This is a genomic window from Janthinobacterium sp. GL_088, from assembly GCF_057837845.1.
Genome location: NZ_CM174453.1, coordinates 3,420,337 through 3,477,021, shown reverse-complemented (window position 1 = coordinate 3,477,021; position 56,685 = coordinate 3,420,337). Strand labels below are relative to the sequence as shown.

The window sequence follows — 56,685 nt, the reverse complement described above, 5'->3', positions numbered from 1 at the left end:
GAACGCAACCTGCGGGGCCTGGGCGCCATGCTGGGCCTGCCTGGCGGGACCGAAGCCGAGGCCGCTGCCAGCGGGATCGCCGCGCCCTTGCTTCCCGTGCGGGAACCCTCCACATGAGCGTGCAACTCGACCAGGTGGCCCGCTTGCCGGACGCGGCCGTCTGGCCGCACGGGAACCGGCATGGCCAGCGGCAAGCCATGCTGCTCCTGCTACTGGCCCTGGCCGCCGTCGCGCTGCTGTACCACGCCACCTTCTGGTCGATGGTGGAATTGTGGTCGCGTTCGCAAACCTTCGCGCACGGCTTCTTGATCGTGCCCATCAGTTGCTGGCTGGCCTGGCACCAGCGCGCCCGTCTGGCTGCGCTGACGCCCCGGCCGTCGCGACCGGGCTTGCTGCTGCTCGGTGCGCTGGGCCTGGCCTGGCTGCTGGCCGACGCCGCCAACGTGCCCGTGGTGGAACAATATGCGGCCACGGCCATGCTGCCCGCCTGCGTGCTGGCCATCCTCGGCTGGCCGGCCGTGCGCCTGCTGGCCTTTCCGCTGACGTATCTGTTTCTTGCCGTGCCGTTTGGCGAAGTGTTCCTGGAACCCCTGATCGACTTCACGGCCGCCTTCACCGTCACCGCGCTGCAATGGACGGGCGTGCCCGTGTTCCGCGATGGCAGCAATTTTTCTCTACCCACCGGCAACTGGTCGGTGGTGGAAGCGTGCAGCGGCTTGCGCTACCTGATCGCCGCGCTGGCCCTGGGCGCCCTGTTCGCCCATGTCAACTTCCACAGCACGCGGCGGCGCGTAGTTGTCATGGCCGCCGCGCTGCTCGTGCCCATCCTTGCCAATGGCGTGCGCGCCTACCTGATCGTGATGCTGGGCCACCTGAGCAACATGCGCCTGGCCGTGGGCGTCGACCACCTGATCTACGGCTGGCTGTTCTTCGGCCTGGTCGCGCTGCTGCTGTTCTGGCTGGCTGCGCGCTGGCGCGAATTGCCGCTGGCGCGCGCCGCCTTGCCACCCACCCGGCCGGGCGCCAGCGCCGCTGCGGCCACCCCGCGCGCCGTCGTGCGCGCCAGCATCGCCTGCCTGCTGCTGGCGGTGCTGTGGCCGGCGCTGGCCCTGGCCAGCCACCGCGACGACAACGCCAGGCTTCCGGCCATTGTGCTGACCTTGCCCGATCCGCCCGCCTGGCATCGCCTGCCCGCTGTTCCTCCTGCCTGGCAAGCGCCGTATGCGGGCAATCCCGCGCGGTTTGCCGCCACGTATGCGCGCCAGGACGGCGACGGCGCGCCCGTGGGGCTACAACTGCACTGGTATGCGCGCCAGGCGCGCGATGCCGAACTGCTGACGCACCAGCCCTTGCCCTACGGCGCGCGCTGGACGCCCCTGGCGCAGCGCGTGCGGCACGTCGACTTGTCCGGCGGATCCATCGGCGTGCGCGAAAGCGTGCTGGCCCACGGCGGCGAACGCCTGCTGCTGTGGCGCGTGTATCGCCAGGGCGGCATCGTCACGGCCAGGCCCGCGCTGGTAAAACTGCTGCTGGCGCAAGCCAAGCTGCTGGGCAGGCGCCAGGATGGCGCCGACCTCATCGTCTTTGCCGCCTACGACGAGCTGGCGCCGCCACCGCGCGCGCAGCTGCAAGCCTTCCTGCGGGCGGCACTGCCCGTCATCGAACAACGCTTGCAGGAGTTGCCGCATGGCCCTTGACCTCGTTAGCGTCGGTACACGGGAAGCCGGTGTAGCGGCCAGCACGGCCCCGCTGATCGTGCACGTGATCCACCAGCTCGACGTGGGCGGGCTGGAAAACGGCCTCGTCAACCTGATCAACCACTTGCCGCCCGAACGCTACCGGCACGCCATCGTCTGCCTGAAGAATGCCACCGCGTTTCGCCAGCGCCTGACCACGCCGGGTGTCGATGTGATCAGCCTGGACAAGCGCGAAGGCAAGGATTGGCGCCACTACCTGCACCTGTACCGCGTGCTGAAACGGTTGCAGCCGGCGCTCGTGCACACGCGCAACCTGGGCTGCCTCGAAGCACAGCTGCTGGCCTGCCTGGCCGGCGTGCGCCTGCGCGTGCATGGCGAGCACGGGCGCGACATGAGCGACTTGCACGGCACCCGCCGCAAATACCGGCTGCTGCGCAAATGCATGCTGCCGCTGGTGCAGCACTTCATCGCCGTCAGCGCCGACCTGGGGCAATGGCTGGTGGACGCCATCGGCGCGGCCCCCGCGCAGGTGTCGCACATCGGCAATGGCGTCGACAGCGTGCAGTTCCATCCGCGCCTGGGACCGCCGGCCGCCGTGGGACCGCCCGGTTTCCTGTGCAACGGCACCTTCGTCATCGGCAGCGTGGGCCGCATGGCAGCCGTCAAGGATCACGCCTCGCTGGTGCACGCCTTTTTGCTGTTGCTGGCGCAGCCAGGCGCCCGCGCGCACCTGCGCCTGCTCATCGTCGGTGACGGGCCATGCCGCCAGGCTTGCCTGGACCTGCTGCAGCAGGCCGGCGTGGCACACCTGGCCTGGCTGCCCGGCGCGCGCGACGACGTGGCGCAACTGCTGCGCGCCATGGACCTGTTCGTGCTGCCATCGCTGGCCGAAGGCAGTTCGAACACCATCCTCGAAGCGATGGCGACGGGGCTGCCCATCGTCGCCACGCAGGTGGGGGGCAATGCGGAACTGGTGCAGTCGGGCTGGAGCGGCACCCTGGTGCCGCCCGGTTCGCCCGAGATGCTGGCCGACGCCATGCTCGATTACTACAGCATGCCGGAACTGGGCCCGCGCCACGGCGCGCGCGGGCGACGCCAGGTGCTGGCCGAGCACAGCCTGCCCGCCATGGCCGGCGCTTACCTGGCCGTGTACGACCGGCTGACGGGCGCGCGCCACCCCTCTCCCCTGTCCACCACTCCCTGAAAGGCCACCCATGTGCGGCATCAGCGGCATCTTTGATTTGCAGGGCCAGCGCGACATCGACGTGCTGCTGCTGGCGCGCATGAACCACAGCCTGCGCCACCGGGGGCCGGACGAAGGGGGCTTGCACCGCGAGCCGGGCCTCGGCCTGGCGCACCGGCGCCTGTCCGTGATCGACCTGGCCAGCGGCCAGCAGCCGCTGTTCAACGCCGACCGCAGCATCGCCATCGTCTTCAATGGCGAAATCTATAACTATCGCAGCCTGATGGCGGAGTTGCGCCAGTTCGGCCATCAATTCCGCACCAGCAGCGACACGGAAGTCATCGTCCACGCCTGGGAACAGTGGGGCGAACAATGCGTGCAGCGCCTGCGCGGCATGTTCGCCTTCGCCCTGTGGGACCGCCGCCGCCACCTGCTGTTCCTGGCGCGCGACCGCCTCGGCGTGAAACCCCTGTATTACGGCGAGGCGCAGGACGGCACCCTGCTGTTCGGCTCCGAACTGAAAGCCCTGCTGGCGCATCCGGCCATGCCGCGCGCGCTCGACCCGCTGGCCGTGGAAGAGTATTTCGCCTACGGCTACGTGCCCGAGCCGCGCAGCATCTTCCAGCACGCGCGCAAGCTGCCGCCCGGGCATACCCTGTCGATACGCGCCGGCCAGCCGCTGCCCGCGCCGCAAGCTTACTGGGACATCCCGTTCACGCCGAATCCGCCCGCCAGCGAGGCGCAGGCGGCCGACGAATTGCTGGCGCGCCTGCGCGAAGCCGTGCGCATCCGCATGGTGGCCGAAGTGCCGCTCGGCGCCTTCCTGTCCGGCGGCGTCGATTCGAGCGCCGTCGTGGCGCTGATGGCCGGGGCGAGCGCCACGCCCGTCAACACGTGTTCAATTTCGTTCGGCGACCCGGCCTGGAACGAGGCGCGCTACGCCGACCTGGTGGCGCGCCGCTACGCCACGGCGCACCACGCGCGCCAGGTCGAGCAAGACGACTTCGAGCTGATCGACCTGCTGGCCAACCTGTACGACGAACCGTTCGCCGACAGTTCCGCCATGCCCACGTACAGAGTCTGCCAACTGGCGCGCCAGCGGGTCACGGTGGCCCTGTCGGGCGATGGCGGCGATGAAAGCCTGGCCGGGTACCGGCGCTATCGCCTGCACACGCGCGAGGAAAAAGTGCGCAAGGCGATGGACCCCTTGCTGCCGGCCGGCCTGCGCCAGTCGCTGTTCGGCACCCTGGGGCGGCTGTACCCGAAGGCCGACTGGGCGCCGCGCTTCCTGCGCGCCAAGACCACCTTCGAAGGCCTGGCACGCGACACGACGGATGCGTATTTTCACGGCGTCAGCCTGCTGGGCGACGCCATGCGCGCGCGGCTGTTCAGCCCCGAGCTGCGGCGCAGCCTGCACGGCTACCGCGCCGTCGAGGTGCTGCGCCGCCACGCGCTGGCCAGTCCCGCGCAGGACCCGCTGTCACAAGTGCAGTACCTGGACTTGAAGACCTACCTGCCCGGCGACATCCTGACGAAAGTCGACCGGGCCAGCATGGCGCACGCGCTGGAAGTGCGCTCGCCCCTGCTCGACCATGAACTGGTGGCGTGGATGTCCGGCCTGCCGCCGCACTTCAAGCTGCGGCGCGGTGTAGGCAAGTATCTGCTGAAAAAAGCCCTGCGCCCGCTGCTGCCCGACGCCCTGCTGTACCGCCAGAAGATGGGTTTTTCCGTGCCGCTGGCCGACTGGCTGCGCGGCCCGTTGCGCCGGCGCCTGCAACAGCGGCTGCTCGGTCCCACGCTGGCGCAGTGCGGCCTGTTCGACATGGACTACGTGCGCCTGCTGCTCGAGCAACATGCGAGCGGGCGGCGCGACTACAGCGCGCCCCTATGGGCGCTGCTGATGTTCGAAGCGTTCCTGCGCCAGGTGCTGCCCGTCGATGGCCGCCAGGCGCCGATGCCCGCGCCAGCCATGGCAATGGAGTGAAGCCATGCGCATCCTGCACATCCTCGACCACTCGCTGCCCCTGCACAGCGGCTACACCTTCCGCACCCTGGCCATCCTGCGGCAGCAGCGGATGCTGGGCTGGCACACGACGCAGCTCACGAGTGCCAAGCAGGGGCCGACGGATGGCGCGCAGCAGTTGGTCGACGGCTGGCATTTCTACCGCACGGCGCCCGATGCGCACTGGTGGGCGCGCCTGCCCGTGCTGCGGCAAGTGGCCGTCATCGTCGGCCTGGCCGTACGCCTGCGCCGGCTGGCAAGACGCCTCAAGCCCGACATCCTGCATGCGCATTCGCCGGCCCTGAACGCCATCGCCGCCCTCAACGCGGGCCGCGCGCTGGGCATCCCCGTCGTATATGAAGTGCGCGCCTTCTGGGAAGACGCGGCCGCCGACCATGGCAGCAGCCGGCCCGGCGGCCTGCGCTACCGTCTCACGCGCGCGCTGGAAACCTACGCGCTGCGCCGCGCCGACGCCGTCACCACCATCTGCGACGGCTTGCGGCGCGAACTGTGCGCGCGCGGCGTGCCCGCGCATAAAATCACCGTGATACCGAACGCCGTCGATGCCGGGGCCTTCAAAGTCCCTGATAATCCAGCATTGGCCCGCACGCTGGGTTTGGATGGTTATCCTGTCATCGGCTTCATCGGCTCGTTTTATGCGTACGAGGGACTGGCCCTGCTGCTGCGCGCCATGCCGCGCCTGCTGGCGGCACAGCCGGCATTGCGGCTGCTGCTGGCCGGCGGCGGGCCGCAGGAAGCAGCGCTGCGCGCGCTGGCGGCGCAGCTGGGCATAGACCACGCCGTGGTCTTCGCGGGCAGAGTGCCGCATGCGCAGGTGGCCGCCTATTATCAGCTGGTCGACATTTGCGTGTATCCGCGCCTGCCGATGCGATTGACGGAGCTGGTGACGCCCTTGAAACCATTGGAGGCGATGGCACAGGGCCGCCTGGTGCTGGCGTCCGACGTGGGCGGCCACCGCGAACTGGTCGACCATGGCAAGACGGGCATGCTGTTTCACGCCGGCGACGCCGAGGCGCTGGCGCAGGCCATCTTGTCGCTGCTGCTGGCACCCGCCAGCTGGCCGGCGCTGCGGCGCCAGGCGCGCGCCTTTGTCGAGACGGAACGCAGCTGGGGCGCCAGCGTGGGCCGCTATGCGCCCGTGTATGCGCGCGTGACGACGGCGCGCATGGCGGAGGAACTGGCCGGAGTCGTGCCATGATCTTCACCGGCTTGCGCATCGCGCTGGTCGGCCCGCTGCCCCCGCCTGCCGGCGGCATGGCGAATCAGACGGCGCAACTGGCGCACAAGCTGCGCGAGGATGGCGCGCAAGTGCAGCTACTGGCCGTCAACGGCCCCGTGCTGCCGCCCTGGCTGGCGCGCATCCGCTACCTGCGCGCGGCGCTGCGCCTGCCCGTGCATTTGTGGCGCTTGTGGCGCACGGCCAATACGGTCGACCTGTTCCACATCATGGCCAATTCCGGCTGGTCCTGGCATTTGCAGGCCGCACCCGCACTGTGGATCGCCAGCCTGAAAGGCAAACCGGCCCTGCTCAATTACCGGGGTGGCGAAGCGGCCGTTTTTTTTGCCCGGTCGCCGCACCTGGTGGCGTTCAGCCTGCGCCGCGCCAGCGCCATCGTCGTGCCGTCGGCCTACCTGGCCGGCGTCTTCGAACAATATGGCCATACGGCGCATATCGTGCCGAACGTGCTGGACTTGCAGCGTTTTACACGGGCTGCGCCGCGTGTGACTGGCGATGCTGGCCCGTGCATCCTCGTGGCGCGCCACCTGGAAAGCCTGTACGACAATGCCAGCGCCGTGCGCGCCTTCGCCATCGTGCGCGAGGCATTTCCCGCGGCACGCCTGGTGCTGGCCGGCGGCGGGCCGCAGCGCGCGGCGCTGGCGCGCCTGGCCAGATCCCTCGGCGTGAAGGACGCCGTGCGCTTCGTCGGCCCCGTCGACAACGCCGCCATGCCGGCCCTGTACCAGGCCAGCGACATCGTCCTCAATCCCAGCCTGGCCGACAACATGCCCAATTCCGTGCTCGAAGCGCTGGCCTGCGGCGTGCCGGTCGTCAGCACCAATGTGGGCGGCATCCCCGCCCTGCTGCTGGATGGCGCGACGGCGCTGCTGGTGCCGCCCGGCGATCCGGCCGCCATGGCGCAGGCCATCCTGGCGCTGCTGCGCGATCCGCTGCGCGCGCAGGGGCTGGTCGACGCGGGCCTGGCGCATGCCGCCACCTTCGGCTGGCCCGGCATCGCACCCCGGCTGGCCGCGCACTACCGCCGCATCCGCGCCGCGCCGCGCCCCGGCATCTACACGCGCTGCGTCGCCCGCTGGCTGTTTCCCCTGCATGAATGGCTCAAAGGCCACCGCAGCGCGCGCCTGCTGCGGCGGCTGGAGCGCTCGCAGTGGTGGAGCACGCAGCAACTGGAAGAGTGGCAGCTGGCGCGCCTGCGCGCGCTGCTACGCCATGCGGCCGAGCACGTACCATATTACCGCGCCCTGTTCGCGCGCAGCGGCTTCGATCCGGAACAGGTGCGGCAACTGAGCGATCTGTCGCGCCTGCCGCTGCTGCGCAAGGTTGATATCGCCAGTGCGCGCGACAGTTTCAAGTCGGCCCACGCCGTGGGCTTGCGCCCGTTCGCCACGGGCGGCTCCAGCGGCGAGCCGCTGCAGTTTTTCCTCGGGCGCCGCAGGATCAGCCACGACATCGCCGCCAAGTGGCGCGCCACGCGCTGGTGGGGCGTCGACATCGGCGACCGCGAAGCCGTGTTGTGGGGTTCGCCCATCGAGCTGCAGGCGCAAGACCACGTGCGCCGCCTGCGCGATGCGCTGCTGCGCACCACCCTGCTGCCCGCATTTGCCATGTCGCCCAACCGCCTCGATGGCTACGTGCGACAGCTGCGCCGCTGGCGTCCGCGCATGCTGTTCGGTTACCCGTCCGCCCTGTGCCGCATCGCCAGCCACGCCAGCGCACGCGACCTGCCGCTCGACGGCCTGGGCGTGAAAGTGGCGTTCGTCACGGCCGAACGCCTGTACGACGAGCAGCGCGCGCAGATCGCCGCCGCTTTCGGCTGCCCCGTGGCCAACGGCTACGGCGGGCGTGACGCGGGCTTCATCGCCCACGAATGTCCGGAAGGCGGCATGCACATCACGGCCGAAGACATCATCGTGGAAATTGTCGATAGCCAGGGCCAGCCACTGCCCGCTGGCGCCACGGGCGACATCGTCGTCACCCACCTGGCCACGCAAGACTACCCGTTCATCCGCTACGCCACCGGCGACGTGGGCGCGCTGGGCACCAAGCCATGCGCCTGCGGCCGCGGACTGCCCCTGCTGCAAAAAATCGAAGGGCGCAGCACGGATTTCCTCACGGCCGTCGATGGCACCGTCATGCACGGCCTGGCCCTCGTCTACATCGTGCGCGAACTGCCGCAAGTGCGCAGTTTCAAGATCATCCAGGAAAGCCTGCAGCGCACGCGCGTCCTGCTGGTCTGCCTGCCGCGCCTGGACGCCGCCACGCGCACGGCCATCGTCGCCGGCTTCCAGGCCAGGCTGGGCGCGCAAGTCGACATCGCCATCGAGGAAGTCGACGAGATCGCGGCGGAAGCGTCGGGGAAGTACCGCTATGTGCTCAGCAAAGTCGCCTAGCACGGCGGCCTACAGCGACATCAGATAATTCTTCTCCACCACGCGGCCATGCCGGTCCAGCTCCACCGACCACACTTCCAGGTCCGAGTTCAAGCGGTTCTCGAACCACAACCGCTCGACGCAGGGAGCCGCGCATGGCGTGGTGGAATAGTGATTGAAGGAGACTCCCTCACGCTCCACATGGGTCGGCGTACCTAAGCGGGCAAGCACCGACTGCCGCGTATCGCCCGTCTGGACTTGATAGAACGCCGCCTTGCGGCTATTGGAGAACACGCAGCATGCGGCGACATAGCAGGCAGGGCTGAGGATGAGCAGACACAATAGTATTTTCTTAGGCGATATCTTGATTGGCATACCGTATTGTCGAGGACTTTATCCGGCGCGGCAAGCCGCGCCCACACCGTTCAGTCGTCAACCAGATCGAAGTCGGTAAGCAAACCGTCCGCGGTCAGGTAAACCAGCAATTTTCGCTCCGGCTTGATGCCGCTGACGTGGAAGGCAAGGACGCTGTCCACCTTGCTGCCATGGCGTTCGATCGCTCGGCCAGCAACAGCTTGCTCGTGCAAAAAAGTGAGTGACTTGACATTGACGAGTTCGCCAATAGCTTGTGTGCCAAAGTTGTTTTTGACGCCCGCTGTGGCGAATGCCGAGTTGGCCAAGCCGCTACCGCCACGCCCAATGTCGGCAAGCAAGGCCTGCACATTCCGGGTGCGCGCAGGCTTGGGGTCGGTGCGTGCTGCCAATGTATGCATCAGCGGGCCGATGCGCGGCGCCTTGTTGGCTTTGTCTTTGGTCGTCACGACGACGCCTGTCACCTCTCCTTGTGCATCGACGATGAAAGCCAGTTCGCAATTGCGCGACGTCGAATGGAAGCGATGCGCGCCGACAGGCACGAAAGTTTCGTCGGGCAAGCCATCGAAAATGCTGCGTAGCTGACCACCCTGCATATCGAAGGTTCCCATCGTGTTGTTCGCCAACTCGTAGCGGCCCGTGTAGCGGATGAGTTCCTTGGCATCGATGTTGATGGCGGGGTGCTTGAGCAACACGTCATAGTCGGCGTCTGGCCAGTGATAAGCGCGGCCGATGGCGGCTGTCAGGCGGTCCATCATGCGGGAATTGTCATTTGCGTTAATCATGATCACGGCACCCTGGCCTGTGCCGGAAAATGCCGTCAGCAAGGTATCGAAGCCTTCGTCACGCCCGCCGTGCGAGAAGCGTTGCGCGCTGCCGCTACCGTCAAGGAAGACGCCCAGGCCCACGTTCTCCTTTTGCGGGGTCAGCATCTGCCGGGTCAAGGCTGCCGAGATGACGGGGTTGGACGTGCCAGCCAGAGACTGCTGCACGCCGATGGCGAAGCGCGCCAGGTCCGAGGCGTTGGTCCATAAACCGGCCGCCGCCATTTCCGGATACACATGCCAGCGTCCTGCCACCATGCTGCGATCGGCAAGGTGGCCACTGGCATTCAGGCGCGCGCGCTCGGCTGGCGGCGGTTGCAAATAGGAACTCTCATGCATTCCCAGGGGCTTGAGGACTGCGTCGCGCATGTAGTCGGGAAACGCCTGACCGCTCACATCGGCCACCATTTGTTGCATGACGGTATAGCCGCCACCGGAGTAACGCACCTTGCTGCCTGGAGCGATGTCAACGCGAATTGCTGCGGTGTTCGCGGGCTTCTCGCCATCGAGCACCTGGACCACGCTGGGTACTGGCGCATTGCTGGCGTAGCCAGGGAAACCATGCACGGTCAGCCCGGCGTTGTGGCTGAGCAACCTGCGCAAGGTCACCTTCTGTTCGGCCGTCAGGGCGCTGTCCGGCAGCTTCCACGTGAGCAGCCGGGTATTGACGTCCTCGTCAAGGCCAAGCTTGCCCTGCTCTACCAGGTGCAGCGCCCCCAGCGCGGCCACCGGTTTACTGACCGAACCGGCCTGGAACAGTGTGTGCGGGCCGACCGGCGTCTTGCCGACCTTTTCTGTGACACCGTAACCTTGCGCCCTGACAATTTTGCCGTTCTCGATGATGGCCAGCGACAGTCCGGGGATTTGCCGCATCTTCATTTCGGCCTTGATGATGTCGTCCAACTCGTCCGCCTGGGCACTACTTGCGAACAACAGGGTCACGATGAATGCCAGGGAATGAACTCGCATGAACGATTCTTTCAATGGTGGTTGACGGATGCCAGGAAGGAAACGTTGACGATACGTCAGCGCACCCTGCCGCCATGCGGGATTGCGACAGGCCGTCAAATATCAGTCATGGACGGTCATTTTCCCGGATGAGTTGCGGCCCGCGTTTGCTGGCGTGACGAATTCTGGCTGCTTGCCGCTGTTGGCAGGTTTTGCGCCGTTGTGGGCCTTCACGAATCGCCGGTACTTGAAATATTCTGCACCATACTTAGCTCCCAGTCCTTTTGCCATTTTTCTGAATCGTCCTGATCGAACCAGCCGGCTACGTAAGAGGATATTTCATCCGCATCCTGCAAGTTCGATTCTGCCAAATATGAAACTGTCGCTTGAAATCCCGCCCCAATAAAAAATTCCACGCCCATTGATGTTCCGACATCCATATTTATATGCTTTGCTACCCAAAGGCTATGGATATCGCTTGTGCTGCCGAGACGATAAAGCAAGAAGGCACAACGATAAATTCCTTCGTAAGAATCACCATCATCTTTTATTGTCCCATCCCAAAGCGCAATTCTATACCGCACTTCCTTCTCGAAGACTTGTCGAATTAGCGTGGAGTATGGCGCGAGTGGCCGCTCCAGCAGAATTTTATAGAGTTGTTGGCGTACCCGCGGCGAGTCGAGTTCACTATCGCTGTCAGGTGTAAGAAGTCCCTGGGAGTTTTCAAAATACTCAAGAATTTTTTCAGCGCACAAGAAGGATATTTTATTTTTTTCTGCAGACCTATTTTGACTTATCTCAACTTCAACCTGCGCCACAATCTGAGGCGTGATAGGCAATTCTGGCGTATTTTTACGCTTAAAAAAATTCCACATTAAACTTGGCCTTTTAGATCCTGTCCGCTCCCACTTGAGAGCACTTAACTGTCCTGCTTGAGCCTTGTGAAAACCGCCCAGGCAAGCACCGCAATGCCTGCAACGATACATCCGGCCAGACTGACGGCGGCACCAAAAATGTACCACGCCACATCGAATCCGTGACTATAGAATGTTCCGACAAATAGCCCGCTTACCAGCCAGACTAACACCGCCAATTTCAGCAGAAAGTTTTTTACTTTACGGATAGGTCGACCAAGGCGCATTTGTTGAATAGCGGCCATGCCCATGACTAAACAAGCCAAACTCGCCGCAATTATCAAGCGTGAAAATGAATACTCCATGTCGCAACCTGACTTGTAGCTGAGCCAGCGGGCCCATAGATTAAAAGACCGGGGGGCTTAAGTGCAACAGCCCATTATCGCTTGCAACGACGCCGCCGGCCTGAATCCGCACTACAAAACTCATGCGGCCACACGAATTGGCGAGCGTCCAGGCGTCCGCTACTGGCCGCTACCGGACGATAGCAATATCTCAGTAAAGGTCTTATTGCCATCCTGATAAAAATAAATTTCTCAAGCCCTTATATCACAGCGGCAAGGCGCAGATAAATTCTAAAGTGGCAAGGGGCCTGTACAAATTCTTTCCGTGCAGGACGGTGCGCCCCCATGTGCCACCCTTCACTCTTCAGCGCTATCTGCCCCTATCGGCGCATTTCTGGCGATCTCATCCAGATTTTCAAGCACCGTGTTCGTCAGGGGAACACTAAGCCCACGGACGAGAAGGCCAAGCAATCCGATTTCCCGCATCATCGCTTTGCGCTCATCGTAATCGGGATTTTCTGAGTAGTGGAGTACATCCACCGTCTCAAGCACTTTTTCTGCCGAAGCGCAAAAATCGGCAAGCTTGCCATATTGCATGTACTGAATCGCATAACTGGCTGAAATAAGCGCATTTTGTGCAAGATCGCCCTCGATATCGCCAAATTCCTCGCTGTCAGGAATTTCCGAATCAAGGGTCGCCAGCATATCCCCCCATACCTGTTCATCTTGAAAGCAGGCCTCCACATTCAATGACAGTTCGACCATGTTCAAAAAATACCGGGACCTGTTTTCACCATAGCGGACATCGAATTGCTCCATCAATGGCGCCTGGCGCTTGATGAAATTGATCAATACTGCAACATTTTCACGCTGCGAGAGCCTGGCCGCCGCATCAATGATGTGCTGACCATATTTATTTATAAGCAATTGTATTTCACTCTCTTTTTTCTTTGAATTTCCTGTCCAGGCAGGGCAACGCTGCCATTCCGACGCGATCACGCACCAGATACTGGAGCCGCCCCAAAGCACTAGTAACTCGACGATGGGGCCAGCGCCGCGCACTCCCTGACGGTCTTCGCGCTATAGTCGAAATTGATGCTATTCGTGCCCTGGCCACGATACATGCTCTCACCTTCCCCGATGGTCGCCTGCGCGCCCATCTTGCACAGCACGGCCGGTGCACGCTGCGCCCAGTCCAGCCTGCGCAAGGTGGCGATATTCCTGTCGCGCAGCGCAGCGCTCCAGCCCTCGTCCTTGAAGCGCACCGAATAGACCACAGCATGCAGCTGCACCCGGCTCGTCCGGTCGATCACATTGCCGCCGCTCTGCAGCACTTCAGCCAGGTCGCTCTCGATGAACTGCATGACGTCGGGACCGCGCTTGGGCGTGTCATTGCGGCCCAGCTGGGAAAGAACGAAGAGCGCGAACACGACAAAAAGCGTCAGATAAATTTTTCCATCAAAAAAGGACTTCATTCCCGCTTTCCCATGTTGTTCAGTATGTATATCTGCCCCTGGGCCGGAAACGTCAGGCGATGTCCAGCAGCTTTGCCAGCCCAGGCTGATCCCCCGCCGTCACAAACCACGCCGCCTGCCAGCGCTGCGTGCGCTGCGCCTGGATGGATTCCGGCGCGCACCACGGTGGATACACGCGCAGCGCGCGCTTGCCGCCCTGGCTGGCGCGCGACATCACGCCCCGTTCCAGCAGCACACTGCGCGGGAAAACGAAGAAGCCGTGCCGCGCGCCGTCGTCGTCCGCCACGGCGATGATGACGACGTCAAAAGGGTCGGCGTCATCCAGCGGGGCAATGTCGGCATCGGGATGGGGGCGCTTCCAGACGGTGACGAACTGGCCGATTTTCGTCGGCGTGGTTTTCGCCACGCGCAAGACCAGGCGCTTGCCGTGCAGTTCGGCGCGGCAGGCGCCGTAGTCCGCGCTTTCCGCTTCCGGCACGGGCGCTTGCGGCAAGCCTAGAAATGCCCATGGACTGGCCTTCATTGCGCGCTGAACTCGGCTGCGGCCTTGGCCGCCCACAGCGCCTCGGCGTGGCTGGCGAACGGGCTGTCGTAGCCGTCGACGGTGCCTTCCTCGTCGACAAAATACAGCCACCAGCCGTCGGCCTGCTGGCGGATGGCCGTGTGGCCAGGTGCGCAATGGGTTTCGATGGGGTCGCCGGCGGCCAGGGTGGCGATGCGGATGCCGCGGTGAATAATATGCTCGGGTGTCATGGGAAAATACGTCATGCGAAAAAATCAATGGCCGTAGTGTAGCCGGGCCGGCCCATCCTGGCCAGTGCGCTACACTATTGCTTCATATGGAGAAAAAATATGGCATCACAGCAAGGCACGGTGGATTTTTTACTCGACCAGATGGCGGGCGCGGGCAGCATCAGCGCGAAAAAAATGTTCGGCGAGTATGGCCTGTATTGCGACGGCAAGATGTTCGCCATCGTCGCCGACGACCAGCTGTTCATCAAGCCGACGGACGCTGGCCGCGCCTGGATCAGTACGCAAGGCTCGCTGCAGGAAGCGCCGCCCTATCCGCAAGCCAAGCCGTATTTCCTCATCGATGGCGGGCTGTGGGACGAGCGCGACTGGCTGGGCCAGCTGGCGCGGCGCACGGCCGATGCCTTGCCGCTGCCAAAACCCAAGCCGCCGCCCAAGCCTAAAAAACCGGCATCAGCTGCTTAAGACGCTGTTTTCGCAGGCCTTGCCTTCACGGAAGCATGCCAGGTTGTGATACGTGATGGCGGCGATCTCGCGCAGCGCTTCGATGGTGAAGAAACCCTGGTGGCCCGTCACCAGCACGTTCGGGAACGTCATCAGGCGCTGGAAGATGTCGTCGTCGATGATGTCGGACGAGCGGTCCTGGAAGAACAGATTGCTTTCCTGTTCGTACACATCGATGGCCAGGGAACCGAGCTGGCGCGATTTCAATGCTTCGATGACGGCGCCGGTGTCGATCAGGCCGCCGCGCGAGGTGTTGACCAGCATGGCGCCCTTCTTCATCAGCGGCAAGGTTGCTTCGCCGATCATGTGGCGCGTGCTGTCCATCAGGGGGCAATGCAGCGAGACGATGTCGGACTCGGCCAGCAGCCGCGGCAGCTCCACCATCGTGCCCAATTCAGCGAACGCGGGTGCCGGATACGGGTCGTGGCCCAGCACCGTGCAGCCGAAACCTTTGAAGATGCGCGCCGTGGCCAGGCCGATCTTGCCCGTGCCGACGATGCCGACCGTTTTGCCGTGCAAGGTGGCGCCCAGCAAACCGTCCAGCGAGAAATTGCCTTCACGCACGCGGGCGTAGGCGCGGTGCGTGTGGCGGTTCAGGGTCTGCACGAGGGCCAGCGTGTATTCGGCAACGGCTTCCGGAGAATAGGCGGGCACGCGGGCGACGAACAGGCCCAGGCGTTTGGCCGCTTCCAGGTCGAGGTTGTTGTAGCCGGCGCAGCGCAGCAGGATGGCGCGCACGCCGTAGCCATGCAGGGCTTCCAGCACGGGCGCGTCGAGCACGTCGTTGACGAAGACGCACACGGCGTCGGCACCTTGCGCCAGGATCACGGTTTCCTGGCTCAGCAAGGCGCTGTGATAGACCAGTTCGATGCCGGCGGCGTCGGGCTGGGCCGGCAAGGCTTCGTCGAAGAAACGGCGGTCGTAGGGCTGGCTGGCAAAGAAGGCGATTTTCATGGGGAGTCCTGGAACTTGCTGGATGGCAAAACATCATCATAGCGCAAGCGCCCTGCCCCACCCTGTACGCCTGGCGCCGTGGATCATCTATTTGGGTTCGCGGGGCAAGGTCAGCACGTGGCGCAGATACGCCGTTTCTTCGGCGTGCTGCGCGTGATAGCGCTCGCGCGCAGCGCGCATGGCCGCGTGGTGGGCCGCGATGCCGTTTTCCGTCAACTCCACGCCGAAGTCCGCCGGCACCGGCACAGGGCCGCCGAACAGGCGCGCCAGGATGAGACGGCCCACATTGTCGCGGTAATGCGATGCTTCCCAGTAATAGCGCATCGCGCGCGCGCCCGTCACCTGCGGGATCGCCTCGCTGGTGATGCTGTTGAAGCCCGAAAAATCAAGCAGGCGCACGTCGCAGCCCTGGCGCCGGTAGCGTCCGACCATCTGCGCCAGGTCGCGCTGCCATGTTTCCATGGCGCCCCACTTGCCGCGCCAGTACAGGGCGTCGAGCGTGAGCGCATGCGTGGGATTGATGTACAGGCGCAAGCGCGTGCCGCCCCGGCATAGTTTTCCGACACTGGCATCGAAGGCCTGCAGCGCGGGCGCCGTCGGCCCCAGGCCGTCGCCGAATTCTTGCAGGCGCGGCGTGAAGGCGCGCGCCGTGCCGGTCCAAGTACGGTTGCGGCTGGTGAGGCAGGATTCATCGCGCTGGCCGTGCAAGGCCAGGCTGGACAGGCACACGCCGTCATAGGTGCCGCTGAGGATGCGCCAGGTGTCGCGCGTCATGTCGACAGTCAAGCCGCGCTTGATGTTGAGCAAAGCCCGGCGCGCGAAAAACGCGGGGCCGGCGTCCGTCAAACCCGGTTCCACGCCGGCCGAGCCCAGCTCCAGCGAGAACGAGGGCGCGTCGATGCCCCACACCATGGTGTCGACACGGCTGACCCTGGCCGCGTGCTCGGCCAGGCGCATGGCTTCGCCGATGGAGGCGCCCGAGACGGCGCTGTTGAAGACGCTCTTGCCTTCAAACAAAGTGCGCACACTGTTCGCCGGCAAGCCCATTTCCGTGCGCGAGTTGCCGATATACACGACGGCGGGCTGGTAGCGCGCCACGGCATACGTCTTGCCCCACACGCTGAGTTTTTCGGTCGTCGGCCGCAATCGCTGCAGCAGCGGGCTATCCCACTGGTGCAGCAAGTATGGATCGACGTGGTAATTGACGGCCGAAACGAGGGCCAGCGCGGCCAGCGCGCAGGCAAGGAAAATGGCGAGGTAGCGGCGGGCAATGGTATCCATGGTCAGTATTGGAGGGTGAGAAATGGCGTATACGGCACCTTGCATCAACGCCGGATCAGCGGCCCGTCCAGCACCCGCTGCGCATAGGCCGTTTCGCGCGCGTGTTCCACGCGATAGCGGTCGCGCGCGGCGCGCATGGCGGCCTGGTGGGCGCCGATGTTGGCCTGCGTCAGTTCCACGCCGAAATCGGCCGGCGGCGGCGTGCCACCGCCAAACAGGCACGCCAGGATCAAGCGGCCCACATTGTCCCGGTAGTGCGACACTTCCCAGTAATAATGCATGTCGGGCTTGCCGCTGACGAGCGGGGTCGCTTCCGTCGTGATGCTGTTAAAGCCGGAAAAATCATACAGTCGCACGTCGCAACCCTGCCGGCGGTGGCGCTCGGCAATCTGCGCCAGGCCGCGCTGCCAGGCCTGCATGGCGTCCCACTTGCCGCGCCAGTGCAGCGCGTACAAGGTCAGCGCATGCGTGGGGTTGATGTACAGGCGCAGTCGCATGGCGCCCCGGCACAGCTTGGCTATGCTGGCGTCAAACGCCAGTGTTGAGGGCCGCGTCGGCCCCAGTCCATCGCCGAATTCCTGCAGCCGCACGGGAATGGCGTCCTTCGTACCGAGCCAGTGCTTGATGCCCATGAGGGTGCAGGTCTCGTCGCGCTGCCCGTACAGGGCCAGGTTGGAGCGGCAGGTATCGCCGGCATTGCCGGTGAGGATGCGCACGCTGTCCTCTGTCATGTCCAGCGTCAGCCCGCGCTTCAGGTTGACGAGGGCGCGCCGGGCGAAAAAGCCGTGCCCGGCGCCCGTCAGGCTGTCTTCCACGCGCGCCGCCCCCATGTCCAGGGAAAAAGTGGGCGCGTCGATGCCCCACACCATGGTCTCGACGCGGCTGACCCTGGCCGCATGCTCGGCCAGGCGGATGGCGTCGCCGATCGAGGCGCCGGACACGGCGCTGTTGAAGACGCGCTTGCCGTCGAACAAGGCGCGCATGCCCGTCGGCAAGCCCAGTTCCGTGCGCGAATTGCCGATGTAGATGATGGCCGGCCGGTAGCGCGCCACGGCATAGGTCTTGGCCCAGGCGCCGAGCTTTTCATTCAACTGGCGCGGACGCTGCAGCAAGGGGCTGTCCCACTGGTGCAGCAGGTAGGGATCGATCTGGTAGTTCAGCAGCGAGACGGAGCCGAGCGCGAGGCAGACGCAGGCGAAGAAACCGGTGACGTAGTGGCGGGCGGCAGTGTCCATGCTCAGAATTGAAAATAGAGAAATTCGGTGACCCGGTTCATGCCGAAGATGCAGGCGACGAACAGCGCGGCAAAGCCCACGCTCCAGCGGCGCGTGGGCCTCCAACTGAAAGCCCAGCGCCCTGCGGGTTGAAAGATTCTTTCAATGGCGGGCTCGTAGAGAAAGAATATTTCTTGCGTATTCGGCGCCTTGAAGGCCAGCAACATGGCGCCCAGCAGCACGGGCAAGCCTGGCCCCGCCAGTTCGATCCAGCGGATGCCGCCGAACGCCGGATGCAGGCCCCACCGCGCCAGGCTGGCCGCGTGGCTGGCCAGGCCGCGCGGCAGGCTGACCCCGTTCGCCCCCACCAGCGCGCCCGTGATGTCCCAGGCCGTGGCCACGTCGGGCGCGCGGAAGAAGATCCAGGCCAGCATCACGGCAAGAAAAGTCAGCAAGCTCGGCCACCAGCGCGCCGTTGCCGCACCAAACATGCGCTGCCACGCCTGCTGCAGCACCAGGTACAGGCCGTGCAAGCCGCCCCAGATGACAAACGTCCAGCCGGCCCCATGCCACAGGCCGCCCAGCAGCATGGTCAGCAACAGGTTGCGGTAGCGCATGGCTTCGCCGCGCCGGCTGCCGCCCAGCGGGATATAGAGATAGTCGCGCAGGAAGCGCGACAAGGTCATGTGCCAGCGGCGCCAGAAGTCGGCGATATTGGCCGCCTTATACGGCGAATTGAAGTTCAGCGGCAACTTCACGCCGAACAGGCGCGACAGGCCGATGGCCATGTCGGAATAGCCGGAAAAGTCGAAATACAGCTGGAAGGTATAGGCCAGCACGCCGATCCACGCCTCGATCAGGGTCGGTGTGGCGCCGGCCGTGAAGACGGGGATGGCCAGCGGCGACAGGTTGTCGGCGATCAGCACCTTCTTTGCCAGGCCGATGGTAAAGATCGACAGGCCGATGGCGAAATTGGCGGCGCGCGGATGGGCGTTGGCCGGGTCGGCGAACTGCGGCATCATGTCGCGGTGGTGCAGCACGGGACCGGCGATCAGGTGGGGAAAATAGCTGACGAACAGCACGTAATGGATGAAGCGATATTCGCGCACCTCGCCCCGGTAGCAATCGACGAGGAAGGCGATCTGCGTGAAGGTGAAGAACGAGATGCCGATCGGCAGGATGATGTCGAGGCCGGACCACGGCAGGCTGCCAGCGCCAGCTCCGGCAGCCACGGCATTGACGCTGTCGATGAAGAAATGCGCATATTTGTAGTAGGCGAGCAAGCCCAGGTTCAAGGCCAGGGCCGCCACCAGCACGCGCTTGCGGGCCGCGCCCGCATGGGCGCCGATCAGGCGGCCGGCGCCGTAATTGACGCAGATCGATGCCAGCAGCAGCGGCAGGTAGCGCATGTCCCACCAGGCATAGAAGAATAGCGAGGCGAGCGCAAGCCAGGCAGCCGGAGCCAGGCGCCAGCTGGCCTTGGTGCCCCCGGAAGACGCCCAGCGGTCCAACAAAAAATAGCCGGCCAGCACGATGGGCAGATAGCCGAACAGGAAAGCAAAGGAATTAAACAGCATGTTGCCTCCTGGCAGGCAGCGACTGCACCTGGTAGTAACACTCGGCAATCTGCGCCGCCACCCGTTCCCACGTAAAACGTTCCACCAGGGCTTGCACGCGCTCGCGCTCGGGAGGCAGTGCCAGCCATTCGAGGATGGCCTGGCGCTGCGCGGCGCCGTCGTCCCAGGCCACCTTGCGCAGCGCGAAGACGGAATCGGGCAAGTCCAGCGCGCTTTGCGCCGTCATGACGACGGGCGTGCCGGCCGCCAGCGCTTCGAGCACGCTCAAGGGAAACACCTCGCCCTGGCTGGGCAAGGCCGCCACGGCCGCCGCATGGAAGGCGCTGGCCAGCAGCGGGTCGGCGTGGTCGAGCGCGCCCAGCCAGCTGACGTGCGGCAAGTCCAGCAATTGCTGCAGATACGCCTGCTGTTCGCGCGGCGCGGCGCCGATCAGCACCAGGGGCACGCCGGCGCACGCCAGCGCCTGCGCCAGTCCCAGCTGGTTTTTGTAGGGCGAAATACTGCCCACCATCAGCACGAACGGCCCGGCGATGCCCGTCTCGCGCAGGAAAAAATCGCCATTGGCCGTAAAAAAATGCGGGTTGATCCCGTTCGGCAAGACGCGAATGGCATCGATCGGCATGCCGAAACCGTGCACGATGGCGTCGCGCTCGGCCTCGCCCAGGGCGATCACCACGTCGGCCAGCTGCAAGGCGCGCCGCGTTTGCGCATAGCTTGTTTGCACCATCCATTCCGTCAGGCGCCCTGCCAGCCGGTCGGCCAGCCGCGCGCGCCAGGCGCTGGCCCGGCCCCAGCCCGGTGACAGCAACGGCGACAGCACCACGGGCACGCCTTGCTCGCTGGCCATTTCCATGATGCGGTAGGTGCCGTTGCTTGCCGAAAACACGTGCAAGACTTCGAAATCGGCCAGCCGCTGATGGTTGGCGTCGACCAGCTGCACGTCCAGGGGCCGCGCCGGTAACTGGGGCAGCCGGTTCAGCGCGGCAATGGTTTCGCGTACCTGGATCTGCAAGCCGCCGTCGCGCTGGAACAGCATCGGGTAGGACAAGATACCGACACGCATGGTCATCCTTTCGTCCATTTGACTGCCAGCCAGCGTCCCGCCAGCTTGCGTTGCAACAACAAAAACTCCCCGGCCAGCTCATGTTTCAACAGGAACAGACCCGCCAGCCAGCACAGCAAGGTGGCCAGCGCCGTGCCCGTCAGCGCCAGCAGCGCCGGGGTTGCCGTTGGCAGCCACAGCAGCGAAGCGACAGGCGCGACGGCGCTAAGGCCGCACAGCAGCAGGCTCGTGCGCAAGGCCCGCGCCAGGATGCGCCAGTCCAGGGCGCTCAAGCGCCGCAGGCAACGGTAGTTCAGCCAGCTGCGCAACACATTGCTGAGGACCACGGCCCAGGCCACGGCCACCAGGCCGAACGGCGCCGCCGCCAGCAACAGCGCCACCTTGATGACGCCGGCGCAGGCATCGAGCCGTACTTGCGCGTGCAGCTGGCCCGTCGCCACAAACAGGTAGCGGGCCATGCTGAACATGCTATACACGGCCGAAGACAGGCACATGATGCGGATCAAGGACACACAGGCTAGCCATTGCGTGCCATACAACACCTTGACCAGGGGCAAAGCCATGCAGGCGAGAAAGAGAAAAAACGGCCAGGCCAGCGCCGTCATGTAGCTGATCGTGCGCAAATACACGAGTTCCGCCCCGCCCTGTCCACCACCCTCTCTCGCGCGCGCCGCGAACAGGGGAAACACCACGGGAGAAATCGCGCTGGTAATGGCCTGGTTGAAAATATTCAGCACGCTTTGCGCCTTGCCGAACAGGGCCAGGCTTTCAATGCCGATCAGCTTGCCAATGATCAGGTCCGGCGCCGCCACGCCCGCCTCGTCGACGAGACCGCCTCCCGTCGCATACGCGCCAAAGCGGGCGATATCGCCCATGCCGCGCCGTCCCGGCAGCCACGGCAGTTCCTTGGGCCGCACCAGCAGGCTCACCAGCAGCGAGGCGCAGGAACCGGCCAGCGCCGCCCACACCATGCTCATGTAACTGCAGCCCTGCAGCGCCAGCAGCACGGCCACCAGCAAGTTGACCACGCTATTGGCCGCGTTGATGGCGTAGATGGCGCGAAAGCGCAGTTGCCGGCGCAGCATCGGTAAGGTCAAGGCGCTGAACGGTATCAACAGGAAATTGATGGCCAGCAGGCGCAGCACGAGAGTCAGCCGGGGTTCGCCATAGAACTGCGCGAGCGGCGCGCTGGCCAGCAGCACCGCACCCGCCAGCAGCCAGGCGACGAGCAGGCTGGTAGCCAGCGCGGCCCGCAATTTCACCACATCGAGCTGCTTTTCCTGGATCAGGTATTGCCCCACACCGAAATCGCGCACCACTTGCGCCAGCGCCACCAGCACGGCGCCCAGCGAATACACGCCCACTTCGGCCGGCGTCAGCAGGCGCGACAGCACCATGGTGGCGACGATGCCCAGCAGCAGCACCGTGTATTTTTCGGCAAACGAAAAGAAAAACGAATGGCGGGTGGCGCTCATGCGGGCCACCCGCGCCTAGACGAGGCCGGCGTAAAATGCGCGCAACTGGCGTTCCAGGCGCGGCATCGAATAGCGCTGCACGGTTTCCTCGCGCGCCAGCTGTCCCATGCGGACGCGCCGTGGCACGTCCAGCAGCAGCTGCGCCACGGCCGCGCAGGCGGCGTGCTCGTCGTCCAGCGGCAGCAGCAAGCCGCCTGCGCTGTCGTGCAGGATATCGTGGGTGCCCGGCACATCCGTCCCCACGGCCGGCACGCCGCAGGCCATGGCCTCGATCGTGGCAATGCCGAAACCTTCGTTTTTACTCAGCAGCACATGCAGGTCGAAGGCCGGCATCAGCAAGTCGATGCGCTGCTGGAAACCGGCAAACACGGTTCTGTCGTGCAAGCCCATCTGTTGCGCCTGCAGCCGCAGCATGGCTTCCAGCGGCCCCGTGCCCACGAGCACTACATATAAGTTGGGAAACTGCGCGGCCAGCCTGGCGAACAGGGTCAGCAGCGCTTGCGGGCGCTTCTGTGCGGACAGCCGCGCCACGCAGCCGAGCACGAGCGCGTCCGGCGGCAACCCCAACTGCCTGCGCGCCAGTATTCTCCGTTCCGGCGAGACGATAAACCTGTCCGTATCGACGCCGTTGGGAATGACGGCCAGGCGCGTGTCCGGCGCCAGCATGTCGCGGTACAGGTCAAGGAAATGCCGCATGGACGAGGCCGACACGGCATACACGCCCTTGACACTGCGAAACGCTTCCTGCAGCCGGGGCCGCTGCCAGTCGCTGAAGGCTTCCAGGGGAAACGCATTGTGCACACTGATCACGGCCGGCAAGCGGCATCGCCGGGCCAGCCACAGAATGGAAGCGCCATAGCTGGTCCAACAAAACGCCACATGGACGAGGTCGGGCCGCAGCAGCCGCAGCCGCCACGCGCCCGTCACCCTGGCGCGCAGCCAGTTCCAGCGGCGCCAGGCCCAGTGCTCGAGAAACAAGGGCGGCTCATACACGCGCACTTGCATCTGTCTTGCGCGCAAGCCTTGCGCCCAGGCAGTAAAGCCGGGAAAGCGCCGCAGGGCCAGCACGCTGTCATAGCCGTTCGCGCCCAGCATGCTCGCCTCTTGCGCCATGCGCAGCTCCATGCCGCCCAGCTCGCCCGAATAACTGCTGATGACGATGCGCGGCAAGCGTTTACGGCGTCCTCGCCACGCTTCATGGAAGAAGCCGCGCAGCCAGGCCCGCTCCCATTGCCGCAGGAACAGGTCGGCATGGTCACGCCGCAGCCAGGCCCGCACGGCGCCGAGGGAATCGCGCACGTATCTGCCCAGCATCCAGCGCGGCACACCGAGCAACTCCACGCTCGGTGCGAATGTCGCCAGCCGGCACTGGCCCCGGCCAAACAGCATGGCGCGGCGCAATATCCAGGCGCGCTGCACTTGCGGCACGCGGATGATGTGCGCCACCCTCGCCTGCGGACAGAACCAGGATGGATTGCCGGCAGCATGCATCTCCAGGTTGAGCCGGGTTTCGCTGCCCATGGCGTAATTGGCCCCCTGCGGGCCGATGCTTTCGTCATAGCGGGCGCCCGCCTCGAAGATGCGGCGGCGTATCGCCATGTTGGCGCCCCATACCAGGCCCGGATAGATGGGCGCGTCGCGCAGGTCGGGGCTGGTGATGCCCCACGTCAGGCCGGGGGGCGTCAGGCGCAGCAGCCAATCGGCCGGTCGCTCGCGCCAGGCGGGCATGATGGCGCCGCCGAACAGGGCGTAGCCGGGGTGGGCGCGCGCGCTGTCCTGCAGGCGGCACAGCCAGTCGGATGCGGGCATGGCGTCGTCGTCGCCGAACACGAACAGCTCGGCGCCATCGCCACCCAGGCGCAAGGCGTGTTCGACGGCGCCGTTGAGGGCGGGACTGCGGCCGCGCCGCGCCACGCAGAGATGGCTCAAGGGCAAGCGGCCACGGAAAGCGGTGATCACCTCGGCCGTCGCGTCCGTGCTGCCATTGTCGGCGATGACCAGGCGCCAGCCGCCCGCAGGCGCTCGCAAGCCCATGTAGGCGCGCAATACCTGGGGCAAGGTGCCGGCGCCATTGTAGGTCGCCATGAGAACGGTCAACAAGGACATGCCTCCTTGGTCTTACCATGACAAAACTATGCATCAAGCAGTGTTGATCCAGTGTACTGAGCCTGCCCGCCAGCCCGTTGACAGGCATCAAGACCTTGCCAAGCCGGGCACAACCAGGAGCATTCCCCTTCATGCGCGACATATTGATCACCGTCATCATCCTGGGTTCGCTGCCCTTCATCCTGAAGGCGCCTGCCATCGGCGGCCTGATGTGGGTCTGGGTCAGCGTCATGAACCCGCACACGCAGGGCTGGGGTTTCGCCACCCACATGCCATTTGCCTTCATCATCGCCATCGCCACCCTGCTCGGCCTGGTGATGACGCGCGAACCGAAGAACCTGCCGCTCACGCCCGTCAGCGTGCTGCTGTTGCTGTTTGTCGCGTGGATGAATGTGACGGCGCCGTTCGCCCTGCTGCCCGAATCGTCTTGGGTGCAGTGGAACAAGGTCATGAAGATCATGCTGATGAGCTTTGTCGTGATGATGGTGATACGCACGCGGCGCGATATCGTGCGCCTCGTCTGGGTGCTGGTGGGCTCGATCGGCTACTACGGCGTGAAAGGCGGCATCTTCACCATCCGCAGCGGCGGCACGGAACGGGTGTGGGGGCCGGAAGATACGTTTATTGGCGATAACAATTCCCTGGCCCTGGCCCTGATCATCACCATCCCCCTCATGTATTATTTGCAGCAAAACACGGACAAGCGCTGGCTGCGCCACGGCTTGTCCGGGGCCATGCTGCTGTCGGCCCTGGCCGCGCTGGGCTCGTATTCGCGCGGCGGCCTGCTGGCCATTGCCGCCATGGGCCTGTTCATGTGGATCAAGAGCGACCGCAAGCTGGTGCTGGGCGCGCTGCTCGCTGCGGTCACGCCGTTGTTGCTGGCCTTCATGCCCGAGCGCTGGGCCGAACGCATGGACACCATCAACACGTATCAGGACGATGTGTCCGCCATGGGCCGCCTGAATGCCTGGCGCATGGCCTGGAACCTGGCGCGCGACCGTTTTCTCGGCGGCGGCTTCGACGTTTCCGACGCCGCCATCTTTGCCCGCTATGCGCCGAACCCCATGGATGTGCACGCGGCGCACAGCATTTATTTCCAGGCGCTGGGCGAACACGGCTTTGTCGGCTTGCTGATTTACTTGGCGCTGGGCATCGCCACCTGGCGCACGGCGGCCGCCATCATCCGCCGCACGCGGGGCAAGCCGGAACTGCGCTGGGCGCTGGGCCTGGCCACCATGAGCCAGGCCAGCCTGATCGGCTTTGCCGTGGGCGGCGCCTTCCTCAGCCTGCTGTATTTCGACATGCCGTATTACCTGATGGCCGCCCTGATCGCCACGCGCATCATCGTCGAGCAGCAAGCGCCGGCCTCAACTGCTCGGCAAGTCAAACCCCGGATCGCCGTCGCGGAGCAGCCATGACGGCCACCTTGTCCATCCTGATCTACCACCGCGTGCTGGCCCGGCCCGACCCGCTGTTTCCTGGCGAAGTCGATGCGGCCCTGTTCGAGCGCCAGTTGCGCCTGATAAAACGTTTCTATACGCCGCTGCCGCTCGGCGAGGCCGTGCAGCGCCTGCAAGATGGCAGCTTGCCGCCGCGCGCCGCCTGCATCACCTTTGACGATGGCTATGCGGACAATGCGCAAGTGGCCCTGCCGCTGCTGCAGCGCCACGGCTTGCATGCCACGTTCTTTATCGCCACGGGCTACCTGGACGGGGGGCAGATGTGGAATGACACGGTGATCGACGCCGTGCGCCAGGCATCCTGTCCCGTGCTGGACTTGCGCGCGCACGGCCTGGGTACCTTCCCCGTCGCCAGCCTGGCACAGCGGCAGGCCACCATCGCCACCTTGCTGGGCCAGCTCAAATACCTGCCGTTTGCCCGGCGCCAGCAACTGGCCATGTCCATTCGCCGCCAGGCAGGCACCAGGGCAAGCCCGCCAGCCATGCTGAGCACGGCGCAGCTGCGCCAGTTACATGCGGCCGGCATGGAGCTGGGCGCGCACACGGCCAGCCATCCGATTTTATCGACCTTGCCGGAGCGGGCGGCGCAGCGCGACATCGCCAACGGCAAGCGCCAGCTGGAAAGTTTGATCCAGGCGCCCGTCAGCCTGTTTGCGTATCCGAATGGCAAGGCCGGACGCGATTATGGCGCGCCGCACGTGGCGATGGTCAAACGCCTCGGTTTCAAGGCGGCCGTCGCGACGGACTGGGGCGTGGCGCGCCCCGGCGCGGCTCTCGACTTGCTGCAGCTGCCCCGTTTTACGCCGTGGGATCGAGGACGCCTGGCGTTTCTGTGGCGCATGCGGCAAAACCGCCTTCAAGCGCACCCAGCGCGCCCGGATGCTGGCTGAGCCACTGTTCCAGCATTAGCAGCAGCCACACCATGGTACCGTGATAGGCCGGGTGTTCCGCCAGCAAGCGCCCTTGCAGATCGTCGATGAAGGCGGGCCGCACGATGCCGCGCCCGCGCAGCTGCGTCAGGTTGTCGAACGCAAACTCGCGCAGCGGTGCGTGGCTATGCAGCCACTGGCCGAAAGGCAAGCCAAAGCCGTGCTTTTTCTTGCGCACGATGGCCGGCGGCAAGATTTCCACCAGCGCCCGCTTGAAGAACGGTCGCAGCCGCGTGCCGTCGAGCTTGTCCCGCGGCGCCAGGCCCGCAGCGAATGCCACCATCGCATCGTGCAGGAAGGGAAACGCCGCTTCCACGCCGGCCAGCTCGCAGGCCTTGCGCACCTTGAACAGATCGTTGTCGGCCAGGGTAAAGCGCATGTCCAGGGCCAGCAGTTCATTGATCTGGCTCAAGCCCTGGCCTTGCCGCTCCCAATACGCGCCATTCACGCAGCCGGGCGCCATGCCCGGATCGATGGTATCGATAAAACCCGCTTCCAGCACCGTGCGGTAACCATGGCGCAGCAGCAGGTTGTAGCTGTCGAGCCTGGCCGGCAGCGGCAGGCTCGCCTGCTCGATGTAGCGGCGCGCCTTGTCGCCCAGGCGCCACGGCTTGCCACTTTGCTGGCGGAACAGCAGCGGCTCGATGATGGTCTGGCGCAACATGACGGGCAAGCGTTCATATTGCGACAGCAAGGCCTGGTGCGCATAACGCTCATTGCCGCCAAACAATTCATCGCCGCCGTCACCGCCCAAGAGGCGCGTCACGCCATCCTCGCGCGCCATCTGCGCGCAATAGTAAGCGGGAATGGCCGAGGCATTGCCGAAAGGCTGGTCGAAGATGGCCGCCATGGCGGGAATCGCGGCCAGCACGTCGTTTGGCGTCACGTAGCGTTCGTGGTGGATGCTGCCCGCGTGGCTGGCGGCCAGGCGCGCGTATGCCATTTCGTCATAGCCGGGCGCGTCAAAACCGATGGAATACGTGCGCGCGGGCCGGCCCGTCACTTGTCCCATGATGGCGGCCAGGGTGGAACTGTCCGTGCCGCCGCTGAGAAACGCGCCCGTGTCCGCCCCGTCCGCGCCGAGGCTGCTTTCCACTGCCTGACGCAGCAGGCGCAGGAATTCCTGCTTGTTCGCGGCAAAAGTGTCACGCGTACGCGCCGTGCCTGGCTCCTGGAAGGCCAGTTGCCAGTAACTGCCCTTGCATTGCTTGCCGCCGCGCACATGCAGGTATTCGCCGGGCAGCAAGCGCTGCTGGCCAAGATAGGCCGTGGCCGGGCCGGGCACCATGTGGAAAAACAAATAATGATACAGCGCCTGCGGATCGAGCGCGCCCCGCACGGACGGATGGGCCAGCAAGGCGTCATGCGAGGAGGCAAAGAACAGCCCTTGCGCATTGCTCGCATAACTGAGCGGATGCATGCCGGCGCGGTCCACTGCCAGCAGGGCCGAGCCGGAAAAGGCGTCGAGGATGGCCAGCGCAAATGGCCCGGACAGGCTGGCGCAAGCGGCCACGCCCCGGCTCAGCCACAGGGCCGCAAGGCGGCACGCCACGTCGTCGGCCGAGCCGTCGAGCTCGGGCCGGCCCCAGAGGGCCACCTGCAAGCCATCCTGCTGATACACATGGCGGCTGCCATCGATGGCAGCCACGGCCACGCCGCCCACTTCGCTGAGGCTGGCGGCCAGCGGCGCGCCATCGAAACGCGACAAGGGCGCGGCCATGCTTGCCAGCGCGGTGGGCGCGCCGCTATCGGACGCCGTGCCGCCAGCATCAGCCCAGTTCGCCGCCGCCAACCAACCGCACAGGCCGCTCATACGAGCACCTCGGCCGGCAGCGGATGGCCGAGAAACGCAGTCGGGCTGGCCGTCAAGCCATACGCGCCCGACTGGAACACCACCACCAGGTCGCCCTCTTCGGCGCGCGCCATCTCCATTTGATCAGCCAGCAAGTCCAGCGGCGTGCACAGCGGCCCCACAACGGACGCCACCTCGCGCACCCCGCCGTGCAGCCGGTTGCCGATGGCAACCGGGTAATTCTTGCGGATCAGCTGGCCAAAATTGCCCGAGGCGGCCAGGTGATGGTGCAAGCCGCCATCCGTCACCAGAAAGACCTGTCCATGCGACACCTTGCGTTCAAGCACCTTGCACACATACACGCCCGCCTCCGCCACCAGATAGCGGCCCAGTTCCAGGTTCAGGCGCGCGCCAGGCGCCGCCTGGGCCAGGACGGCCAGCTGGCGCTGCAAACCGTCCGCCACGGGGGCCAGGTCAAGTGCCTGGTCGCCGGGGAAATACGGCACGCCGAAGCCGCCGCCGATATTCAGGGTGCGCAAGGGCGATGGCGCGCTGTCGGCCAGTTGCAGGGCCAGCTGCACGCTCAGGGCCTGCGCTTCGGCCAGGGCCGCCCCCGACAGGCTTTGCGAACCCGCATACAGGTGAAAGCCGTGAAAATCCAGTCCCAGCTGGCCGATGCGGCCCAGCAGCGCCGGCACCAGGGCCGCATCGACGCCGAACGGCTGCGCGCCACCGCCCATGCGCATGCCAGTGCGGCGCAAGGCGAAGTCAGGATTCACGCGCACGGCCACCCTGGCCGTCACGCCCAGCCGTTCACTGGCCAGCGCCAGCCGTTCCAACTGGGCACCCGATTCCACATTGACCAATACGCCCGCCGCCACGGCCCGCGCCAGTTCCCCATCGCTCTTGCCCGGCCCCGCAAAACTGATGCGCTCCGGCGCCATGGGCGTATCGAGCGCCGTGGCCAGTTCGCCGCCCGACGCCACGTCGATGCCATCGACCAAGCCCGCCAGCCACTGCACCACGGCCGGCATGGGGTTGGCCTTCATCGCGTAATGCACATGCACGCCAGCAGGCAAGGCGGCGCGCAGTTCGGCCACGCGGCGCGTGATGTGCGCCCGTTCATACGCATAAAACGGCGTGCTGCCCACCCGCTGGGCCAGCCGGCGCAAGGACACGCCGCCGATCTGCAGCATGTCGCCATCCACAGCGAACTGGCGCAGCGGTGAGTGCGACGGCAATTCCGTGCTGTTCGAGCGGATCAAGTCCTTCATGCCGCATCTCCTGTTTGGACCGCATACGCGCGCGCCAGTTCCCTGGCCAGCAGGGGACGGTCGATCTTGCCATTCGGGTTGCGCGGCAGCACGCCGTCGTGGATTTCCACCCACAGCGGCACCATATAGCTGGGCAGGCGGGCGCGGCAGGCGGCCAGCACGTTGTCGCGCAGCAATTCCACACCGGGCGCGGGCGTGACGAGCAAGGCGATGGCCTGGCCCAGCACGGCATGGGGCAAACCCAGCGCTGCGGCCTCGCCCACCAGCCCGCTTGCATACGCGACTTCCTCGATCTCGGCCGGGCTGACCCGGTAACCGGAGGTCTTGATCATGTCATCGCTGCGCCCCACGAAATACAGATAGCCTTCCGTATCGCGGCGCACGGTGTCGCCCGACCAGACGGCCAGTTCCGGCAGCACCAGGCCGCTCGCCTGGGGCGGCAGCGGCTTGAAGCGCTCGGCCGTGCGCGCCGCATCGTTCCAGTAGCCGAGCGCCACCAGCGCGCCACGGTGCACCAGCTCGCCCGGCTCGTCGGCGTCGCACGTGCTGCCGTCCGGACGCAGCACCAGCACTTCCGCGTTGGGGATCGCTTGCCCGATGGAGTCGGGGTGCCGCTCCAGCTGTTCCGGCGCCAGATACGTCGAACGGAACGCTTCCGTCAAGCCATACATCAGGTAAACCTGCACGCGCGGCAGCGACTGGCGCAGCTTGTCGAGCGTGGAGCGCTGCATCACGCCGCCCGAATTGGTGATGTAACGCAAGGGGGTGGACAGGGGCCAGCTCAGCTGCGACAGCTGCACCCACAGCGGCGGCACGGCGGCCAGGCCCGTGATGGCTTCCTGCTCGACGGCCTCAACGATATCGCGCAGCAACAGATAATTCATCAGCACGGCGCAGGCGCCGCTGGCAAACGCCGTCGTCAGCTGGCTCAGGCCGTAGTCAAAACTCAGCGGCAAGACGCACAGGATGCGGTCCTGCGGCGTATTGCGCAGATAGCCCGACACGCTGAGCGCGCCCGCCAGCATGTTGCGGTGCGACAGCACCACGCCTTTCGGCCGCCCCGTGCTGCCCGAGGTATATAAAATGGCGGCCATGTCGATGTCGATGGCCGCACGCGGCCGGAGGGCGGGGACATTGGTGGGCACGGCCGTCCACGCCAGCACGCGCACCTTGCCCAGGCGCGATTCCTGCTGCGGTTCGCCCGTCAGCAGCACCGTGCGCAAGTCCGGGCAGGCGGCCAGCGCGGGGCCCAGTTGCGCCAGGCGTTCGCGCGACGTGACGAGGATGTCCACGTTGCAGTCGGCCAGGATGTACGCCACCTGGTCCGGCTTGAGCAGCGGATTGACGGGCACGAACACGCCGCCGGCCGCCGCCGCGCCGAACATGGCGCTGACGTTTTCCGGGCGTTTTTCCAGGTATACGGCCACGCGCGCGCCACCTTGCAAGCCCAGGGTCAGCAAGGTGGCGGCTGCCTCGCGCACGGACTGCGCCAGCGCGGCATAGTGCATTTCCTCGCCCTGCCACGACAGGGCCGGTGCGTGGGGCGCGCGCTGCGCCGTTTCAAAGATCAGGTCGTGTATCAGTGTCGCCATCGTGTCATCCCCGGATTGCCATGATTGCCATGCATTCCCCTATGATTCAGACAAACGGCCACAGCGGTCTTGATTTTGATCAATTAACAGTTTCAGCAACACAGCTTGAGCCGGCGCAAGACCGCCGCTGGCCGCTGCGCTCTAATGGACAGCGTTGGCTGCATAGCCGCCCCATCCGTTACCGCCATGGCCCTGTCCCCGCGATTTCCCCTGCTGCAAAGGCTGGCTGCCAGCCTCCATCAACTGGGCTGGCGCGACAGCACCTGGCTGGCCCTGGCGCGGCTGCTGGCAATGGTGCCGGGCGGACGCTGCGCGCTATATCGTTATCAATTCGTGGCGCAAGCCGTGGCGCCCGGTTCGCTGTGCCGCGGGCGCGGCCAGTCGATCAAGGTGACGCCGTGCCTGGCGGAGGCGGACTTGTCGCCCGGCCCCGAGCGCCGGCCCGGCGCGCTGCGCGAACGCTACCGGCAAGGCGCGCAATGCCTGGTGGCGCGTGACAATGCGGGCATGGCTGGCTGGATCTGGCTGCTGCGTCACGGCTGCCAGGAAGACGAGGTGCGCGCCCGCTATGCGCTGGCCTCAAACCAGTCGTCGTGGGACCTGGACGTGTGGGTGCATCCCGACCGGCGCGGCGGCCTCGTCTTCGCCCGCCTGTGGGAAGAAGCCAACGCCGTGCTGTACGCGCAGGGCGTGCGCTGGTCGTGCAGCCGCATCTCGCGCTTCAACCGCGCCTCGCTGGGCGCCCATGCGCGCCTGGGCACGCATGCGCTGGGCACGGCCACCTTCATGCGCTGCGGGCGCTGGCAATGGATGGCCGCCAGCCTGCCGCCGTATCTGCACCTGTCGCGCTGCCCCGACAATATCCCCTGCCTGGCCTTCGATACGTCGTCCCTGCCGCACTACCCTTCCCTGGAGCTGACATGCCGCATCTTGAAGCAGTAAAGCACATCCTCGACACCACGCTGGGCTTGAACGGGCGCCTGCTGGAAAGCCACACGCTGCTGCTGGGCAGCGTGCCGGAACTCGACTCGATGGCCGTGATCGGCGTGATCGCCGCGCTGGAAGACCATTTCGGCATCATTGTCGCCGACGACGACATCCACGCGCGCCACTTCGCCACCGTGGGTTCCCTGCACGATTTCGTGTTTGCAAAGCTGCGACCATGAACCGCGCCGCCCTCGACGCGCTGCCGCTGCTGCCTTTCTTCCTGCCCGCCAGCGGCGGCCAGCGCTACTGCCTGCTGCACCTGCCGCCGCCGGGCCAGGCCGCGCGCGGCGGCATTATCTACGTCCATCCCTTCGCGGAAGAACTCAATAAGAGCCGCCACGTGGCCGCCGCGCAGGCGCGCGCCTTTGCCGCCGCCGGCTACAGCGTGCTGCAGATCGACCTGTTCGGCTGCGGCGACAGCAGCGGCGATTTTAACGAAGCGCGCTGGGACATCTGGCACAACGACCTGCACCTGGCCTGCGCGTGGCTGGCGCAGCGCGTCGACGGCCCCTTGAGCGTATGGGGCTTGCGCCTGGGCGCCCTGCTGGCCATCGACTTCGCCAGCCGCGCGCCGCTGCCCCTGGCGCGTTTGCTGCTGTGGCAACCGGAACTCGATGGACGGCGCAGCATCGACCGCTTCCTGCGCCTGCGCCTGGCGACCGGCATGCTGGCTGGCGGCTCACAGGAAGCGCCCGGCCAGGCGCGCGCCACGCTGGCGAATGGCGAACCTGTGGAAGTGGCCGGCTACCTGCTGGCGCCCGAATTGGCGCAGGCCATCGATGGTGTCAGCGCGTCCACGCTGCAGCCTTCCGTGCCCGTCTACTGGCTCGACTACCAGGCGCCGGCACAGACAGCCGCACCCCTGCCATCACTCGCGCGGCAATGGCGAGAACACGGCGCCGCCGTGCACGTGGCCACCTTTGGCGACGGGCCGTTCTGGCACAGCGGCGAACTGCTCGCATGTCCGCAACTGCTGGATGCCACGCGCGCGCTGTGCCGCGACTGGCTCGACGACGAAAGGACGCCGCCATGAAACGCGACAGCGGTCAGCAGCACCTGGCAGGGCACGCCGTGCGCGAGCTGGCCCTGCGCTTTCGCAGCGCATGTGACGACGACGAGGCGCAGGCGCGCCTGGCCGGCATCCTCAGCCTGCCCGACGTGCCGGGCCCGCGCGGCGTATTGATCGTCACGGGCGGGCCGCAGTACAGAATCGGCAGCCACCGCCAGTTCGTCTTGCTGGCCCGCGCGCTGGCCGCGCAAGGCTGGCCCGTGCTGCGTTTCGACTTGCGCGGCATGGGCGACAGCGAGGGTAGCGCGCGCGACTACCGCGCCGCCGGTCCCGACATCGCCGGCGCGCTGGCGCAATTCTTCGACGCCGTGCCATCCTTGCGCGAAGTAGCGCTGTGGGGCTTGTGCGACGGCGCCACGGCCGCCGCCTGCCATGCGCCACGCGACGCGCGCGTCAAAGCCCTGATCCTGCTCAATCCGTGGGTGCGCAGCGGCGCCGGCCTGGCGCGCGCCACCTTGCGCCATTACTATTTGCCACGCCTGCTGCAAGGCGGTTTCTGGCGCAAACTGGCCAGCGGCGGATTGCAGCTGGGCGCCAGCCTGGCGTCGCTGCGGCAGGTGGCGGCCGCCACGCAGGAAGCGGACCCGCTGGAAGACGACGCGCCCGCGCCGGCCCTGCTGCGGGCGCTGACGCAATTCCAGGGCAAGGTGCTGCTGATCCTCAGCGGCGACGACCTGGGCGCGCGCGAGTGGCAGTCCCTGCTCGATGGCGATCCTGCCTGGCGCGCCGTCACGGCCCGCGCGCAATGGACGCAGGCGCAGGTCGATGGGGCCAACCACACATTTGCCAGCGCCGCCTGGCGCGGCGAAGTGGAACAGCGGTGCGCGCGGTGGCTGCAGTCATGGTAAAAACCTCGCCGAACGCGGCCCGACCGAACGCGGCCCGACCAAAACGCGTGCTGATGGTCGCCTACCATTTCCCGCCGCTGGCCGGCGGCAGCGGCATCCTGCGCACCCTGGGCTTTGCCCGTCATTTGCCCGACTGCGGCTGGCAGCCGCTGGTGCTCAGTCCCGGCGCCAGCGCGTATGCGCAGCGGGGTGACGCGCAGCTGGCGCAGCTCGGCGCGCAAGCCACCGTGCGGCGCACCCTGGCGCTGGACGCGGCGCGCCATTTCTCCATCGCCGGGCGCTATCCGCGCTGCCTGGCGCTGCCCGACCGCTGGAGTTCCTGGTGGCTGAGCGCCGTGCCGGCCGGCCTGCGCATGATCCGGCAATACCGCCCCGACGCGATCTGGTCGACGTATCCGATCGCCACGGCGCACCTGATCGCACTGACCCTGCAAAAACTCAGCGGCCTGCCGTGGATCGCCGACCAGCGCGACCCGATGCTCGACGACAGCGACCCGCTGGCGCCCTATCCGCCCGAGCCGCGCCTGCACCGCATGCATGCGTGGCTCGAACAGCGCATCGCGGCGCGCAGCGCGGCCATCGTCTGCACCACGCCGGGCGCCATCGACGCGCACCGGCGGCGCCTGGCGCAGGTGGGGCACGAACGTTTCCACCTGATCGAGAACGGTTACGATGAAGACGGCTATGCAGACCGCCCTGAGCGCACGGGCCAGCGCAGCCGCTTTTTGCTGCTGCACAGCGGCGTGATCTATCCGTCCGAGCGCGATCCGCAAGCGCTGTTCGAAGCGCTGGCCCGGCTGCGCCGTGATGGCGTGCTACATGCCCGCAATTTCCAGCTGGTGCTGCGCGCCACGGGGCACGATGCGTGGCTGGCCAGCCTGCTGGTGAAATACGGCATCCTCGACCTGGTACGCCTGGAACCCTTGCAGCCGCACGGCGCGGCGCTGCAGGAAATGCTGGCCGCCGACGGCTTGCTGCTGCTGCAGGCGGCCAATTGCAACGGACAGATTCCCGCCAAGCTGTATGAATACCTGCGCTGCCGCCGTCCCATCCTGGCACTGACCGACCTGGCGGGCGACAGCGCGGCCAAGCTGCGCCACTGCGGCATCGACACCATCGGCCAGCTGGCGTCCAGCGGCGACTGCGCGCGCGCGCTGCTGCGCTTCCTGGAACTGGCGCGCCAGGGCCGCGCGCCGCTGGCCAGCCCCGGCGCCATCGCCCTGCAATCGCGGCAAGCCCGCAGCAATACCCTGGCCGCTTTGCTGGACCAGGTCAGTCACAGGAGCCCGACATGAAGCATCCCCTGCTAGCCTGCGCCCTCGCCGTTTGCTGCGCCAGCGCCGGCGCCGCCGCATGCCCGCCCTACGTCAGGCACACGCCGGGCGGCGACTACACGAGCGCGGAAGACCGCGCCGGCCTGTCCGTGGTCGAAAAATTCCATTTTTCGCGCGCCGTGGAAACGCTCACGCAAGGCATGACGGGCAGCCTGGGCGGCGACATCAGCTACACGCTCGAACACTTTCCGAATCACCACCGGGCGCTGGCCTCGATGGCGAAACTGGGCTTGCGGCTGAAAAGCGCGCAGCCGGTGGGCGCCCGCTACACGGTCAGCTGCTACTTCGAACGGGCCATCGCCTTCGCGCCGCACGACGTGACGGCGCGCATGGTGTATGGCAGCTATTTGCTATCCACGGGCCAGGACGCGACGGCGCTGGAACAGCTGGACGCGGCCAGCCGCCTGGCGCCCGAGCAGGCCACCATCCAGTACAACCTGGGCCTGATGTATGTCAAAAAGAAGGAATACGAAAAGGCCAGCGCCCACGCGCAAAAAGCCTACGCGCTGGGCTTTCCGCTGCCGGGACTGAAGAACAAGCTGAAGGCGGCGGGCAAGTGGAAAGAGCCGCCGCCCGCCGTCATGCAAGCAAAGGAAGCGCCGACAGAACCGGCCGTGGCGCCGGTCGAACTGCCTAGCGGGGAATGACGGCTGGCCGCCGGGCCACGCTCAGATGCGCCGTCGGGGACGCGGCCAGCGCCGCGACCAGGTCACGCCGCGACTGCGCCTTGTCTTCCGCTTCGCTGATGTACGCCAGTTCGGCCGGCTGCAGCACGGTAAGAGTGAGCAGCATCACTTCGCCATACGGCGTGGCGAACGATGGGGGAATGGTGCTTGCGCCCTGGGCCAGCAGCACGCCCACCTGTTCGTTTTCGTCTTCCAGTCCCTTTGGTGCATCTTGCAGGTCGAGCACCATCGACACGCTGCCGTGGCGCTGCACCAGCAAATCGATGGAGCCGTGGTCGGCCACGTTCTGGCTGACCTGGTAAATGAGGTCGAAGAGCCAGGAATGCGCCACTTCCTTGCCGTCGAAAGCGGACAGCGGCGCCTCGATGCACACTTCCAGCAGATGGCCGCGCGGGACGAACACGTCGTCATCATCCTCGAACGGATCGCTCAAGCCATCGCTGGCGATGAGGATGGAATCACTCCGTCGTATCACCCTCCAGGCCTGGCGCAACGACGGCCAGCGCGGGCCGCCCATGAAGGCCGGGTTGACCAGCGGCGCCAGCACGTCGGCGTCCATGGCGCCCAGGGTGGCATAAAAGGCGTCGCGCGCGGCGCAGGCCGTGGCCAGCATCTGCGCGCCGGCTTCCTTGCCGACGACGGCGTCGTCAGGTTGCGGTACTTGGGGGATAGCGTTTTCAGGCATGAGAATACTCTTTGAATTAGTCGGCGGGAGGAAAATCGTGATACGAGCGTGGCAAGTAGCCCCAGATGCGCGCCACCCGGTCGCGTACTTCGAAATCGAAGCCGATGCGTTCCAGTTCCGGCACGATCCACACGCCGTGGTCGATGATTTTTTTTGGCAGCAGCATGGCCACGTGTTCTTCCGAATACAGGCTGATGTCCAGCCACTCCACGCCCATGAACGGGAACGGCGGGTGGTAATCCCATTCAGTATCCCAGCGCGAGACATAGCCGGTGACGGAGCCGTAGCGGTACGACGGCGCCCAGTCGGTGCGCCCGCGCATGAAGGCCAGCAGTTCGTTCCACTTGCAATCGTTGGCGGCGCCGGCCAGGCTGCGCCGCGCGATGTGGCCGCGTAGCTTGCGCTTGATGTCCTCGCCGCCGGCATCGGCCTGCGGCAGGCTGGCCTCTGCCATCAGCGGACCACCGGCTTGACCTTGGACGCGGCCAGCACGGCGCGCGCGCGGGCCGTGTCGATATCGTCGGCCGTGGCCAGGGCCACGCCCATGCGGCGGCGGGCGAACGATTCCGGCTTGCCGAACAGGCGCAAGTCCGCGCCCGGCACGCTCAAGGCGTCGGCCACGCCTTCGAAGGCGATGCCTTTCGCTTCCAGCTGGCCGTAGATGACGGCCGAGGCGCCGGGCGAACGCAGCGCCACGTTGACGGGCAAGCCGAGGATGGCTTTCGCGTGCAGCTCGAATTCGCTCTGCACCTGGCTGGCCATGGTGACCATGCCCGTGTCGTGCGGACGGGGGCTCACTTCCGAGAACCACACCATGTCGTCCTTGACGAACAGCTCCACGCCGAACAGGCCCAGGCCGCCCAGGTTATCCGTCACCTTGCGCGCGATGTCGCGCGAACGCTCGAGAGCCAGCGGCGCCATACGTGCCGGCTGCCACGATTCTACGTAGTCGCCGTGCACCTGCAAGTGGCCGATCGGCTCGCAGAACTGCGTCTCGATCTGGCCCGAGGCGGCAACAAAGCGCACCGTCAGCAGGGTGATTTCATAATCGAAGTCGATGAAGCCTTCGACGATGACCCGGCCCGTATCGACCCGGCTGCCGCTGGCCGCATACGCCCACGCCGCGTCCACGTCTTGCGCGCTATCGAGCTTGGACTGGCCCTTGCCCGACGAGGACATCACGGGTTTTACCACGCACGGGAAACCGATCTCCTGGCATGCCAGCTGCAATTCCTGCAGGCTGCTGGCGAAGCGGTACGGCGACGTGGCCACGCCCAGGGTTTCGGCCGCCAGGGTACGGATGCCTTCGCGGTTCATCGTCAGCACGGCCGCGCGCGCGTTCGGGATGCACGTGATTTGTCCGGCCGCTTCCAGCGCCGCCAGCGTGTCGGTGGCGATGGCTTCGATTTCCGGCACGATCAGATCCGGCTTTTCCAGGGCTATCAGGGCTGCCAGCGCCACGCCGTCGCTCATGTCGATCACATGCGAGCGGTGCGCCACCGGGTGGCCCGGCGCATTCGGATAGCGGTCGACGGCGATCACTTCCACGCCCAGGCGCTGCAGCGACATGATCACTTCCTTGCCCAGTTCGCCGGAACCCAGCAGCATGACCTTGATGGCGGTGGAAGACAGCGGTGTGCCGAAGGTACGGGGCGCGATGGTGCTGCTGGTGATGGTGCTAGTGGTCATGGCAGTATCTGTAGGCGGATGGAAAGATGGCTGGGACTATAGCAAATGCCGGCCCACTTGGACAGGGCGCGGCAACGGTGCAGCCGCTGGCGGCGGCACTTGCCAGCGCAGGCAGTCGATGCAATAATTGAGAATGATTCTCAATTAACCATCATCCATCATCGTCCTTGCCGCCATGAACCCAGCCGCACCGCCCGACCTTGCCACCCTGTACCGCGCCCACCACGGCTGGCTGCAGGGCTGGCTGCGGCATAAACTGGGCTGCGGCGCCGATGCGGCCGACGTGGCGCACGACACGTTCATGCGCCTGCTGCAGCGGCACGAACGGCCGCAGCCCGCCCTGCGCGAGCCGCGCGCCTACCTGACGCGCATCGCGCAAGGCCTGGTGATCGACCATTACCGGCGCCGCGACGTGGAATACGCCTATCTGCAGGCGCTGGCCGCCCTGCCCGAGCAGACGGCGCCGTCGCCCGAAACGCGGCTGCTGATCATCGACACCCTGGTGCGCCTCGACACGGCGCTCGACGCCCTCAAGCCGCGCGCCAGGCTGGCCTTTTTGCTGGCCCAGCTGGACGGCTTGACGGGTCCCGCCATCGCTGCCAGGCTCGAAGTCTCGCTGGCCACCGTCGAGCGCGACCTGGCCAGCGCCTGGCGCGCCTGCTACCGCGTATATTTCCAGTGACCTTACCAGTGACGGCCACCACCTTGCCGGAAGACCCCGTGGAGCAAGCCATCGCCTGGGCCGTGCGCCTGCAGATGCAGGGCGCCACGCCGGACGCGCTGCTGTCGCTGCAGCGCTGGCGCGATGCCGATCCCATCCACGAACAGGCGTGGCAGCGCCTCGCCGCCATCGGCAGCCAGTTCTCGGGCTTGCCGCCGGAGGCGAGCCGCACCACGCTCGACGCCAGCCTGGCCCGCCGCCGCCAGCGCCGCCAGGCGCTGAAAGTGCTGGCCGGCATCGGCTTTGCCGGCACAGCCACCTGGTTCGCCATCGATACGCGCGCCGACTACCGCACGGGCACGGGGCAGCGCCTGGCCGTGCGCCTGCCGGACGGCAGCTTGCTGCACCTGAATGCGGGCACGGCCGTCCGGCTGCACTTTGACGGCGCGCAAAGGCTGCTGAGCTTGCTGCATGGCGAAATTGCCATCACCACGCAAGCGGACCCGCAGCGCCGGCCGTTTCTCGTCGAGACGGGCGAAGCGCGCATGCTGGCGCTGGGCACGCGCTTCACGGTGCGCCGCGCGGCTGGCGCCGATGGCACGCTGACGCGCCTGGCCGTGCAGGAACACGCGGTGCGGCTGCAGGCCGCAGCCGGCGTGGTGCGGCCTGAGCTGGTGCAGGCTGGCGACAGCGTCCTGACGGATGGCGCGCGCATCTGGCGCGAACCGGCCCATGACGATCCGGCCGCCTGGCTCGATGGCGTGATTGCCGCGCGCGACATGCCACTGGGCCAGCTGGTAGCCGAACTGGCGCGCCACCGGCATGGCTTGCTGCTGTGCGACGCCGACATCGCCCACTTGCCCGTTTCCGGCGTCTTCCAGCTGGACGATCCCGAGCGGGTCCTGCGCGTATTGCTGCACACGCAGCCCATCGTGGCCGTGTACCGCACGCGTTTCTGGGTCACGCTGAAAAAAGCGTAAAAAAGATGAGGGGATCGGGCTGGCCGCACGGCATACAGCTTGATACCACCCACCTGATAGCGACCCATGACCCACTCTTTCCTGCCCTGCCCTCAGCCATTTCCGGCATTCCCAACCCTTCCCGCGCGTTCCCGCGTGGCCGGCGCCGTCGCCAGCGCCCTGCTGCTGCTTGGTGCGGCGCCCGTCCTGGCCCAGCAAAATCCACCCCAGGCCAGCAGCGCCAGCGCCATGCACGCCCTGCAGATCGCCGCCGGCCCGCTCGATGCGGCGCTGGAACAGCTGGCGCGCAAGGCGGGCCTGACGCTCACCTACCAGGCGAGCGAGGTGCGCGGCCTGCGCACGGCTGGCCTGACCGGCAGCTACAGCGCCGCGGCCGGCCTCGAGGCGCTGCTGGCCGGCAGCGGCCTGGCGGCGCTGCAGCTGGCGCCCAACGATTTCGTCCTGCGCCCGCTGCCAAGGTCGGCGAACGCGCCCACTGATGGCGCGCAGCGACTGGCCGAAATCACGGTCACGGCCGGCGGCGAGCCGGCGCTGGAAACGGAAGGCAGCGGCGCGTATGCGGCGGCATTGGCCAGCACGGCCACGCGCTTTACCCTGTCGCCACGCGAAACGCCGCAATCGCTGACCGTCATCACGCGCCAGCAGATGGATGACCAGGGCGTCCTCAGCCTGGCCGACGTGCTGCAGCAGACGCCGGGCGTGACCGTTTCGCACGACGATTCGGAGCGCTACAACTACTATGCGCGCGGCTTCAGCCTGAACAGCTTCCAGTACGACGGCGTGCCCACCTTCGATTTCAGCACCAATTCGAACGGCCTGGGCATCCGCGACATGGCCATTTACGACCGGGTGGAAGTGGTGCGCGGCGCCAACGGCCTGATGAGCGGCGCCGGCAGCCCGGCCGGCGCCGTCAACCTCGTGCGCAAGAAACCCACGCGCCAGTTCCAGGCGTATGCGCAGGCGGGCATCGGCAGCTGGGACCGCTACCGCGCGGAAGCCGACGTTTCCGGCCCCCTGAATGCGGACGGCTCCATGCGCGCGCGCCTGGTGGCCGCGCACCAGGATCACGGCTCCTACATCGACCATTACCAGCAGGACAAGAGCGTGGTCTACGGCGTCATCGAGGCCGATCTGACGCCGCGCACGCGCGTGCTGGCCGGCATCGACTACCAGAAAATCGATTCCAAGGGCTCGTCCTTCGGCCAGAATCCCCTGTTCTACACGGACGGCAGCCGGACGCGGTTCGCGCGCGCCTTCAACCCCGCCGCGCGCTGGACGGATGCGGGCAGCACCAGCACGCGCGTGTTCGCCGCCGCCGAGCACCTGTTCGACAACGGCTGGCAAGTCAAGGCGGAAGCGAGCCACTGGAAAGGCGATACGGACCAGTTGCAAGCGAATATCATCAGCTGGGGCCCCTATCCGGACCCGGCCACGGGCCTGGCCACCGTGCAGCGCGGCGCAAAAACCTATGTCATCGACAGCAATTCGCTCGATGCGTACGCCACGGGACCATTCCAGTGGCTGGGCCGCCAGCATGAACTGGTGCTGGGCGTCAACGCCAGTCACCGCAAGTCCGACTACCTGGCCTATGGCGGCGGCAATGTGGAAATCGATTACCGTCACTGGAACAACAACGTGCCCCTGCCGGCCAGCATGGCTGTCAGCCTGACGCAAAAATACAGCTTCAAGGAATATGCGGCGTATGGCGCAGCCCGTTTCAAGCCCGCCGATGGCTGGTCGCTGATCGTCGGCAGCCGCCTCAACAGCTATGAACGCACGGGCGACCTGATCTACGGTTGGGGCGGCACGGGCCGCGACGACGCGAAGGAAAAACACCGGCTGGTGCCGTATGCGGGCGCCGTCTACGACTTGAACGGCACGTATTCCGCGTATCTCAGCTATGCCAGCATCTTCGAGCCGCAATCGGTCAGCGACGCCAATGCCAGGGCGCTGCCGCCCACCACGGGCAAATCCTGGGAAAGCGGCATCAAGGGCGAGTTTTTCGAGCGCAAGCTGAACGCCAGCGTGGCCATTTTTCACATCCAGCAAGACAATCTGGCCGATTACGTGGGCACGGACGCCAACGAACGGGAAGTCTACCGCCCGATCGACGGCACCACCACGCGCGGCGTGGAGCTGGAAGTGGCCGGCCAGCTGTTGCCCGGCTGGCAGGTGCAGGCGGGAGCGACGTTCAGCCGCCCCCGCGACAAGGATGGCCAGCGCATCGATACGACGCGTCCCGAACGCAGCGTCAAGCTGGCGACCAGCTACCGCCTGGGCGGCGACTGGCGCCGCTTGAGCGTGGGCGGCAATGTCAACTGGCAAGGCCGGACGTATTACCACACCGTCCTGGCAGGCGACGTGCCGGCGCGCGCCGACGAAGGCAGCTTTGGCGTGGCGGGACTGATGGCGCGCTACGAGTTCAGCAAGCGGCTCAGTGCCGTGCTGAACCTCAATAATGTCTTCGACAAGCGCTATTACAGCGGCTATGGCCTGTACGGCAGCGGCTACTATGGCGATCCGCGCAACGCGCAGCTGACCTTGCGGGCCAGCTTCTAACCGGCGTATGCCCGCTTGATCTCGTCAATGTTGATTTTTTTCATGCCCATCATGGCTTTCATCACGCGCTGGGCCTTGACGGGATCGGGGTCGGTCAGCAGCTTGATCATGAGCGTGGGCACGATTTGCCAGGACACGCCGAACTTGTCCTTGAGCCAGCTGCATTGCTGCGCTTCCGGCGGCCCGCCTGCGGACAGCAGGTTCCAATAGTGATCGACCTCGTCCTGGGTGTCGCAATTGACCTGGAACGAGATCGCTTCGGAAAACTGGAACAGGGGGCCGCCGTTCAGCCCCGTAAACGTCTGGCCGTCCAGTTCAAACGCTACGGTCAGCACGCTGCCCGGCTCCTGGCCGTGGATTTCCTTGCCCTCCTCGCCGTAGCGCAGGATCTGGCCGATCTTCGAATTGGGGAAAATCTCCGTATAAAACCGGGCCGCCGCCTCGGCGTTGCCGTTGAACCATAAACATGGGGTAATCTTTTGTACGCTGTGCATGATGTCTCCCTTGGCCTGTGTGTGGATTGGCGTCTCTAATATAGTCGCAATTGCGCCGGCATGGCGCGCGGATCGCGCCTGTTTTCAGCCTGTTTTGAACCGGCTACCGTCCAGGAATAGCCTCCCGCCCCAGCACGCCGGCGCTGGCAAGCAGGCGCAACCGGGCCGAACGCCATTCCGCCTGGCAACGAATGCGCTCCTGCTGCGCCTCGAGCAGCGCCGACTGCGTGTTCAGCATTTCCAGGATATCGGCCGCGCCCAGGCCGAACTTGCGCTGCACGCTGGTCTGGGCATCGCGCGCCGCGTCCAGCCACGTTTGCGAGGCGGTCAGGTTGGCCAAGGCCGTGCTCGCCTCCGCATGCGTTTTCACCAGCTCCATCAGGGTCTGCTGCTTTACGTCTTGCGCCTCGGCTTCCCTTTGCCCGGCCTGCGCCAGCGCGCCGCGCACCTTGTAATGGCTCGCAAAACCGTCGAACAGGGGGATGTTGAGCGAGATACCCACCAGGGTTTCGCGCGTGGAGGCGGCGGACAAGCCCTGGTTGGGGCGGCCGTTCTGGTAGATATTCGCCGTCAGGTCGATGCTGGGCCGGCCTTCCGACTCGGTCACGGCCACCCGTTCGCGCGCGGCTGCCAGCTGCGCCTGCGCGGCCACGATGGCCGGATGCCGCGCCTGGGCCAGCGCCAGCCAGGTGTGCAACTCATCTTGCAAACCATCACGCAGGCCCGCCGCCGATTCGGCCGCATCGTCGTCGAGCACCACGTCCGCCTCCGCCGGCAAACCCAGCGTATAGACGAGCACGGCGCGCGCCTTCCGGAACTCGCCATCGGCGCGGCTGGCGCCCAGGGCCGCCTTGGCCAGCGCGCTCGTCGCCTGCAGTGTGTCGCTGTGCGAGCCGAGGCCCCGCTGGGCGCGGCGCTGCGTGGCCAGCACCGTTTCATTTGCCAAGGCCGCGTAGTCCTGGCGCATCCGCACATTTGCCCGCGCCGTCTGCGCCTCGAAATACGCGCTGACGGTGGCCGCCAGGATTTTTTGCAGCACGGCGTCGCGGTTGGCCAGCGCCGCGTCCAGCACGGCTTGCGCCGAGCGCTGGCCCGCCGCGCGTCCGCCAAAATCGAACAAACGCCAGGACAGGTTCAGCGAGCCCGTATTGCTGTTCAAACTGCCGGAAGGCGTGCTGGCGCCCGGATAGGCCGTGCGGTCGTGCACCCGGCCCAGGCCCGCATTCAGGGTCGGCAGATAGGCAGCCCTGGCCTCGCCCAGGCCGGCCGCCTGCAAGCGGATGCCGGCCCAGGCGCCGTGCACCTGCGCGTTGCGGCACAGGGCCAGGTCGACGGCCGCCGGCAAGGTCAATGGCACAGTCAGCAGCACACCAGCCTCATACGCGGACGGGCATGGCGCGGCATCAAGCTCGCCCGCCTGCGCCACAGCACTGGCCAGCAGCAAGCCGGCGGCGATGGCGATGGTGGCCATGGTGCGGCATCTAGCGCTCATGCAGCGCCTCCTTCTGGTGCTGCACCAGCGGCGAGAGCACATATTCGATCACCCTTCTCGTCCCCGTGCGGATTTCCGCGCGCACGGCCATGCCAGCCGACAGCGGCACCAATCTGCCGTCGATGACGATGGATGGCTGCTGCAGCGTGATCCTGACGGCATACACGGGACCCTTCTTTTCATCCTCGACGGCGTCGCGCGAGACGCTGCTGACGACGGCGGGCACGGTGCCATACTTTGTGTAGTCGAAGGCGTCGACCTTGATGGCGACCATCTGCCCTTCCTGCACGAAGCCAACGTCGCGGTTTTCCAGCACGGCGTCGATTTCCAGTTTGCCCTGGCGCGGCACGATCTGCATCAGCGCCTGCGCGGCCGGCACGACGCCGCCCACCGTATGCAGCTTCAGTTGCTGCACCGTGCCGTCGACGGGGGCCGTCAAGCGCAGCAGGCTGCCGCGGGCGCCGGCGCGGCGCGCATCCTGGCCGCTGGCCGCCGCCACCCTGGCCCCTTCCGTCAGCGCGTCGTAGGCGTCCTTGCGCGTTTGCGCCACCAGGGCCACGCGCTCGCTGCGGGCCGACGCCAGCTGGCCGGCCAGGTCGATGCGCGCCTGTTCCTTTTCCAGCCACGCGTGTTCGGCCACGTCGCGCGTCGCCAGCAGCGCCTGGTAGTCGCCGGCCCTCTGTGCCGCCAGCGGCAGCGCCTGGGCGTAGCGGGCGATTTCTCCATCGAGATGCGCCAGCCTGGCGCGGAAACTCGCATACTGGCCATCGAGGTGGCCCTGCGCTTCCTCGCGTTGGGCGGCGGAGGCGCCATCGGGCGCGGCCAGCCTTGGCATCGTCAAGCTGTCGATGGCGGCGATCAGCGCGCGCGAGCGGGCCATCTGCAGCGCGGCCGCCACGGCGTCGCCGGCGGCCTTGTCGCGCTCGGCGTCCGGGCCACGGCTGTCGAGTTCCACCAGCAGCTGGCCCGCCTGCACGGCTTGCCCCTCGCGCACATGCAGGGCGCGCACGGCCGCCACATCGACGGAGGCGATGGTCTTGCTATTACCAGACGGAATGATCTTGCCGGCCGCGTTGACAATGATGTCGACCTGGCCAAAGACCGCCCACAGCAGCACGCAGGCAACCAGCAGCATCAGCACCCTGGCCGTCAGGCGCAACGATGGCGACACGGGCCGCTCCTGCAGCGCCAGCGCGGCCGGCAAAAAGGCCGCCTCGTCTTCGCTCAGCACGGGGCCGCTCAAGGCAGCACGATGGCGCCAGCTGTGCCGCAGCACCTGGCCGTAGCGTTGCAACAGCTCGCCATACGCGGCCAGGCGGTGGCCGGCGCTCATGTTGCGTCCCCTGTTGCGCTCCCGCTGGTGCCCTGCTGCAGGCTGTACAGATGGGCGTAGATGCCGCCCGGGTTCGCCAGCAGCGCATCATGCGTGCCCAGTTCGGCCACCTGCCCCCGCTCCATGACCACGATGCGGTGTGCTTCGCGCACGGCCGACAGGCGGTGGGCAATGATCAGCACCGTGCGCCCCGCACAGATGCCGCGCATATTGTCCTGGATGATTTTTTCCGATTCGTAGTCGAGCGCGCTCGTCGCTTCGTCGAAGATCAGGATGCGCGGATCGCCGATGAGGGCGCGGGCGATGGCGATGCGCTGGCGCTGGCCGCCGGACAAGCCCGTGCCGTGCTCGCCCACCATGGTGTCATAGCCTTCTGGCAATTCGCAAATGAAATCGTGGGCACCGGCCAGTTTCGCCACGGCGATGACGGCGTCAATGGGCAACGCCGGGTCGCTCAAGGCGATGTTGTCGCGAACGGAGCGGTTGAACAGTATATTTTCCTGCAGCACCACGCCGATCTGGCGCCGCAGCGAGGCCGTGTCGATGACGGCGATATCCTGCCCGTCGATCAGCACCTTGCCCCGTTCGGGAATGTAGAGGCGCTGCGCCAGCCGCGTCAGGGTGCTCTTGCCGGAACCGGAACGCCCGACGATGCCGATCACCTCGCCGGGTGCGATGGCGATCGACACATTGCGCAGCACTTCGGCCGCATCGGGGCGGTAGCGGAAACCCACTTGCTGGAACTCGATGGCGCCGGCGATGCGCGGCAGGCGCGCCTTCTGGCTGCCCGCTTCCACCCTAGCGTTGAGGATGTCGCCCAGCCTGCTCATCGAGATGCCCACTTGCTGGAAATCGTTCCACAGCTGCGCCAGGCGCAGGATGGGCGAGGCCACCTGCCCCGCCAGCATGTTGAAGGCGACCAGTTCGCCCACCGTCATCTTGCCGTCGATGACGAGGGTCGCGCCCCACCACATGATGGCCGCCGTCACCAGCTTGCTGACCAGGGTGACGCCGCCGCTGGCCAGCATGCCGATGTTATTTGCCGACAAGCCCGCCGACACATAGCCGGCCAGTTGCTTCTCCCATTGCTGCTGCCAGCGCGGTTCGACGGCCATGGCCTTGAGCGTGTCGACGCCGCTGATGGTTTCGACCAGGAAAGACTGGTTTTCCGTGCTGCGGTTGAATTTATCGTTCAAACGGCCCCGCAGCACGGGCGTGAGCAGCATCGACAGGGCCGCGTAGACGGGAATCGAGGCCAGCACGACGACGCTCAGCGCCGCGCTATACCACAGCATGGCGGCAATGAAGATGAAGGAAAACAGCAGGTCCAGCACCAGGGTCATGGCGTTGCCGGTGAGGAAAGAGCGGATGTTTTCCAGTTCATGGATGCGCGCCACGGAATCGCCCACGCGGCGCGCCTGGAAATACGCGATCGGCAAGGCCAGCAGGTGGCGGAACAGGCGCGCGCCCAGTTCCACGTCGATCTTGCTGCTGGTGCGCGCGAAAACATAGGTGCGGATGAGGCCCAGCACGGCCTCGAAGACGATGGCGCAGATCAGGCCGATGGCCACCACGTGCAGGGTTTTCATGGCGTGGTTGACCAGCACCTTGTCCATCACCACCTGGAAAAACAGGGGCGTCGCCAGGCCGATCAGCTGCAGCACGAAGGAAATCAGCAACACTTCGCCCAGCAGCCTGCGGTATTTGACGATGGCGGGGATGAACCAGCTGAAGTCGAAACGGGCCGTCTCGCCCGCATAACTGGCCTTGCTGGTGAAAAAGATCAGTTCGCCCGTCCAGGCGGCAAGAAAGGCGTCGCGGCCGAGGATTTGCGGCGGCTGGCCCGGATGCTGGACCAGCACCTTGCTCACACCGTCAGCGTCCGTCTCGACCTTGCCGAGGATAAAGAAACGGCCAACGGTATCCATGGCGATGGCCGGCAGCGGCGCTTGCGCCAGCCGTTCGGGCGCCTGGCGCACCAGCTTGGCCGTCAAGCCAAGTTGCCGCGCGGCCAGCAGCACGGTTTGCCGCGTGAACACGGCCTGGCCGAAGGCGTGCTTGAGCTGGGCCCCATCGGCGGCGATGCCGTGCAGGCTGGCCATCAGCAGCAGCGACAGCAAGCCTGTGTCGGGCGAGGTTTTTTCAATCGGTGGCGGATCGTTGCGGTAGGAGAGGACTGTCATCGGGCAATATCAGAAATTCAATGGCGCAGCCAGGCCGTGGCTGGTGACCCCGGCCCGGCTGCGTGATGGTGTATCTAGTTGCTCAACGGTTTAATGCGCCGCCGCCAGCTGGATCTGCGTCGACGGACCGCCTTGCGCCGACCACGGCGCCGATGCGGCGGCCGGCACGGCAAAGCCGGCCATCGCTTGCACCAGCTGCGCGGCATCCGCTTGCCAGCCGCTGAAACCGCCCTGGCTGGCGGCGCTGAATGGCTGAGCGGAACGCCAGTTCTGCGCCAGCACCGGCGCCAGGATGGCGGCCGTGCCGGCAGGCAGAGTGAGCTGGCCGGCCGGTGGCGGCGTCAGGCTAGCCATCGCCTGCACCAGGTTTTGCACCTGGCTGCCCAGCAAGACCCGGCCATCGGCCATGCGGAATTCCTCGATGCGCCGCTCCGCGCTCTCGTACCAGCCAGTGACGGTGATCTTGTCCGTGGTGCCGATGGTGCTCACTTCCAGGGCCGTGCCCACCTGGCGGAACCACAGCTGCTCGGCGCTGACGCCTGCCAAAAAGGAGACCACGTCGCGGCTGCCTGCCTCGTTGGCCTCGTTGATCAAGTCGGCACCGTCGCCGCGGGCAAAGATATAGGTGTCGTTGCCCAGCACACCAGCCAGGATGTCGTCGCCCTTGCCGCCTTGCAAGATATCGTTGCCCAGCACGCCCAGCAGGGTGTTCTTCAGTTCATTGCCGATCAACACGTCGTCGAACTTGCTGCCGACAACCGCGATGAAATTGGCCACCACATCCACGCCAGGACGCGCCGCCAGGGCCGTGCCCACGGGTGCGAAGGCAACCGTCGCGCCAGCGCTTGCATTGACGTAATTGAGCGTGTTGCCCGCACCACCGCCGTCGAGCACATTGCCGCCGGGGGTAGTGACGAAAAAGATGTTGTTGGTGAAGGCGCTGCCCGTCACCGTCAGGCCAGGGGCGCCGAGGCGCACATTCTCGACGTTGTCGGCCACCGTGTAGTTGACCGTGGTAAACACGGTGTCGCTGCCGCCATTGCCCCGTTCGACGATGAAGTCGCCACTGTGGTTGACGTGATAGGTGTCGTCGCCGCCCAGGCCTTCCATCAGGTCGGCGCCGGCCGTGCCCTTGATGAGGTCGGCATTTTCCGTGCCGACAAAGGTTTGCTCCGTCAACTGCGTGGGACCGTTGAAGTGCCAGGCCTGGGACAACACGGGCGCCAGGGCGGCGGCGGTGCCTGCCGGCAAGGTCAGCTGGCCCAGCGGCGGTGGCGCCAGGGTCGCCATCGCCTGCACCAGCAGTTGCACATCGGCGCCGCGCATGACGTGGCCGGCGGCCGTGCGGAATTCCTCGATGTTCGGCGCAGCCTTGTTCCAGGCGCGGATGGTGATCTTGTCCGTGGTGCCGATGGTGCTCACTTCCAGGTCCGCGCCCACCTGGCGAAACCACAGCTGGTCGATGTTGACGCCGGCCAGGAAAGCGATGGCGTCGTAATTGGCGTCGGCGGACGCTTCGATGATGACGTCGGCGCCGTCGCCGCGCGCAAAGACATAGGTATCGTCGCCCAGGCCGCCGGTCAGCACATCGTCGCCCTTGCCGCCTTGCAAGGTATCGTTGCCGAGGCCGCCAGACAGGGTGTTGGCCAGTTCGTTGCCGATCAGCACGTCGTCGTAGGCACTGCCTGTCACGCTGGAAATATTGACCAGCACATCGCTGCCAGGCAAGAGCGCGCTACTGCCGACGACGGGAACGATGGTCGCCGTGGTGCCTGCCTTGGCACCCGCATAAGTGGCCGAATTATTGCTGCCGATGCCATACAACAAGTTGCCGCCGGCAACGTCGACGTGAAAGACGTTGCCGCTGCCGTTACCTGTCACACCCACGCCCGCGGCGGCCAGGTGCACCTCTTCGATGTTGGCGCCCATGGTGTAGCTGACCGTCGTGTAGACAGTGTCGCGGCCGCCGCCCGGCTGTTCGGTCACCACGTCGTTGCCATGGTTGACGTAATAAATGTCGTCGCCGGCCAGGCCCGCCATCACATCGGCGCCCGCCGTGCCCTTGATGATGTCCGGATTCGCCGTGCCAGTGAAGACGCCGTTGCCGGACTGATTCGGTCCTTCCGTGCGCCAGTTCTGCGCCAGCACGGGAGCCAGGACGGTGGCTGCGTAGACAGGCAAAGTCAGCTGGCCAGCCGGTGGCGGCTGCAGCGCGGCCATCGCCTGCACCAGCTTGGACACGTCGCTGCCCAGCAGCACGCGGCCATCGGCCGTGCGGAATGCCTGGATGCGGGGCGCGCTGCCTGCGCTGTACCAGCCATTGACGGTGATCTTGTCGCTCGTGCCGATGGTGCTCACTTCCAGGTTCACGCCCACCTGGCGGAACCACAATTGGTCGGCGCTGACGCCGGCCAGGAAGGAGACGACATTGTGGCTGCCCCCCTCGACCACCTCGGTGATGGCGTCGGCGCCGTCGCCGCGGGCAAAGATATAGGTATCGTCCCCCTGCATGCCGGCCAGCAGATCATCGCCCTTGCCACCGCGTAAGGTATCGTTGCCGAAGCCGCCCACGAGGGCGTTCTTGAGTTCGTTGCCGGTGAGGACATCGTCGAACTTGCTGCCGCCGATGCTCATCAGGTTGACCAGGATGTCGCTGCCCGCTGGCGCCGCCAGTGGGTCATTCGCGCCCAGCAGCGTCGCCGTCACGCCTGCGCCGGAACCGATGTAAGCGACCGAATTGCCCGTGCCGCCGCCATCTATCCTGTTGCCACCGGCCGTGTCGACGTGAAACACATTATTGGTATTGGCGCTGCCCGTCACGGTCAGCCCGGCGGCGGTCAGGTACACGCTCTCCACGTTCTCGGCCACCTGGTAATTGACGCTGGTATACACCTTGTCGTTGCCGCCATTCGCCAGCTCGACGATCACGTCGCCGCTGTCGTTGACGTAATACGTATCGTCGCCAGCCAGGCCTTCGAGCACGTCGGCGCCCGTGGTGCCACTGAGCACATCGGCGTTCGGCGTGCCGGTGAAGCGCTGCAGGGCAGCGGCACTGTTCAGGTATGCCTCGATGGCGGCAATGCCATCGCCTGCGGAGGTAGGAGTGTGCGATGCAAATTTTTCAGTCATGTTGCAGTTTCCTGTCGTTAAACGTCAAAACCAAGAGTGAATATGTCGGCGCAAGCCGGCATGCAAGGCAAAAGTCCCGGCCGCATCCACCTGCCGTTCAGCGTGCACCTTCAACGGTCCGGCACTTTCGGCGCATGGACGGCGCGCGGTTGAGCGTCGCCTCGCATGCACGCCTTAATGACGGTCAAACGGGACAGCCACTGTTATTTGTCATGCAAATGTCACACTGCATGGAAGAAAGAAGAGAAACTTTTGCCAAGTTTTTTCTGTCGCCGCTGCATCCATTGTGCGAGAATGCCCCTCCCCCCTGGATGGTGCGCATGATGACCAAACTCGCCGCAAGCATCACTGTAGTGACACTCGCGCTGGCAGCTTGCAAGCCGGCAGCCACGGCACCTGCGCATGACATTCCCGCGGCCATGCGCCAGACCGCGACCACCCTGCTGCAGTCAACATTGCTGCATGCGACCTCGATTGCCGTCGTTTATCGCGGCGAGGAATTCATGCTGCATCAAGGCGAGCTGGAGACCGGCAAAGCCAATCCGCCGAACGATACAACGCTGTATGAAATCGGCTCGATCAGCAAGACTTTTGCCGGCCTGCTGCTGGCGAACGCTGTGCTCGATGGGAAGGCGGCGCTCGATGATCCCATCCAAAAGTACCTGCCGGCCGCCTACCCGAACCTGCAGTCGCAGGGGCAGCCAGTGCGCTTGCGCCATTTGATCTCGCACACCAGCACCATGCCGGGCATGCTGCCATTGCAGGTGAACAGCATATTGAAGGATTTCACTGCACACGCCACGCCGGCAAAGCTCAATGCGGCCTACGCCAGCTACGGACAACAGCAATTCTGGCAGGACTTGCACACAGTCAGCATCACAGGTCCGCTAGGCAAGGACTACGCCTATTCAAGCGCCGGCACCGAACTCATTGCGCACACGCTCGAAACAATCTACGGCATGCCCTATGAAGTCCTGCTCACGCAATTCATCGCGCGCGAAGCGGGCATGCACGATACCAGGCTCAGGATCGCAGCCACGGATGCCGGCCGGCTGGCGCCCGGCTACCACAGCGACAATCCCGTCGTGACAACACCGATGCCGCAACTGCCTTGGGGAGCGGCCGGCAACCTGAAGTCGACCTTGCCGGACATGGCGAAATACCTGCGCCTGCAATTGAGCGCCCATCCCGCAGTCATCGAATCGCACCAGCCGCTGGTGCGTTTTCAGGACGATTTCAGCATTGGCTACTTCTGGAACATCGGCAACAATCGGCAGTTGGGCACGCATTATGTACACCATGGCGGCGTGCCGCGTGCGCAAAGCTACGCCTGGGTCGTTCCCAAATACCAGCTGGGGGTCTTCATCATCACCAACCAGAGCGGCGACGCGACCGCCGGCGCCATGGAAAGCGCGCTGGCGCATATTTTCGACACAGTGGCATCCCTGGAAAGCGTGGAGTAGGCCGCCAGCAATACGCAGGCTTCAAAGTTTGGCGAGATGGCGCTTATTTGCCGGGCGCGGCGCCACGGTAGCGCCGGCCACATGCAACTGCAATGGCGTCAGGGAATCGTCCGCCGTCATGGCAAGGCGCCAAAAGTTTGATCCTGTAACTGCTGCACCAGGAAATCGATGAAGACGCGCAGGCGCGGCGGCAGGTGGCGGCTGGCCGGCCACAGCAGCCAGAATGCCGTGCGCGCCTGTGTATGCGCGTCCAGCAGCGAGACCAGTTGCCCTGCCGCCAGCTCGCGCTGCACGGCAAATGCGGGCAGGTAGGCGATGCCCTGCCCCTGCACGGCCAGGAAGACGCGCATTTCCACGCTGTTGCAGACCATGCCGGGCACCGGCTGGGTTACCTCGTCCATCAGCGGCCACTGTTCCAGTCGGCCCGTGGCGGGAAAGCGGTAGTCGAGGCGCGCGTGTTGCAGCAGCGCGGCGCCATCGGCGGGCCTGCCGTGGCGCGCCAGATAGGCGGGCGACGCCACCAGCAGGCGGCGGAACGTACAGAGTTTGCGCCGCATCAAGCCCGAATCGGCAAGCTCGCCCGTGCGCACGGCCGCGTCAAAGCCGTCGCTGACGATATTGACCATGGCGTCGGAAAAATCAAGGTCGAGTTCGATGGCGGGATAGGCTTGCATGAAGGCGCCGATAGCCGGCTCGAACAGGCCGCTGTAGCGTGGCAGGCTGATGCGCAGGCGGCCGCTGGGTGCGCCGGACGCTTCGCCCAGCTCGCGCTCGGCCGCTTCCACTTCCGCCAGGATGCGCTTGCAGCGCTGCAGGAATTTTTCCCCTTCCGCCGTCAGCGCCAGGTGCCGCGTGCTGCGCTGGAACAGGCGCGCGCCCAGCCGCGCCTCCATGCGCGCCACGCTCTTGCCGACGGCCGACGAGGACAGGCCCAGCAGCCGGCCCGTGGCGGAAAAACTGCCGCTGTCAGCTACCTGCACGAACATGGCGATGCCGCCCAAGCTATCCATTTGCTCTCCATTCACGACATTTATGTCCGATATGTTGATCAGTTTAGCCCATTTTTCTTCAATGACTGGCAGGCCATACTCGCCCCTCTTTCTTTCAGAGCCGACACCCATGCCCTCTTCCTCACGTCTTTCACTCCCCCTGCAAGTGCTGGCCGCTTGCCTGACGGGCTTGCTGATTCCCCTGTGCTTCACGGGCCCGGCCGTGGCTCTGCCCGCCCTGGGCGCCGAACTGCACGGCAGCGCCGCCGCCCTGAACTGGGTCATCAATGCGTATATCCTCAGCTATGGCAGCGCCATGATGGTGGCCGGCAGCCTGACGGACGTGCTGGGACGGCGCCGCGTCTGGCTGGCAGGGCTGGCGCTGTTTTGCGTGGCGACCCTGGCCATCGCCCACGCGCCATCGGTGGCATGGATCGCCGTGCTGCGCTTCGTGCAAGGTCTCGGCGGCGCGGCCGCGTTCGCCGCCGCCATGTCGTCGCTGGCGCCTTTGTTCCACGGCGCGGCGCGCAACCGCGTGATGAGCGTGCTGGGCACGACGTTCGGCCTGGGCCTGGCCTTCGGTCCGCTGGCGGCCGGCGCCATGCTGGCGCTGGCCCGCTGGCCCGCCATCTTTTATGCCACGGCCGCGCTGGGCGCCATCGGCATGCTGCTGGTATGGGGCAGCGTGCCCACCGATCCCCCGCGCGGCAAGGGCCGGCTGGACTGGCCCGGCGCCATCAGCTTCAGCGCCGCGCTGGGCCTGTTGACCCTGGGCATGCTGCTGGCGCCCGAGCACGGCTGGCGCAACGGCGCCGTGCTGCTGTCCGTCGCCGCGTCCGTCCTGCTGTTCGTTGCCTTCGGCGCCATCGAGCGCCGAACGGCGCACCCGCTGCTGGATTTGTCGCTGTTCCGCCAGCGTCGCTTTGTCGCCGTGCAAGTGTTGGCCGCCTCGCCCGCCTTCCTGTTCATCGTGCTCATCGTCATGCTGCCGGGGCGCTTCATCGGCATCGACAACATGTCCGCGCTGGCGGCGGGACGCCTGATGATCGCCCTGGCCGCGCCGCTGCTGCTCGTGCCCATGCTGGCGGCGCTGCTGTCGCGCTGGATCGGTGCAGGCGCCCTGAGTGCGGCGGGACTGCTGCTGGCTGCGGCGGGACTGGCCTGGCTGGCGCAGGTGCTGGGCCATGGCGGCACCGCAGCGCTGGCCGGCCCCCTGCTGCTGATCGGCGTGGGCATAGGCTTGCCGTGGGGCTTGATGGATGGTATGGCCTTGAGCGTGGTGGAAACGGAGCGGGCCGGCATGGCGACGGGCATCTTCAATACCGTGCGCGTCAGCGCCGACGGGGTGGCGCTGGCCCTGGCAGGCGCCGTGCTGGCCAGCCTGATCGGCGCGGGCCTGGCGCATCAACTACCAGCCGATTTACCCGTGCTGGCCGCCGCCAGCCGCGCCGCGCTCGGCGATATCGAGCAAGCGACACAGCTGCTGGGCGGCCAGGAAGCGCTGCTGCGCGCCAGCTATGACGCGGCCTTCCGCCAGCTACTGCTCGGCCTGGCGGTGCTGGCCGTGGCGCTGGCGGCGCTGGTGCCGTATTTGCTCAGGAAGAAAGAAAAGCGCCTGACAAAACCGTAGCGAGCGGAAGGTAGAGGTGGTCGAGAAGCGCAACCGTACTAGAGTACGGTGAGCATCGCAGGCCGCCTATACCGACGCGCAGTAGGTTTTGGACGGTGCTTTAGGCGTCCAGGCCGTAAAACACCGCAACGAGGATGGCGATATTGTTGCAGGCGCGCGCGAACGCCGTCGTTGCATAGGCCACGGCCACACTGGGGCCGCGGTAGCGCAGGTAGACAAAGCTGAACATGGCGCCGGACCCCAGCGCGACGATGGCGTGCAGCAAGCCGCCGCTGATGAAATGCACGACGGCCCACAGGATGGCGCCGATAAAAATGCTCAGCTGGCGGCTGGCACCCAGGCGCCGGAGGATTTCCAGCGGCAGCAGCTGGCCGAGGAAGGTTTCCAGGATGGGTGAATAGATGACGACCCAGAACACCAGCAGGGGCAGCGACATTTCGCGCTTGAACTTGGACAAGCCCGTGTGTGCGCCCCAGTATTCGGGCGGCAGCAGCCATTTGGTGATAAACAGGATGGCAAAGCACAGCATGCAGGTGAGCAGACCCCAGCCGAGACCGGCAAGGGCCAGCTGCAGCACGGGCGGCGCCGGTTTGTCGTCGTCCGGGCTGGATAGATCATGGCTGCTGCGCACTTGCATGAGAAGTCCTGGCGGTGATCCAGCTCTCATTGTAGCGCGGAATACGACGCTTGGCGCATGGCTGGTGGTGCGCGGCGCTGCCGTGCTCCCGCGTCAGGCCGCCAGGCGCAGCGGTCCGCTGGCCGGCTTGGCCAGTTTAAAAATGCCCACTTCCTGTTCCAGCTGCGCCGCCTGCTGCTGCAATTCGTGCGCGGCGGCGGCCGCCTGCTCGACGAGGGCCGCGTTCTGCTGGGTCACCCTGTCCATGTCGACGATGGCGCGGTTGACTTGCTCGATGCCAGCGCCCTGCTCCTGCGTGGCGTGGCTGATCTCGGCCATGATGCCCGTTACCCTGCCGATGCCGGCCACCACGTCGTGCATGGTGACGCCTGCCTGTTCGACAAGCAAGGTTCCCGTGCCCACCTTGCTGACGGAATCGTCGATCAGCAGCTTGATTTCGCGCGCGGCGGCGCTTGACCTCTGCGCCAGGTTGCGCACTTCCGTGGCGACGACGGCGAAACCGCGTCCCTGCTCCCCGGCGCGCGCCGCTTCCACGGC

Annotated in this window: 49 protein-coding genes (2 of these 49 cut by a window edge); 20 read left to right on the top strand and 29 right to left on the bottom strand. The window is 66.0% G+C overall.

The genetic code is table 11. From position 1 onward, the window contains the following. The 6 genes in view from AC3IQ7_RS15660 to AC3IQ7_RS15635 are tightly spaced (at most 10 nt apart) and all read left to right on the top strand, a layout consistent with a single transcriptional unit that may run on beyond the window. Positions 1-117, top strand: the final stretch of a protein-coding gene (locus AC3IQ7_RS15660) for a TIGR03087 family PEP-CTERM/XrtA system glycosyltransferase (RefSeq protein WP_489206593.1). 1,179 nt of this gene lie to the left of the window's left edge; the window shows 117 of its 1,296 coding nt (coding positions 1,180-1,296); its start codon lies off the left edge, out of view; it ends in the stop codon at positions 115-117. Next, a complete protein-coding gene (gene xrtA / locus AC3IQ7_RS15655; protein WP_489206592.1) occupies positions 114-1,697 on the top strand; it encodes an exosortase A in 1,584 nt (527 codons plus the stop codon). Before AC3IQ7_RS15660 ends, xrtA begins: the two co-directional genes overlap by 4 nt. Further along, the gene (locus AC3IQ7_RS15650) at positions 1,687-2,901 is read left to right on the top strand and encodes a TIGR03088 family PEP-CTERM/XrtA system glycosyltransferase (RefSeq protein ID WP_489206591.1); all 1,215 of its coding nucleotides are present in this window, start codon (positions 1,687-1,689) and stop codon (positions 2,899-2,901) included. Before xrtA ends, AC3IQ7_RS15650 begins: the two co-directional genes overlap by 11 nt. Positions 2,902-2,911: 10 nt before the next feature. Then, the gene (locus tag AC3IQ7_RS15645) at positions 2,912-4,864 is read left to right on the top strand and encodes an XrtA/PEP-CTERM system amidotransferase (protein WP_489206590.1); all 1,953 of its coding nucleotides are present in this window, start codon (positions 2,912-2,914) and stop codon (positions 4,862-4,864) included. Positions 4,865-4,868: 4 nt separating this feature from the next. Next, the gene (locus tag AC3IQ7_RS15640; protein WP_489206589.1) at positions 4,869-6,101 is read left to right on the top strand and encodes a TIGR04063 family PEP-CTERM/XrtA system glycosyltransferase; all 1,233 of its coding nucleotides are present in this window, start codon (positions 4,869-4,871) and stop codon (positions 6,099-6,101) included. Next, positions 6,098-8,533 (top strand): glycosyltransferase, encoded by a 2,436-nt coding sequence (locus AC3IQ7_RS15635; protein WP_489206588.1) that lies wholly within the window; start codon positions 6,098-6,100, stop codon positions 8,531-8,533. The genes AC3IQ7_RS15640 and AC3IQ7_RS15635 overlap by 4 nt, the downstream gene beginning before the upstream one ends. Positions 8,534-8,542: 9 nt before the next feature. Here the strand turns inward: AC3IQ7_RS15635 and AC3IQ7_RS15630 are convergent, their stop codons facing one another. From AC3IQ7_RS15630 to AC3IQ7_RS15595, 8 genes are all read right to left on the bottom strand, one after another. Beyond that, on the bottom strand, positions 8,543-8,887 hold the full coding sequence (locus AC3IQ7_RS15630) for a hypothetical protein (RefSeq protein ID WP_489206587.1): 345 nt from the start codon (positions 8,885-8,887) through the stop codon (positions 8,543-8,545). 50 nt (positions 8,888-8,937) lie between these two features. Beyond that, a complete protein-coding gene (locus AC3IQ7_RS15625) occupies positions 8,938-10,677 on the bottom strand; it encodes a serine hydrolase (protein WP_489206586.1) in 1,740 nt (579 codons plus the stop codon). 209 nt (positions 10,678-10,886) lie between these two features. Beyond that, positions 10,887-11,531 carry a hypothetical protein gene (locus AC3IQ7_RS15620; protein WP_099376840.1) on the bottom strand — a complete coding sequence of 215 codons (645 nt, stop codon included), beginning with the start codon at positions 11,529-11,531 and terminating at the stop codon, positions 10,887-10,889. Positions 11,532-11,575: 44 nt separating this feature from the next. After that, positions 11,576-11,875 carry a hypothetical protein gene (locus AC3IQ7_RS15615; RefSeq protein ID WP_489206585.1) on the bottom strand — a complete coding sequence of 100 codons (300 nt, stop codon included), beginning with the start codon at positions 11,873-11,875 and terminating at the stop codon, positions 11,576-11,578. A gap of 336 nt (positions 11,876-12,211) precedes the next feature. Next, on the bottom strand, positions 12,212-12,853 hold the full coding sequence (locus AC3IQ7_RS15610) for a hypothetical protein (protein ID WP_489206583.1): 642 nt from the start codon (positions 12,851-12,853) through the stop codon (positions 12,212-12,214). A gap of 29 nt (positions 12,854-12,882) precedes the next feature. Further along, positions 12,883-13,329, bottom strand: a complete 447-nt coding sequence (locus AC3IQ7_RS15605) for a hypothetical protein (protein WP_489206582.1) — start codon at positions 13,327-13,329, stop codon at positions 12,883-12,885. Between the two features lie 52 nt (positions 13,330-13,381). Then, the gene (locus AC3IQ7_RS15600; RefSeq protein ID WP_489206581.1) at positions 13,382-13,852 is read right to left on the bottom strand and encodes a MepB family protein; all 471 of its coding nucleotides are present in this window, start codon (positions 13,850-13,852) and stop codon (positions 13,382-13,384) included. Continuing rightward, on the bottom strand, positions 13,849-14,097 hold the full coding sequence (locus AC3IQ7_RS15595; protein ID WP_233516029.1) for a hypothetical protein: 249 nt from the start codon (positions 14,095-14,097) through the stop codon (positions 13,849-13,851). The genes AC3IQ7_RS15600 and AC3IQ7_RS15595 overlap by 4 nt, the downstream gene beginning before the upstream one ends. 84 nt (positions 14,098-14,181) lie before the next feature. Here AC3IQ7_RS15595 and AC3IQ7_RS15590 point away from each other — a divergent pair, with 84 nt between their 5' ends. Then, on the top strand, positions 14,182-14,544 hold the full coding sequence (locus AC3IQ7_RS15590; protein WP_322426980.1) for a TfoX/Sxy family protein: 363 nt from the start codon (positions 14,182-14,184) through the stop codon (positions 14,542-14,544). Here AC3IQ7_RS15590 and AC3IQ7_RS15585 read toward each other — a convergent pair. The 7 genes from AC3IQ7_RS15585 to AC3IQ7_RS15555 form a co-directional block, all read right to left on the bottom strand. After that, positions 14,533-15,537, bottom strand: a complete 1,005-nt coding sequence (locus tag AC3IQ7_RS15585) for a 2-hydroxyacid dehydrogenase (protein WP_489206580.1) — start codon at positions 15,535-15,537, stop codon at positions 14,533-14,535. The two genes, AC3IQ7_RS15590 and AC3IQ7_RS15585, sit on opposite strands and share 12 nt — an antisense overlap. Before the next feature lie 87 nt (positions 15,538-15,624). Continuing rightward, positions 15,625-16,818 (bottom strand): hypothetical protein, encoded by a 1,194-nt coding sequence (locus AC3IQ7_RS15580; RefSeq protein ID WP_489206579.1) that lies wholly within the window; start codon positions 16,816-16,818, stop codon positions 15,625-15,627. Positions 16,819-16,862: 44 nt separating this feature from the next. Continuing rightward, on the bottom strand, positions 16,863-18,053 hold the full coding sequence (locus AC3IQ7_RS15575) for a hypothetical protein (RefSeq protein WP_489206578.1): 1,191 nt from the start codon (positions 18,051-18,053) through the stop codon (positions 16,863-16,865). Positions 18,054-18,055: 2 nt separating this feature from the next. Next, a complete protein-coding gene (locus AC3IQ7_RS15570; protein WP_489206577.1) occupies positions 18,056-19,609 on the bottom strand; it encodes an MBOAT family O-acyltransferase in 1,554 nt (517 codons plus the stop codon). Next, the gene (locus AC3IQ7_RS15565) at positions 19,599-20,672 is read right to left on the bottom strand and encodes a glycosyltransferase family 4 protein (protein ID WP_489206576.1); all 1,074 of its coding nucleotides are present in this window, start codon (positions 20,670-20,672) and stop codon (positions 19,599-19,601) included. Before AC3IQ7_RS15565 ends, AC3IQ7_RS15570 begins: the two co-directional genes overlap by 11 nt. Positions 20,673-20,674: 2 nt before the next feature. After that, a complete protein-coding gene (locus AC3IQ7_RS15560) occupies positions 20,675-22,147 on the bottom strand; it encodes a lipopolysaccharide biosynthesis protein (RefSeq protein WP_489206575.1) in 1,473 nt (490 codons plus the stop codon). 15 nt (positions 22,148-22,162) lie between these two features. Beyond that, positions 22,163-24,247, bottom strand: a complete 2,085-nt coding sequence (locus AC3IQ7_RS15555; protein WP_489206574.1) for a glycosyltransferase — start codon at positions 24,245-24,247, stop codon at positions 22,163-22,165. 137 nt (positions 24,248-24,384) lie between these two features. Between AC3IQ7_RS15555 and AC3IQ7_RS15550 the strand changes: the two genes are divergently transcribed. Then, on the top strand, positions 24,385-25,671 hold the full coding sequence (locus AC3IQ7_RS15550) for a putative O-glycosylation ligase, exosortase A system-associated (protein WP_322426988.1): 1,287 nt from the start codon (positions 24,385-24,387) through the stop codon (positions 25,669-25,671). Continuing rightward, positions 25,668-26,603, top strand: coding sequence for a polysaccharide deacetylase family protein (locus AC3IQ7_RS15545; RefSeq protein ID WP_489206573.1), 936 nt, complete (start codon positions 25,668-25,670; stop codon positions 26,601-26,603). The genes AC3IQ7_RS15550 and AC3IQ7_RS15545 overlap by 4 nt, the downstream gene beginning before the upstream one ends. Here AC3IQ7_RS15545 and AC3IQ7_RS15540 read toward each other — a convergent pair. The 3 genes from AC3IQ7_RS15540 to AC3IQ7_RS15530 are packed head-to-tail and all read right to left on the bottom strand — an operon-like array spanning position 26,512 to position 31,300. Further along, on the bottom strand, positions 26,512-28,455 hold the full coding sequence (locus tag AC3IQ7_RS15540; RefSeq protein ID WP_489206572.1) for an asparagine synthetase B family protein: 1,944 nt from the start codon (positions 28,453-28,455) through the stop codon (positions 26,512-26,514). The genes AC3IQ7_RS15545 and AC3IQ7_RS15540 overlap by 92 nt on opposite strands. After that, positions 28,452-29,708 carry a pyridoxal-dependent decarboxylase, exosortase A system-associated gene (locus AC3IQ7_RS15535; RefSeq protein WP_489206571.1) on the bottom strand — a complete coding sequence of 419 codons (1,257 nt, stop codon included), beginning with the start codon at positions 29,706-29,708 and terminating at the stop codon, positions 28,452-28,454. Before AC3IQ7_RS15535 ends, AC3IQ7_RS15540 begins: the two co-directional genes overlap by 4 nt. Further along, positions 29,705-31,300 (bottom strand): acyl-CoA ligase (AMP-forming), exosortase A system-associated, encoded by a 1,596-nt coding sequence (locus tag AC3IQ7_RS15530; protein WP_489206570.1) that lies wholly within the window; start codon positions 31,298-31,300, stop codon positions 29,705-29,707. Before AC3IQ7_RS15530 ends, AC3IQ7_RS15535 begins: the two co-directional genes overlap by 4 nt. Positions 31,301-31,486: 186 nt before the next feature. Between AC3IQ7_RS15530 and AC3IQ7_RS15525 the strand changes: the two genes are divergently transcribed. From AC3IQ7_RS15525 to AC3IQ7_RS15500, 6 genes are read left to right on the top strand one after another with little or no spacing between them, the layout of a single operon-like run. Further along, on the top strand, positions 31,487-32,242 hold the full coding sequence (locus tag AC3IQ7_RS15525; RefSeq protein ID WP_489206569.1) for a GNAT family N-acetyltransferase: 756 nt from the start codon (positions 31,487-31,489) through the stop codon (positions 32,240-32,242). Next, positions 32,221-32,466: an acyl carrier protein gene (locus tag AC3IQ7_RS15520; protein ID WP_489206568.1), complete on the top strand. Its 246-nt coding sequence runs from the start codon at positions 32,221-32,223 to the stop codon at positions 32,464-32,466. Before AC3IQ7_RS15525 ends, AC3IQ7_RS15520 begins: the two co-directional genes overlap by 22 nt. After that, complete coding sequence (locus tag AC3IQ7_RS15515; RefSeq protein WP_489206567.1) at positions 32,463-33,320, top strand: hydrolase 2, exosortase A system-associated; 858 nt, start codon at positions 32,463-32,465, stop codon at positions 33,318-33,320. The genes AC3IQ7_RS15520 and AC3IQ7_RS15515 overlap by 4 nt, the downstream gene beginning before the upstream one ends. Beyond that, complete coding sequence (locus tag AC3IQ7_RS15510) at positions 33,317-34,204, top strand: hydrolase 1, exosortase A system-associated (protein ID WP_489206566.1); 888 nt, start codon at positions 33,317-33,319, stop codon at positions 34,202-34,204. Before AC3IQ7_RS15515 ends, AC3IQ7_RS15510 begins: the two co-directional genes overlap by 4 nt. Beyond that, positions 34,198-35,499 carry a glycosyltransferase gene (locus AC3IQ7_RS15505; protein WP_489206565.1) on the top strand — a complete coding sequence of 434 codons (1,302 nt, stop codon included), beginning with the start codon at positions 34,198-34,200 and terminating at the stop codon, positions 35,497-35,499. The genes AC3IQ7_RS15510 and AC3IQ7_RS15505 overlap by 7 nt, the downstream gene beginning before the upstream one ends. After that, complete coding sequence (locus AC3IQ7_RS15500) at positions 35,496-36,185, top strand: ABC transporter permease (protein ID WP_322426998.1); 690 nt, start codon at positions 35,496-35,498, stop codon at positions 36,183-36,185. Before AC3IQ7_RS15505 ends, AC3IQ7_RS15500 begins: the two co-directional genes overlap by 4 nt. Here the strand turns inward: AC3IQ7_RS15500 and AC3IQ7_RS15495 are convergent. Genes AC3IQ7_RS15495 through purT form a run of 3 tightly spaced genes read right to left on the bottom strand, consistent with a single transcriptional unit; the run spans position 36,172 to position 38,598 of the window. Then, positions 36,172-36,909 carry a hypothetical protein gene (locus tag AC3IQ7_RS15495; RefSeq protein ID WP_322426999.1) on the bottom strand — a complete coding sequence of 246 codons (738 nt, stop codon included), beginning with the start codon at positions 36,907-36,909 and terminating at the stop codon, positions 36,172-36,174. The genes AC3IQ7_RS15500 and AC3IQ7_RS15495 overlap by 14 nt on opposite strands. A 16-nt stretch (positions 36,910-36,925) precedes the next feature. Further along, on the bottom strand, positions 36,926-37,363 hold the full coding sequence (locus AC3IQ7_RS15490; RefSeq protein ID WP_099376863.1) for a DUF6678 family protein: 438 nt from the start codon (positions 37,361-37,363) through the stop codon (positions 36,926-36,928). Then, complete coding sequence (gene purT, locus AC3IQ7_RS15485) at positions 37,363-38,598, bottom strand: formate-dependent phosphoribosylglycinamide formyltransferase (RefSeq protein WP_489206564.1); 1,236 nt, start codon at positions 38,596-38,598, stop codon at positions 37,363-37,365. The genes AC3IQ7_RS15490 and purT overlap by 1 nt, the downstream gene beginning before the upstream one ends. 175 nt (positions 38,599-38,773) lie before the next feature. Here purT and AC3IQ7_RS15480 point away from each other — a divergent pair, with 175 nt between their 5' ends. From AC3IQ7_RS15480 to AC3IQ7_RS15470, 3 genes are all read left to right on the top strand, one after another. Further along, entirely contained in the window at positions 38,774-39,280 is a 507-nt protein-coding gene (locus AC3IQ7_RS15480; RefSeq protein ID WP_489206563.1) for a sigma-70 family RNA polymerase sigma factor, read from the top strand. Next, positions 39,277-40,239: a FecR domain-containing protein gene (locus tag AC3IQ7_RS15475; RefSeq protein ID WP_489206562.1), complete on the top strand. Its 963-nt coding sequence runs from the start codon at positions 39,277-39,279 to the stop codon at positions 40,237-40,239. Before AC3IQ7_RS15480 ends, AC3IQ7_RS15475 begins: the two co-directional genes overlap by 4 nt. 66 nt (positions 40,240-40,305) lie before the next feature. Continuing rightward, positions 40,306-42,798: a TonB-dependent siderophore receptor gene (locus tag AC3IQ7_RS15470; RefSeq protein WP_489206561.1), complete on the top strand. Its 2,493-nt coding sequence runs from the start codon at positions 40,306-40,308 to the stop codon at positions 42,796-42,798. On the opposite strand, the gene AC3IQ7_RS15465 is transcribed toward AC3IQ7_RS15470, so the two are convergent. The 5 genes from AC3IQ7_RS15465 to AC3IQ7_RS15445 all read right to left on the bottom strand — a co-directional run bounded on the left by AC3IQ7_RS15465 (position 42,795) and on the right by AC3IQ7_RS15445 (position 51,429). After that, positions 42,795-43,292 (bottom strand): VOC family protein, encoded by a 498-nt coding sequence (locus AC3IQ7_RS15465; RefSeq protein ID WP_099376868.1) that lies wholly within the window; start codon positions 43,290-43,292, stop codon positions 42,795-42,797. The two genes, AC3IQ7_RS15470 and AC3IQ7_RS15465, sit on opposite strands and share 4 nt — an antisense overlap. Positions 43,293-43,395: 103 nt before the next feature. Then, positions 43,396-44,784, bottom strand: a complete 1,389-nt coding sequence (locus AC3IQ7_RS15460; protein ID WP_489206560.1) for a TolC family protein — start codon at positions 44,782-44,784, stop codon at positions 43,396-43,398. Further along, entirely contained in the window at positions 44,774-46,117 is a 1,344-nt protein-coding gene (locus AC3IQ7_RS15455) for an HlyD family type I secretion periplasmic adaptor subunit (protein WP_489206559.1), read from the bottom strand. Before AC3IQ7_RS15455 ends, AC3IQ7_RS15460 begins: the two co-directional genes overlap by 11 nt. Continuing rightward, positions 46,114-48,300: a type I secretion system permease/ATPase gene (locus AC3IQ7_RS15450; RefSeq protein ID WP_489206558.1), complete on the bottom strand. Its 2,187-nt coding sequence runs from the start codon at positions 48,298-48,300 to the stop codon at positions 46,114-46,116. The genes AC3IQ7_RS15455 and AC3IQ7_RS15450 overlap by 4 nt, the downstream gene beginning before the upstream one ends. A gap of 90 nt (positions 48,301-48,390) precedes the next feature. Beyond that, positions 48,391-51,429, bottom strand: coding sequence for a calcium-binding protein (locus AC3IQ7_RS15445; protein ID WP_489206557.1), 3,039 nt, complete (start codon positions 51,427-51,429; stop codon positions 48,391-48,393). On the opposite strand from AC3IQ7_RS15445, the gene AC3IQ7_RS15440 reads away from it, so the two are divergent. After that, positions 51,411-52,892 (top strand): serine hydrolase domain-containing protein, encoded by a 1,482-nt coding sequence (locus AC3IQ7_RS15440; protein WP_489206556.1) that lies wholly within the window; start codon positions 51,411-51,413, stop codon positions 52,890-52,892. The genes AC3IQ7_RS15445 and AC3IQ7_RS15440 overlap by 19 nt on opposite strands. Before the next feature lie 116 nt (positions 52,893-53,008). Here the strand turns inward: AC3IQ7_RS15440 and AC3IQ7_RS15435 are convergent, their stop codons facing one another. After that, a complete protein-coding gene (locus tag AC3IQ7_RS15435) occupies positions 53,009-53,902 on the bottom strand; it encodes a LysR family transcriptional regulator (protein WP_322427008.1) in 894 nt (297 codons plus the stop codon). Positions 53,903-54,011: 109 nt separating this feature from the next. On the opposite strand from AC3IQ7_RS15435, the gene AC3IQ7_RS15430 reads away from it, so the two are divergent. Then, positions 54,012-55,511, top strand: coding sequence for an MFS transporter (locus tag AC3IQ7_RS15430; RefSeq protein WP_099376874.1), 1,500 nt, complete (start codon positions 54,012-54,014; stop codon positions 55,509-55,511). 100 nt (positions 55,512-55,611) lie between these two features. On the opposite strand, the gene AC3IQ7_RS15425 is transcribed toward AC3IQ7_RS15430, so the two are convergent. Then, positions 55,612-56,148, bottom strand: a complete 537-nt coding sequence (locus AC3IQ7_RS15425; protein WP_489206555.1) for a hypothetical protein — start codon at positions 56,146-56,148, stop codon at positions 55,612-55,614. A 93-nt stretch (positions 56,149-56,241) separates the two neighbouring features. Then, positions 56,242-56,685: the end of a methyl-accepting chemotaxis protein gene (locus AC3IQ7_RS15420; RefSeq protein WP_489206554.1), read on the bottom strand. The gene runs 1,137 nt beyond the window's last position; the window shows 444 of its 1,581 coding nt (coding positions 1,138-1,581); its start codon lies beyond the right edge, outside the window — the gene reads right to left on this strand; its stop codon occupies positions 56,242-56,244.

Coding starts and splice junctions, on each gene's coding strand:
- AC3IQ7_RS15600 (WP_489206581.1), bottom strand. CDS start 13,852: ATGAAGGCCAGTCCATGGGCATTTCTAGGCTTGCCGCAAGCGCCCGTG.
- AC3IQ7_RS15585 (WP_489206580.1), bottom strand. CDS start 15,537: ATGAAAATCGCCTTCTTTGCCAGCCAGCCCTACGACCGCCGTTTCTTC.
- AC3IQ7_RS15645 (WP_489206590.1), top strand. CDS start 2,912: ATGTGCGGCATCAGCGGCATCTTTGATTTGCAGGGCCAGCGCGACATC.
- AC3IQ7_RS15590 (WP_322426980.1), top strand. CDS start 14,182: ATGGCATCACAGCAAGGCACGGTGGATTTTTTACTCGACCAGATGGCG.
- AC3IQ7_RS15440 (WP_489206556.1), top strand. CDS start 51,411: ATGCAAATTTTTCAGTCATGTTGCAGTTTCCTGTCGTTAAACGTCAAA.
- AC3IQ7_RS15435 (WP_322427008.1), bottom strand. CDS start 53,902: ATGGATAGCTTGGGCGGCATCGCCATGTTCGTGCAGGTAGCTGACAGC.
- AC3IQ7_RS15620 (WP_099376840.1), bottom strand. CDS start 11,531: ATGTGGAATTTTTTTAAGCGTAAAAATACGCCAGAATTGCCTATCACG.
- AC3IQ7_RS15650 (WP_489206591.1), top strand. CDS start 1,687: ATGGCCCTTGACCTCGTTAGCGTCGGTACACGGGAAGCCGGTGTAGCG.
- AC3IQ7_RS15500 (WP_322426998.1), top strand. CDS start 35,496: ATGAAGCATCCCCTGCTAGCCTGCGCCCTCGCCGTTTGCTGCGCCAGC.
- AC3IQ7_RS15625 (WP_489206586.1), bottom strand. CDS start 10,677: ATGCGAGTTCATTCCCTGGCATTCATCGTGACCCTGTTGTTCGCAAGT.
- AC3IQ7_RS15505 (WP_489206565.1), top strand. CDS start 34,198: ATGGTAAAAACCTCGCCGAACGCGGCCCGACCGAACGCGGCCCGACCA.
- AC3IQ7_RS15640 (WP_489206589.1), top strand. CDS start 4,869: ATGCGCATCCTGCACATCCTCGACCACTCGCTGCCCCTGCACAGCGGC.
- AC3IQ7_RS15580 (WP_489206579.1), bottom strand. CDS start 16,818: ATGGATACCATTGCCCGCCGCTACCTCGCCATTTTCCTTGCCTGCGCG.
- AC3IQ7_RS15530 (WP_489206570.1), bottom strand. CDS start 31,300: ATGGCGACACTGATACACGACCTGATCTTTGAAACGGCGCAGCGCGCG.
- AC3IQ7_RS15465 (WP_099376868.1), bottom strand. CDS start 43,292: ATGCACAGCGTACAAAAGATTACCCCATGTTTATGGTTCAACGGCAAC.
- AC3IQ7_RS15450 (WP_489206558.1), bottom strand. CDS start 48,300: ATGACAGTCCTCTCCTACCGCAACGATCCGCCACCGATTGAAAAAACC.
- purT (WP_489206564.1), bottom strand. CDS start 38,598: ATGACCACTAGCACCATCACCAGCAGCACCATCGCGCCCCGTACCTTC.
- AC3IQ7_RS15595 (WP_233516029.1), bottom strand. CDS start 14,097: ATGACGTATTTTCCCATGACACCCGAGCATATTATTCACCGCGGCATC.
- AC3IQ7_RS15430 (WP_099376874.1), top strand. CDS start 54,012: ATGCCCTCTTCCTCACGTCTTTCACTCCCCCTGCAAGTGCTGGCCGCT.
- AC3IQ7_RS15535 (WP_489206571.1), bottom strand. CDS start 29,708: ATGAAGGACTTGATCCGCTCGAACAGCACGGAATTGCCGTCGCACTCA.
- AC3IQ7_RS15545 (WP_489206573.1), top strand. CDS start 25,668: ATGACGGCCACCTTGTCCATCCTGATCTACCACCGCGTGCTGGCCCGG.
- AC3IQ7_RS15490 (WP_099376863.1), bottom strand. CDS start 37,363: ATGGCAGAGGCCAGCCTGCCGCAGGCCGATGCCGGCGGCGAGGACATC.
- AC3IQ7_RS15480 (WP_489206563.1), top strand. CDS start 38,774: ATGAACCCAGCCGCACCGCCCGACCTTGCCACCCTGTACCGCGCCCAC.
- AC3IQ7_RS15470 (WP_489206561.1), top strand. CDS start 40,306: ATGACCCACTCTTTCCTGCCCTGCCCTCAGCCATTTCCGGCATTCCCA.
- AC3IQ7_RS15630 (WP_489206587.1), bottom strand. CDS start 8,887: ATGCCAATCAAGATATCGCCTAAGAAAATACTATTGTGTCTGCTCATC.
- AC3IQ7_RS15575 (WP_489206578.1), bottom strand. CDS start 18,053: ATGGACACTGCCGCCCGCCACTACGTCACCGGTTTCTTCGCCTGCGTC.
- AC3IQ7_RS15510 (WP_489206566.1), top strand. CDS start 33,317: ATGAAACGCGACAGCGGTCAGCAGCACCTGGCAGGGCACGCCGTGCGC.
- AC3IQ7_RS15635 (WP_489206588.1), top strand. CDS start 6,098: ATGATCTTCACCGGCTTGCGCATCGCGCTGGTCGGCCCGCTGCCCCCG.
- AC3IQ7_RS15495 (WP_322426999.1), bottom strand. CDS start 36,909: ATGCCTGAAAACGCTATCCCCCAAGTACCGCAACCTGACGACGCCGTC.
- AC3IQ7_RS15605 (WP_489206582.1), bottom strand. CDS start 13,329: ATGAAGTCCTTTTTTGATGGAAAAATTTATCTGACGCTTTTTGTCGTG.
- AC3IQ7_RS15515 (WP_489206567.1), top strand. CDS start 32,463: ATGAACCGCGCCGCCCTCGACGCGCTGCCGCTGCTGCCTTTCTTCCTG.
- AC3IQ7_RS15560 (WP_489206575.1), bottom strand. CDS start 22,147: ATGAGCGCCACCCGCCATTCGTTTTTCTTTTCGTTTGCCGAAAAATAC.
- AC3IQ7_RS15460 (WP_489206560.1), bottom strand. CDS start 44,784: ATGAGCGCTAGATGCCGCACCATGGCCACCATCGCCATCGCCGCCGGC.
- AC3IQ7_RS15525 (WP_489206569.1), top strand. CDS start 31,487: ATGGCCCTGTCCCCGCGATTTCCCCTGCTGCAAAGGCTGGCTGCCAGC.
- AC3IQ7_RS15445 (WP_489206557.1), bottom strand. CDS start 51,429: ATGACTGAAAAATTTGCATCGCACACTCCTACCTCCGCAGGCGATGGC.
- AC3IQ7_RS15425 (WP_489206555.1), bottom strand. CDS start 56,148: ATGCAAGTGCGCAGCAGCCATGATCTATCCAGCCCGGACGACGACAAA.
- AC3IQ7_RS15550 (WP_322426988.1), top strand. CDS start 24,385: ATGCGCGACATATTGATCACCGTCATCATCCTGGGTTCGCTGCCCTTC.
- AC3IQ7_RS15455 (WP_489206559.1), bottom strand. CDS start 46,117: ATGAGCGCCGGCCACCGCCTGGCCGCGTATGGCGAGCTGTTGCAACGC.
- AC3IQ7_RS15615 (WP_489206585.1), bottom strand. CDS start 11,875: ATGGAGTATTCATTTTCACGCTTGATAATTGCGGCGAGTTTGGCTTGT.
- AC3IQ7_RS15570 (WP_489206577.1), bottom strand. CDS start 19,609: ATGCTGTTTAATTCCTTTGCTTTCCTGTTCGGCTATCTGCCCATCGTG.
- AC3IQ7_RS15540 (WP_489206572.1), bottom strand. CDS start 28,455: ATGAGCGGCCTGTGCGGTTGGTTGGCGGCGGCGAACTGGGCTGATGCT.
- AC3IQ7_RS15520 (WP_489206568.1), top strand. CDS start 32,221: ATGCCGCATCTTGAAGCAGTAAAGCACATCCTCGACACCACGCTGGGC.
- xrtA (WP_489206592.1), top strand. CDS start 114: ATGAGCGTGCAACTCGACCAGGTGGCCCGCTTGCCGGACGCGGCCGTC.
- AC3IQ7_RS15565 (WP_489206576.1), bottom strand. CDS start 20,672: ATGCGTGTCGGTATCTTGTCCTACCCGATGCTGTTCCAGCGCGACGGC.